Annotated in this window: 48 protein-coding genes and 1 tRNA gene (2 of these 49 running past the window's edge); 22 read left to right on the top strand and 27 right to left on the bottom strand. The window is 43.2% G+C overall.

The window, feature by feature from the left end; genetic code table 11:
• A protein-coding gene (locus tag AS141_RS20270; protein ID WP_057939524.1) for a 1-acyl-sn-glycerol-3-phosphate acyltransferase crosses the window boundary here: on the top strand, nt 1–934 show its 3' portion. Its footprint begins 764 nt before the window's first position; the window shows 934 of its 1,698 coding nt (coding positions 765–1,698); its start codon lies off the left edge, out of view; its stop codon occupies nt 932–934.
• On the top strand, nt 912–1,970 hold the full coding sequence (locus AS141_RS20265) for an NAD(P)H-dependent glycerol-3-phosphate dehydrogenase (RefSeq protein WP_057939523.1): 1,059 nt from the start codon (nt 912–914) through the stop codon (nt 1,968–1,970). Before AS141_RS20270 ends, AS141_RS20265 begins: the two co-directional genes overlap by 23 nt.
• 79 nt (nt 1,971–2,049) lie before the next feature.
• Here AS141_RS20265 and AS141_RS20260 read toward each other — a convergent pair whose 3' ends face one another.
• Nucleotides 2,050–3,216, bottom strand: coding sequence for a PQQ-dependent sugar dehydrogenase (locus tag AS141_RS20260; RefSeq protein WP_057939522.1), 1,167 nt, complete (start codon nt 3,214–3,216; stop codon nt 2,050–2,052).
• 66 nt (nt 3,217–3,282) lie between these two features.
• The gene (fbp, locus tag AS141_RS20255; protein ID WP_057939521.1) at nt 3,283–4,320 is read right to left on the bottom strand and encodes a class 1 fructose-bisphosphatase; all 1,038 of its coding nucleotides are present in this window, start codon (nt 4,318–4,320) and stop codon (nt 3,283–3,285) included.
• Nucleotides 4,321–4,377: 57 nt separating this feature from the next.
• Here fbp and AS141_RS20250 point away from each other — a divergent pair, with 57 nt between their 5' ends.
• Both AS141_RS20250 and AS141_RS20245 read left to right on the top strand, forming a co-directional pair.
• Nucleotides 4,378–5,646, top strand: coding sequence for an aspartate kinase (locus AS141_RS20250; RefSeq protein ID WP_057939520.1), 1,269 nt, complete (start codon nt 4,378–4,380; stop codon nt 5,644–5,646).
• Nucleotides 5,647–5,732: 86 nt separating this feature from the next.
• A complete protein-coding gene (locus AS141_RS20245) occupies nt 5,733–6,857 on the top strand; it encodes a Gfo/Idh/MocA family protein (RefSeq protein ID WP_057939519.1) in 1,125 nt (374 codons plus the stop codon).
• Between the two features lie 18 nt (nt 6,858–6,875).
• On the opposite strand, the gene AS141_RS20240 is transcribed toward AS141_RS20245, so the two are convergent.
• Nucleotides 6,876–7,751: a fructosamine kinase family protein gene (locus AS141_RS20240; RefSeq protein WP_057939518.1), complete on the bottom strand. Its 876-nt coding sequence runs from the start codon at nt 7,749–7,751 to the stop codon at nt 6,876–6,878.
• Nucleotides 7,744–8,229, bottom strand: a complete 486-nt coding sequence (locus AS141_RS20235) for a low molecular weight protein-tyrosine-phosphatase (protein ID WP_057939517.1) — start codon at nt 8,227–8,229, stop codon at nt 7,744–7,746. Before AS141_RS20235 ends, AS141_RS20240 begins: the two co-directional genes overlap by 8 nt.
• Before the next feature lie 190 nt (nt 8,230–8,419).
• Here AS141_RS20235 and AS141_RS20230 point away from each other — a divergent pair, with 190 nt between their 5' ends.
• The 4 genes from AS141_RS20230 (at nt 8,420) to panB (ending at nt 12,147) form a co-directional block, all read left to right on the top strand.
• Nucleotides 8,420–9,664, top strand: a complete 1,245-nt coding sequence (locus AS141_RS20230; RefSeq protein WP_057939516.1) for a 3-deoxy-D-manno-octulosonic acid transferase — start codon at nt 8,420–8,422, stop codon at nt 9,662–9,664.
• Between the two features lie 180 nt (nt 9,665–9,844).
• Nucleotides 9,845–10,768 (top strand): ribosome small subunit-dependent GTPase A, encoded by a 924-nt coding sequence (gene rsgA, locus AS141_RS20225; RefSeq protein WP_057939515.1) that lies wholly within the window; start codon nt 9,845–9,847, stop codon nt 10,766–10,768.
• Between the two features lie 61 nt (nt 10,769–10,829).
• Nucleotides 10,830–11,321, top strand: coding sequence for a phosphoribosyltransferase family protein (locus AS141_RS20220; protein WP_057939514.1), 492 nt, complete (start codon nt 10,830–10,832; stop codon nt 11,319–11,321).
• A 4-nt stretch (nt 11,322–11,325) separates the two neighbouring features.
• On the top strand, nt 11,326–12,147 hold the full coding sequence (gene panB, locus AS141_RS20215) for a 3-methyl-2-oxobutanoate hydroxymethyltransferase (protein WP_057939513.1): 822 nt from the start codon (nt 11,326–11,328) through the stop codon (nt 12,145–12,147).
• 143 nt (nt 12,148–12,290) lie between these two features.
• Here the strand turns inward: panB and AS141_RS20210 are convergent, their stop codons facing one another.
• From AS141_RS20210 to AS141_RS20190, 5 genes are all read right to left on the bottom strand, one after another.
• Nucleotides 12,291–13,499, bottom strand: coding sequence for a glycoside hydrolase family 57 protein (locus tag AS141_RS20210; protein WP_057939512.1), 1,209 nt, complete (start codon nt 13,497–13,499; stop codon nt 12,291–12,293).
• Entirely contained in the window at nt 13,496–14,782 is a 1,287-nt protein-coding gene (locus AS141_RS20205; RefSeq protein ID WP_057939511.1) for a glycosyltransferase family 4 protein, read from the bottom strand. The genes AS141_RS20210 and AS141_RS20205 overlap by 4 nt, the downstream gene beginning before the upstream one ends.
• Nucleotides 14,783–14,792: 10 nt before the next feature.
• Nucleotides 14,793–16,709: an amylo-alpha-1,6-glucosidase gene (locus AS141_RS20200; protein ID WP_057939510.1), complete on the bottom strand. Its 1,917-nt coding sequence runs from the start codon at nt 16,707–16,709 to the stop codon at nt 14,793–14,795.
• Between the two features lie 340 nt (nt 16,710–17,049).
• Nucleotides 17,050–17,126: transfer RNA gene (locus tag AS141_RS20195), tRNA-His, on the bottom strand.
• A gap of 77 nt (nt 17,127–17,203) precedes the next feature.
• Entirely contained in the window at nt 17,204–18,547 is a 1,344-nt protein-coding gene (locus AS141_RS20190; protein ID WP_057939509.1) for a dihydroorotase, read from the bottom strand.
• 47 nt (nt 18,548–18,594) lie between these two features.
• Between AS141_RS20190 and AS141_RS20185 the strand changes: the two genes are divergently transcribed.
• Together AS141_RS20185 and AS141_RS20180 are read left to right on the top strand one after the other, a co-directional pair.
• Nucleotides 18,595–19,968, top strand: coding sequence for a DEAD/DEAH box helicase (locus AS141_RS20185; protein ID WP_057939508.1), 1,374 nt, complete (start codon nt 18,595–18,597; stop codon nt 19,966–19,968).
• A gap of 83 nt (nt 19,969–20,051) precedes the next feature.
• Nucleotides 20,052–21,209: an alpha/beta fold hydrolase gene (locus tag AS141_RS20180; RefSeq protein WP_057939507.1), complete on the top strand. Its 1,158-nt coding sequence runs from the start codon at nt 20,052–20,054 to the stop codon at nt 21,207–21,209.
• Between the two features lie 33 nt (nt 21,210–21,242).
• Here the strand turns inward: AS141_RS20180 and AS141_RS20175 are convergent, their stop codons facing one another.
• Complete coding sequence (locus AS141_RS20175) at nt 21,243–22,544, bottom strand: amidohydrolase (RefSeq protein ID WP_057939506.1); 1,302 nt, start codon at nt 22,542–22,544, stop codon at nt 21,243–21,245.
• Between the two features lie 437 nt (nt 22,545–22,981).
• Between AS141_RS20175 and gldA the strand changes: the two genes are divergently transcribed.
• The 4 genes from gldA (at nt 22,982) to dnaN (ending at nt 27,542) form a co-directional block, all read left to right on the top strand.
• Nucleotides 22,982–23,890, top strand: coding sequence for a gliding motility-associated ABC transporter ATP-binding subunit GldA (gldA, locus tag AS141_RS20170; RefSeq protein ID WP_057939505.1), 909 nt, complete (start codon nt 22,982–22,984; stop codon nt 23,888–23,890).
• Nucleotides 23,891–23,892: 2 nt separating this feature from the next.
• Nucleotides 23,893–24,612, top strand: coding sequence for a gliding motility-associated ABC transporter permease subunit GldF (gldF, locus tag AS141_RS20165; protein ID WP_057939504.1), 720 nt, complete (start codon nt 23,893–23,895; stop codon nt 24,610–24,612).
• The gene (gldG, locus tag AS141_RS20160; protein ID WP_057939503.1) at nt 24,609–26,297 is read left to right on the top strand and encodes a gliding motility-associated ABC transporter substrate-binding protein GldG; all 1,689 of its coding nucleotides are present in this window, start codon (nt 24,609–24,611) and stop codon (nt 26,295–26,297) included. The genes gldF and gldG overlap by 4 nt, the downstream gene beginning before the upstream one ends.
• A 120-nt stretch (nt 26,298–26,417) precedes the next feature.
• Nucleotides 26,418–27,542, top strand: a complete 1,125-nt coding sequence (dnaN, locus tag AS141_RS20155) for a DNA polymerase III subunit beta (protein ID WP_057939502.1) — start codon at nt 26,418–26,420, stop codon at nt 27,540–27,542.
• Nucleotides 27,543–27,848: 306 nt separating this feature from the next.
• On the opposite strand, the gene AS141_RS20150 is transcribed toward dnaN, so the two are convergent.
• From AS141_RS20150 to AS141_RS20130, 5 genes are all read right to left on the bottom strand, one after another.
• Nucleotides 27,849–28,079, bottom strand: a complete 231-nt coding sequence (locus AS141_RS20150; protein WP_057939501.1) for a VF530 family protein — start codon at nt 28,077–28,079, stop codon at nt 27,849–27,851.
• Between the two features lie 82 nt (nt 28,080–28,161).
• Nucleotides 28,162–28,551, bottom strand: coding sequence for a VOC family protein (locus AS141_RS20145; protein WP_057939500.1), 390 nt, complete (start codon nt 28,549–28,551; stop codon nt 28,162–28,164).
• Between the two features lie 40 nt (nt 28,552–28,591).
• Nucleotides 28,592–28,978 (bottom strand): glyoxalase/bleomycin resistance/extradiol dioxygenase family protein, encoded by a 387-nt coding sequence (locus tag AS141_RS20140; RefSeq protein ID WP_057939499.1) that lies wholly within the window; start codon nt 28,976–28,978, stop codon nt 28,592–28,594.
• A gap of 51 nt (nt 28,979–29,029) precedes the next feature.
• Nucleotides 29,030–29,977, bottom strand: coding sequence for a sugar phosphate isomerase/epimerase family protein (locus AS141_RS20135; RefSeq protein ID WP_057939498.1), 948 nt, complete (start codon nt 29,975–29,977; stop codon nt 29,030–29,032).
• A 79-nt stretch (nt 29,978–30,056) separates the two neighbouring features.
• Entirely contained in the window at nt 30,057–31,571 is a 1,515-nt protein-coding gene (locus AS141_RS20130; RefSeq protein ID WP_057939497.1) for a Gfo/Idh/MocA family protein, read from the bottom strand.
• Nucleotides 31,572–31,748: 177 nt separating this feature from the next.
• Here AS141_RS20130 and AS141_RS20125 point away from each other — a divergent pair, with 177 nt between their 5' ends.
• Nucleotides 31,749–33,380 carry a sulfatase family protein gene (locus AS141_RS20125; protein WP_057939496.1) on the top strand — a complete coding sequence of 544 codons (1,632 nt, stop codon included), beginning with the start codon at nt 31,749–31,751 and terminating at the stop codon, nt 33,378–33,380.
• 127 nt (nt 33,381–33,507) lie between these two features.
• Here the strand turns inward: AS141_RS20125 and AS141_RS20120 are convergent, their stop codons facing one another.
• The 9 genes from AS141_RS20120 to AS141_RS20080 all read right to left on the bottom strand — a co-directional run bounded on the left by AS141_RS20120 (nt 33,508) and on the right by AS141_RS20080 (nt 45,032).
• Nucleotides 33,508–35,019: a sulfatase family protein gene (locus AS141_RS20120; protein WP_057939495.1), complete on the bottom strand. Its 1,512-nt coding sequence runs from the start codon at nt 35,017–35,019 to the stop codon at nt 33,508–33,510.
• 204 nt (nt 35,020–35,223) lie between these two features.
• Nucleotides 35,224–36,105: a Nif3-like dinuclear metal center hexameric protein gene (locus AS141_RS20115; protein WP_057939494.1), complete on the bottom strand. Its 882-nt coding sequence runs from the start codon at nt 36,103–36,105 to the stop codon at nt 35,224–35,226.
• Nucleotides 36,106–36,210: 105 nt separating this feature from the next.
• The gene (locus tag AS141_RS20110; protein WP_057939493.1) at nt 36,211–36,858 is read right to left on the bottom strand and encodes a hypothetical protein; all 648 of its coding nucleotides are present in this window, start codon (nt 36,856–36,858) and stop codon (nt 36,211–36,213) included.
• 94 nt (nt 36,859–36,952) lie between these two features.
• Nucleotides 36,953–37,714: an SDR family NAD(P)-dependent oxidoreductase gene (locus AS141_RS20105; RefSeq protein ID WP_057939492.1), complete on the bottom strand. Its 762-nt coding sequence runs from the start codon at nt 37,712–37,714 to the stop codon at nt 36,953–36,955.
• Between the two features lie 83 nt (nt 37,715–37,797).
• Nucleotides 37,798–39,516 carry an IlvD/Edd family dehydratase gene (locus tag AS141_RS20100; RefSeq protein ID WP_057939491.1) on the bottom strand — a complete coding sequence of 573 codons (1,719 nt, stop codon included), beginning with the start codon at nt 39,514–39,516 and terminating at the stop codon, nt 37,798–37,800.
• Nucleotides 39,517–39,805: 289 nt separating this feature from the next.
• Complete coding sequence (gene murA / locus AS141_RS20095; protein WP_057939490.1) at nt 39,806–41,113, bottom strand: UDP-N-acetylglucosamine 1-carboxyvinyltransferase; 1,308 nt, start codon at nt 41,111–41,113, stop codon at nt 39,806–39,808.
• The gene (locus tag AS141_RS20090) at nt 41,113–41,781 is read right to left on the bottom strand and encodes a DUF4290 domain-containing protein (protein ID WP_057939489.1); all 669 of its coding nucleotides are present in this window, start codon (nt 41,779–41,781) and stop codon (nt 41,113–41,115) included. Before AS141_RS20090 ends, murA begins: the two co-directional genes overlap by 1 nt.
• Nucleotides 41,782–41,848: 67 nt before the next feature.
• Nucleotides 41,849–44,116, bottom strand: coding sequence for an ATP-dependent helicase (locus AS141_RS20085; RefSeq protein ID WP_057939488.1), 2,268 nt, complete (start codon nt 44,114–44,116; stop codon nt 41,849–41,851).
• Between the two features lie 76 nt (nt 44,117–44,192).
• Nucleotides 44,193–45,032, bottom strand: coding sequence for a lysophospholipid acyltransferase family protein (locus AS141_RS20080; RefSeq protein WP_057939487.1), 840 nt, complete (start codon nt 45,030–45,032; stop codon nt 44,193–44,195).
• Between the two features lie 124 nt (nt 45,033–45,156).
• Between AS141_RS20080 and AS141_RS20075 the strand changes: the two genes are divergently transcribed.
• From AS141_RS20075 to AS141_RS20045, 7 genes are all read left to right on the top strand, one after another.
• A complete protein-coding gene (locus AS141_RS20075; RefSeq protein WP_057939486.1) occupies nt 45,157–45,753 on the top strand; it encodes a sigma-70 family RNA polymerase sigma factor in 597 nt (198 codons plus the stop codon).
• Between the two features lie 15 nt (nt 45,754–45,768).
• The gene (locus AS141_RS20070) at nt 45,769–46,041 is read left to right on the top strand and encodes a hypothetical protein (RefSeq protein ID WP_057939485.1); all 273 of its coding nucleotides are present in this window, start codon (nt 45,769–45,771) and stop codon (nt 46,039–46,041) included.
• Nucleotides 46,042–46,043: 2 nt separating this feature from the next.
• Complete coding sequence (gene gmk / locus AS141_RS20065) at nt 46,044–46,616, top strand: guanylate kinase (RefSeq protein WP_057939484.1); 573 nt, start codon at nt 46,044–46,046, stop codon at nt 46,614–46,616.
• A 4-nt stretch (nt 46,617–46,620) separates the two neighbouring features.
• A complete protein-coding gene (gene nadD, locus AS141_RS20060) occupies nt 46,621–47,187 on the top strand; it encodes a nicotinate (nicotinamide) nucleotide adenylyltransferase (RefSeq protein WP_057939483.1) in 567 nt (188 codons plus the stop codon).
• Between the two features lie 140 nt (nt 47,188–47,327).
• Nucleotides 47,328–48,410, top strand: coding sequence for a BF3164 family lipoprotein (locus AS141_RS20055; RefSeq protein ID WP_057939482.1), 1,083 nt, complete (start codon nt 47,328–47,330; stop codon nt 48,408–48,410).
• 201 nt (nt 48,411–48,611) lie between these two features.
• On the top strand, nt 48,612–50,393 hold the full coding sequence (locus AS141_RS20050; protein ID WP_057939481.1) for a glycoside hydrolase family 15 protein: 1,782 nt from the start codon (nt 48,612–48,614) through the stop codon (nt 50,391–50,393).
• A 242-nt stretch (nt 50,394–50,635) separates the two neighbouring features.
• Complete coding sequence (locus AS141_RS20045) at nt 50,636–51,526, top strand: N-acetylmuramoyl-L-alanine amidase (protein ID WP_057939480.1); 891 nt, start codon at nt 50,636–50,638, stop codon at nt 51,524–51,526.
• 72 nt (nt 51,527–51,598) lie between these two features.
• Here AS141_RS20045 and AS141_RS20040 read toward each other — a convergent pair whose 3' ends face one another.
• The 3 genes from AS141_RS20040 to AS141_RS20030 all read right to left on the bottom strand — a co-directional run.
• Nucleotides 51,599–53,776, bottom strand: a complete 2,178-nt coding sequence (locus AS141_RS20040; protein WP_057939563.1) for a bifunctional alpha,alpha-trehalose-phosphate synthase (UDP-forming)/trehalose-phosphatase — start codon at nt 53,774–53,776, stop codon at nt 51,599–51,601.
• A 171-nt stretch (nt 53,777–53,947) separates the two neighbouring features.
• Nucleotides 53,948–55,288: a vanadium-dependent haloperoxidase gene (locus tag AS141_RS20035; RefSeq protein WP_057939562.1), complete on the bottom strand. Its 1,341-nt coding sequence runs from the start codon at nt 55,286–55,288 to the stop codon at nt 53,948–53,950.
• Between the two features lie 123 nt (nt 55,289–55,411).
• On the bottom strand, nt 55,412–57,671 hold the 3' portion of the coding sequence (locus tag AS141_RS20030) for a VCBS repeat-containing protein (RefSeq protein WP_057939561.1). 1,001 nt of this gene lie beyond the right edge of the window; 2,260 of the gene's 3,261 nt are visible here — the last part of the coding sequence; its start codon lies beyond the right edge, outside the window — the gene reads right to left on this strand; its stop codon occupies nt 55,412–55,414.

Here is a 57,671-nt window from a genome sequence, read left to right as displayed (position 1 = left end):
GCTGAAGACTTACTCTAAGGAAGCCATTCAGTTTGGGTGTCACAGTTTGTTCTTTCCCGGAGGCACCAGATCCCGTAGTGGGATGATCGAATCGAAACTTAAACTTGGACTTTTGAGTACGGCTATTGAAGCACAGCGGGCAAATTTTCAAAACGGAATAAATGATATTTCAGGTAAGGTTTTCATCGTGCCTGTGACAATCAATTATCACTTTGTGCTGGAAGCACCAAGTTTGATACGGGACCATTTGAGTATTACCGGACAAGAGAGATATTATAGGGAGAATGATGAATTTTCGAATTCATATAAAATCTCTAAGTTTCTCATCAAGTTTTTCACCAAAGGTTCTGATATCTCTGTGTCAGTAGGCAGAGCTATGGACGTACTTGGGAACTACGTGGATGTGGACGGAAGAAGTTTGGATAAGAACGGAAGGGTAATCAATACACGGGATTATTTTATTTCCGGTGGCGAGGTTTCAGTGGATAACCAACGGGAGGAAGAGTACACGAATATGCTGGGTAAGCGAATCGTGGAGGAATTTCACAAGATCAACCGTGTGTTCAATTCACATTTGGTTGCTTTTGTAGCGTTTGAACTTATCAAAAGACAAAATAGAAAACTGGATTTATTTGACTTGCTTAGACTTCCTGAGGAAGAAATTTCTATTTCATATGAGGAATTCAAAGGGAATTGTCAAATTGTTTTAGATAAAATCAACCAACTGAAAACTCAAGGGCTAATCAATACGGCACCGCATCTTTCCCTTGATATGGAAGAAGTCATCAACAGGGGAATAGAAAACGTGGGGATGTATCATGCCAAGAGGCCAATTATTCAAGATAAAAATGGCGATATAGGTACTGAAGATATGAGCCTGCTTTATTTTTATCATAACAGATTAACAGGATATGAACTCGAAAAACTCTTCTAAACCAAAGTACATCGGTGTGATCGGTGTGGGAAGCTTTGGCGCAGCAATAGCGAATATTCTGGCGGCCAAAAACCCAGTGATGGTCTATGCGCGAAAGCAGGAAGTGGTAGAGGAAATCAATACAAACCATACTGCACAGGGAAAAGTGCTGAGCGAAAATGTAATTGCTTCAAATGATCCGGAGCAACTTGCAAAAAGTTGTGATGTATTGTTTTTTATGGTTTCCTCATCCGGATTTCAGGATGTGGTGAGAACTTTTTCCCCTTTTCTTTTTCCTTATCATTTGATTATTCATGGCACTAAAGGGCTTTGTTTGAATCTCAAAACAGGAGAAACATTAGATACTGTCAAGAGGATCAAACGAAGTCAAATCCTGACTATGAGCGAAGTGATTCTTCAAGAGACAGTTGCCGTGCGGGTAGGATGCTTGGCAGGGCCTAATCTCTCCAAAGAGCTAGCTCAAGGGCAACCTGCTGCTACTGTGATAGCAAGCAAGTACAATGAGGTGATTTTGGAAGGGCAGAGTCTGTTGAGGTCTGAGAAATTCCAGGTCTACGGAAATTCGGATATTATTGGAGTAGAGATCAGTGGTGTATTGAAAAACATTATTGCCATAGCCTCTGGAGCTTTGGCAGGTTTAGGATTGGGTGAAAATGCAAAAGGCCTACTGATCAGTCGGGGAATGGTGGAGATGATTCACTTAGGCAATGCACTTGGCGGGAGTATTAAATCTGTCATGGGCTTGGCTGGAATAGGGGATTTGGTTGCCACATGCAATTCATCTCATTCCAGGAATTTTTCGGTAGGCTATAGACTTGCCAAAGGTGAAAGGCTTGAGACCATCGTCAGTGACATGGATGAGGTGGCCGAGGGAATCAATACCGTAAGAATTGTAAAGGCGTTTTTGGAAACAGCGGATCTGCGGGCTCCGATCACCGAAAACCTTTATCGGGTGCTTTTTGAAGATCTGGAGATCGAGGAGGCATTACAATTTCTTATGAAATACCCCTTTAATGTGGATGTGGATTTTGTGTAGCCTTTTAATCAGGATCAGCATAAAAAAAATCCTCTTTTGAATCGGTCAAAAGAGGATTTTCTATGAGTTGATTACTTGCTTATTTAATAATAGGAACCAGTTTTACCATCAGCCCGCTGCCTTGGGTAATTGCATAGATATAGCCGTCAGGGCTTTGGGAAACTTGGCGTACCCGTCCGATATCCTGAAACATCACTTCTTGTGATAACGCATTTGATCCATCCATATCCACACGATTGATGTGCATTTTGGCCAGTGCCCCAATAAGTATATCGCCTTTCCAAGCAGGATATTTGTCTGAAGTTACCAAGGTTATGCCGGAGGTGGCGATCGAGGGAACATAGTAGGTTAAAGGCTGCTCCATTCCTTCTTTTTCTTGAATATCAGCTATTGGAGTTCCATCATAGTCTATTCCCCAGGTAATCACTGGCCAACCATAATTTTTGCCTTTTTCGATCAGGTTCAACTCATCGCCCCCTTGTGGACCATGTTCGGCAGCATACAGTTTGTTGTTCTCCTTATCGAAATACATTCCTTGGGGGTTTCTGTTTCCATAAGTCCATATTGAGGGCATAGCCCCTTCAGTTTCCACAAATGGATTATCTGTAGGAATTCTTCCGTCGTCATGAATACGATGGATTTTCCCATGGGAATTGGTCAAATCCTGTGCATTGGTAGGCGTATCCCCACGTTCTCCACTGGAATAATAGAGGTGTCCATCATTGTCAAATACAATCCGGCTTCCCAGGTGTCTTCCGCCTTTCCAGGCAGGCAGGGACTGGATAAGTTCTTCTTGGTTGACAGCATTGTTGCCTTCCAGCTTAAATCTCATGATAGTAGTAGAAGAAGTGCTGTCAGGCATAGGTTTGCCGTAAGAAATATAGATCCAGCCATTTTTGTCAAAATCAGGATGAGCTGCTATATCCAAAAGTCCAGATTGGTTTACGGTCCAGACCTCAGGAAGTCCCTGGATTTTCTCTCCGGTGAACTTGTCGTCTTTAAAAATCAACACTTCCCCTTTTTTCTCAGTGACCAGCATTCTGCCGTCAGTAAGCCAGGTCATTCCCCAGGGGTTATCGAATTCTGTGTAAAGCGTGTCTATATTGACAAGCATTTTTTCAGTTTGAATGGCATAAGTCTCGTCAATAGGCTCGACTTTAACTTCTTCTTTTGAGGAACAGGAGGTCCAAATAGATATCCCGGCAGCCATTAGGGCGATAGGTAAATAGCGATTGATAGTTTTCATAGCGTATAAATGAGAGCGCAAGATAAAAGACATCTTTCGATTCCTGTACTTTTTTACACGGGCAGTTTAATGAAGAGATTTTTCTATCACAGAACCAATAAAGGATTCTGCCTCTTTGACCATTTCAGATGAGCCAATCAAAAGCGGAGTCCTTTGGTGAAGTGAGGTCGGGACGATCTCCAGAATTCTCTGATTTCCGTTTGTGGCCATCGCACCGGCTTGCTCTGCGATCAATGCCAAAGCATTGGCTTCGTAAAGCAGACGAAGCTTTCCGGAAGGGTTCTTTTTGGTGGCTGGGTATAGGTAGATGCCGCCTTTTAGCAGGTTTCTATGAAAATCAGCAACAAGGGAGCCGATGTATCTTGCTGAATATTTTCTTTCCTTGCATTGGTCGATATATTTCTTAATACCTGATTCCCATTCTTTCTGGGTCCCTTCATTTACGGAGTAGATTCCCCCATTTTTCGGAGCCCGGATATCCGGATGGGAAAGGAAAAACTCACCTAGTGATTGCTCATAGGTGAAGCCATTCACCCCGCAGCATGTAGTGTAGACCAGCATAGTGGAAGAACCGTAGAGCACATAGCCTGCTGCGACCTGTTCTGTACCTGCTTGCATGATATCTTCTGTTTGAACAGGACTGCCGACAGGGGTTTTTCTTCGGTAAATAGAGAAAATCGTCCCTATGCTGATATTCACATCGATATTTGAGCTTCCGTCCAGCGGGTCTATGGCTACTACGTATTTGCCTGAGCTATTCTGCAAATCAATCACAGAATCCTCTTCTTCTGAAACTATGGCACAGACTTCGCCACCCTTACTCAGGGCACGCATAAATCGGATGTTTGCTATTACATCCAGTTTTTGTTGCTCTTCACCCTGTATGTTCACTTGACCAAAAGCTCCTCCGATATTGGATAGTCCTGCACGTGTAGTTTCACGATTTACTATCTTCGCGGCAAGTGCTATATCACGTAGCAGTTGTGAAAGCTCTCCTGAGGCAAACGGGAAATCGCTTTGTTTGAGTTTGATGAACCTGTCTAGCGTGGTACCGACGGAGTAGGCCAAGCCACTTTGATCTGGTTGATAAGGTAGCGTTTTCATGTATTGGAATAGTTCAATTGGTGGTTTAATTATTTTGAAAAATAAGCAAATATTTTAATGACAAAAACTCAAATCCACAAATTTGGAGGAGCATCAGTGAAAGATGCGCCTGCAATCCAAAACTTGGCTGTTATTCTCCGTAATCGATTGCGAAATAATTTTGTGATTGTGGTTTCAGCCATGGGGAAAACTACCAATCATCTGGAAAGCATTCTTTCACTCAGATTAGAGAAGAAGGATTATTCTCAAAATAGTACAATTTTAAAAAGCTTTCACTTAGATATTTGCCGTGCGTTGTTCTCGGAAGGCCATATTATTTTTCCAAAAATCGAGAATTATTTTATCCAACTCCACCATGAGCTTGACAAGCCGGTTTCCAAGGATAATTACGATGAATACTATGATCGGATAATTGGTTTTGGTGAACTTCTTTCCTCAAGAATTGTGATGGAGTATTTGTGCTCCCAAAACGCCCTTGTTCTTTGGCAGGATGCCCGGGAGCTGATTATCACCGACAGCGATTTCCGCTTTGCAAAAGTAAATTGGGGAAAGACCCGTAAGAATTGTCAGTCCCAACTGAAGCCAAAGCTGGATCAATTTCCTGTTTTGACGCAAGGTTTTATTGGGGCTGACAGTGTAGGTAGGCCTACTACCTTGGGAAGGGAAGGGTCAGATTTTACTGCTGCGATATTGGCAGCAAGCCTTGATGCAGGATCTGTGACTATCTGGAAAGATGTGCCTGGGGTCTTGAATGCAGATCCAAAGATTTTCGGCAATACCAGGCTTTTTTCCGAACTTGATTATCAGCAAGCTGCGGAAATGACTTTCTACGGTGCGTCCGTTATTCATCCCAAGACAATCAAACCTTTGGCCAATTCAGGCATCCCACTTTTTGTCAGGTCTTTTCTCAATCCGGACGAACCTGGAACCAAGATCTACTCCCGGGCCAAGGCGGAACAGGTACCCACTATAGTACTGAAGAAAGACCAGATCTTGGTTAGCTTCAAGGTAATAGATTTTGCCTTTATTGAAGAGAAGCACATTCATCAGGTATATGAGCAATTACAGGGGCTTAAACTCCGCGTGAATATGCTCCAGACTTCAGCGATTACCATTTCTATAGTGATCGATTCCCAGCTTTTTAAACTGGAACAATTGCTGGGCCAGCTTAATTCGCATTTTGAAATTAGGTACAATGAGGGGCTGGAGTTGCTTACTGTACTTCATCCCGATGATGATTCAATACCAAAGCTACTCGAGGGCTATGAGGTGCTGCTGGAGCAAAGCACTAGAAATACAGTTCAGATTGTCCGAAGGATTAAATAAGTTTTGGGGAAGTCATTTGTAAGTAGACGAGGGTATTTGGACAAAAATCAATATTTTCAGGATATCCTAACTCAATAACCTAAACCATGAAAACCAGAAGATTATTTTTGCAAAAGGCCAGCCTGTCTGCTATGGCATTTGCTGTCCCTGCTTTAAACCCTCTTTCAGCTATGACAAATACTATAAACACCTCTGCGAAAAATCCCCAAACTCTTCGAGTTGCCATTATGGGCTTGGGAAGCTATGGAACAAGGGTCGCAGAAGCAATTCAGGATTGTGAGCGCGTTAAACTTGTGGGAGTGATCAGCGGCACTCCTTCCAAAGTGGTGGCTTGGCGGGAAAAATATGGAATCCCGGAGAAGAACTGTTATAACTATGAAAATTTCGATGCCGTAAAGGATAATCCGGACATTGATGCAGTATATGTGATTACGCCTAACGGTCTGCACAAAGATCAGGTAATCCGAGTGGCAAAAGCCGGGAAGCATGCGATCTGTGAAAAGCCAATGGCAGTCAACGCTGAAGATGGACAAGCTATGGTAGACGCTTGTAAGGCGGCTGGAGTTCAGTTGCTGATCGGCTACCGTATGCACTTTGAGCCAAATACATTGGAGGTGATTCGCATGCGTAAAGCAGGTGAATTGGGAGAAATCCATTTTTTTCAGGGGTTAAGTGGCTTTGTTATAGGTGATCCTACCCAGTGGAGGCTAAAGCCTGAGCTTTCTGGCGGGGGTGCTATGATGGATATTGGTATTTACTCAATTAACGGTGCCAGGTATATGATCGGAGAAGAACCGATCTGGGTTACAGCCCAAGAGGTCAAAACCAACCATGAGAAGTTTAAAGAAGGGATAGATGAGACAATTACCTTCCAGATGGGGTTTCCCAGCGGAGCGATAGCTTCATGTCTTTCTACGTACAATATGAATAACCTGGATCGGTTTTATCTCAATGGTAGCAAAGGCTGGGTAGAAATGCAGCCTTCTACGGGCTATGGCCCTATCAAGGGAGAGACACATAAAGGACCGCTATCAGAGCCGATTGTTACTCATCAGACTGTCCAGATGGATGAAATGGCTGCGATTATTTTTGATGGAAAAGAGCCTGAAGTGTCTGTAAATGGAGAAGAGGGAGTAAGAGATATGAAAATTATCGATGCAATTTTCAAAGCTGTAGAGACAGGAGGGAAAGTCCCGTTGAATCTTGGCTAGGCTGTCTTTGGAATCTGCCTATCTTACAAATCGATTTATGATTCTCTCAATTCCTGGAAGGTAGGCCGTACCAAAAAGATTCAGGTGAACAAGTAATGGGTATAGATTGTAAATACCCATTCTAGTTTCAAAGCCGGGTTCCAACGGAAGAACTGATTCATAGGAAATATAAAATTCCGCATCAAAGCCTCCGAAAAGACGGCTGAAGGCTAAGTCCATTTCCCTATGACCAAAGTAAACAGCAGGGTCGATTAAGCCAGGTTGGCCATCTGCTGTGCTGATTACATTGCCAGACCATAAATCCCCATGGACTAAAGAAGGTTTTTCTTCTGGGAAAATATCTTCCAGTTTAGGGTAGATTTCCTGGAATTTCTTCAGGAATTCCAGTGAGATTAGCTTTTCAAAATACGCTTTTCCAATAAGCGGTTCCAGCCGATGTTCAACGTAGAAATCAAACCAATTAACCATTTGAAGGTTGTTTTGAGGAATAGAAGCGATGTAGTTGTTGTGTTCGAGTCCGAATTTGGAATTACTTGTAAGATGAAGATGGGCAAGCCCCAACCCAAGGTTCTCCCAATAATCAGGTTGATTTTTTCCGGAGGTGATGAATTCTGTCAGAAGGTAATTGTAATCGCCGATTCTTCCGCATCCGTATAGCTGGGGGACTTTCAGAAATGTCGCTTTACGAAGCAATTCCAGTCCTTCAGATTCTTTGTGAAGAATGTCTCTCTCGTGATCGAAATTCAACTTTAGGAAGAAAAAACCATATGCGCTTTCAAGTCTTAGGCCTTTATTATGATTTCCGGAGGCTACCAGAGAGACTGATTTTAATTGAGCTTTAGAGCCTAAGCTTTCAAAAAGTATCTGTTCATAAATTCCATGCTGGTCAAGCATAGAGCTGATGAGCTGTTTTTACCTGTACGAGGAAATTATCAAGTGCTTCATCTAAAATTTGATATATTTCCTCAAATCCTTCTTCTCCGCCATAATAGGGATCAGGGACGGACATCCCCTGTGACTCAGCTACAAAATTCCGCATCAGGTGGATTTCTTTGTCCGCAAAACCGTATCGTACTTTTAGGTTGTTTAGATTCCGTAGGTTATTATCATCCATTGCCAGGATATACTCGAAATCCCTAAAATCTGTGCGGTTTACCTGCCTGCTTCGATGATTTAATGGAAGGTTGTATTTGGAAGCACATTTAATTGTCCGTTCATCAGGCAGTTCGCCAATGTGAAAATCAGAAGTCCCTGCACTGTCACATTTGAATTGTGACTCCATGCCGGCTAGCTTCACCTTGCTATTGAAGATAGCTTCGGCCAAGGGAGACCTGCAAATATTGCCAAGACAAACAAATAAAACTCTAATCATATTACGTTAACTCTGAACTGACCAAGCTCCTTAAAAAAACGAGGGTTTTGAATTTAGCAAATTTTAGTTGGAAATGCACAGCTCAGTTTGTGTTTTTTCTGACAATGCGCAAAGCCGACTAGTAATAATCCTCCTAAGTGGAATTAGGTGAGAACAAAACTATTTCCAGTCAAATGGCTACTTTTGATGAATGAAATGGATTTATAGAATTGGGATATTTTTTGCCAAGATACTTTTGCGCCTAAGTGGACTGACTAACCGCAAAATTAGACATTTCTTCGCTGGCAGAAAAAATCTATTTCAAAGACTTGTGGATTTCAGATACAAAAATCCTGGAAGTCTGGCATGGTTCCACGCAGCTTCCCTAGGCGAATATGAGCAGGCAAGGCCTGTGATTGCTGAGTTGAAGCGGACCAATCCTGCTCAATTAGTGGTGGTTAGCTTTTTTAGCCCCTCGGGATATGATAACGTAATTGAAAAGGCACAACCCCATGTTGATTTTATTACTTATATGCCACTGGATGGTAAAGGGCCAGCGAACAAATTCGTGGATATGCTGAGTCCCGACATTGTTTTTTTCGTAAAGTATGATCTTTGGTACCACCACATCATGGCTGTCAAAGCTAGACAGATACCACTTTTTCTTTTCTCCGCAGCTTTTCGGTCAGATCAGATTTACTTCCGAAGAGATGGATTTTTTAGAAATATCCTATTTCAGTTTGATTATATTTTTACCCAAAATCAGAATGCACAGGAATTGTTAAGGTCAATTGAATATCAGAACGTGAGTGTTGCAGGAGACACCCGCTTTGACCGCGTGGTGCAGACGGCAAAGAATCATAAGAAGTTTCCTGAATTGGCCAATTGGCTAGGTAAAAAGCAGACTATCGTCGCTGGCTCAGTTTGGCAAGAGGACATGGATTTGCTGATTCCTTTGATGAATGCACATCCTGAATACCGATGGATAATCGCACCTCATGATTTAAATCCAGAACCGATGAACCGATGGGCAGATCAGTTATCTTTATCAGCGCTCAGGTATTCTCAATGGGATTCGAAACTCGCTCCAGACGTGCTTTTTATTGATAATATTGGAATGCTTAGCTCCTTGTATCAATTCGCCAGAGTCGCATATGTAGGCGGAGCTTTCGGGAAAGGACTTCACAATATTTTGGAGCCATTAGGGTTTGGGATTCCTGTGATTTTCGGCAAATTAAAAAAATCTTTGAAATTTCCGGAATCAGCAGAAAGTCAGGAGAAAGGATGTGGATTTGAGGTGAGTGATACAGAAAGTTTAAAGGAGGTTTTCGAGAGACTTGAAGAGCCGGGTTTTTATCAAAAAAGTGCTGATTCGGCACAAAATTGGGTGAAAATGAATGTTGGGGCAGCAGCAAGAATTATAGATAAGGTAGAAAAACTGGTCTTAAAAGTATGAAATCGAGCATGACTCAAGAGTCACACACTGGGATGATTATAATGCATGCGAGATTCCATATGGCCCTTAAAAGACAAATTATAATCAGATGAAATCGAGCATGACGAAAACGTCACACACCGGGATGATTATAATGCATGCGAGATTCCATATGACCTTAGAAAGACAAATTATAATCATATGAAAGGAAGAGTGATAAAATCCACAGGGAGCTGGTATTTGGTGCTGACTGACGAAGGTGTTGTCTCTTCCAGACTGAAGGGGAAGTTTAAGCAAGATGAACTTAAGCTGACTAATCCGATTGCCGTTGGGGATTGGGTGGAGTTGGAAAAGGAGGAGAATCAGGAGACAGCAGTGATTTCTGATATTTTGCCACGAGAAAATTACGTCATCCGAAAGTCAACCCGAAAGCAGCATTTTTCGCATATCATTGCCAGCAATCTCGACCAGGCGATCCTTGTCATCACCATGAAAAGTCCAAGGACATCTTTGGGTTTTATTGATAGGTTTTTGGTCAGCACAGAGAGTTTTCGTATACCGGCAATTTTGGTGGTGAACAAAATGGATCAAATGTCTGGCGAGAAATCGCAAGACTGGCTTTTGGATATACATGAGATTTACGAGCCGCTAGGATATCAAGTAATGGAAGTGTCTGCGCTGAAAGAAGAGAAACTGAAAGAAAAATTCAACGCAGTTCTGGCAGGTAAATCAACCTTGATTTCCGGACATTCAGGAGTAGGGAAGTCAACCTTGCTCAACGCGCTGGTCCCTGAAGCTGCACAGCATACCAAGGAGGTTTCGGGATTTACATCTAAAGGTGTGCATACAACTACTTTTGCCGAACTTTTTGCCTTGGACAATGGGGGAGACCTGATTGATACACCTGGAATCAAGGAGTTTGGGATTCTGGATATTGAAGATTATGAGCTTTCTCATTATTTTCCGGAGATGAGAAAGTATCTCGGACAATGCAAATACAATAATTGCCAGCATGTGAACGAACCCGGATGTGTAGTACTAGAGAAAGTAGAAGCTGGATATATCCATCCTTATCGCTACGAAAGCTATTTGAATATTCTCAATGAAGAAGATGACTATAGATAAGCTGTCTTATTGATTTTGAATCTAAGTAGAATTGGCCTAATTTTCATTTTTGAAATATACCATGAGCGAAGTACTCAATCACCAGCAGATAAAGAAGAAAATCACCCGGATGGCCTACGAGATTTATGAGAGAAATCTTAACTCAAAGGCCGTTGTGTTTGCGGGGATTTCTGGAATGGGAGGGACCCTGGCCCATCTTTTAGCGACAGAACTTAAAGCGATCTCTCCACTTATCATCGAGCAAACTGAAATTCTTTTGGACAAAGCACACGTGGCCTCTGAGGAAGTACAGCTTTCGACTGCAATCGATTTACAGGGGAAGACCTTGATTTTGGTGGATGATGTGCTCAACACCGGGAAAACACTGGTGTATGCGATGAAGCCTTTTTTGGACGAAGAACTCTATAAAATGGAAATAGCCGTACTGGTAAATCGAAGTCATGGTCTGTTCCCGATTAGACCCGATTATACAGGATTCGAGCTTTCTACCACACTAAATGAACATATCAAAGTAGACTTCTCAGGAGATAATTACTTCGTTTATCTTCACTAATATTATGTCAGTACATCCTTCTGCAAACGTAAAAAGAATCACTACGCACATCCTTCAGGAAATGAAAGAACGTGGTGAAAAGATCTCAATGCTCACTGCCTATGATTATTCCATGGCCAAAATCGTGGATGCTTCAGGGGTCGATATCATTCTTGTAGGTGATTCGGCGTCCAATGTCATGGCTGGTCATGAAACTACCCTGCCGATTACGTTAGACCAGATGATTTATCATGCATCTTCTGTGGTAAGGGCGGTGAACAGGGCTTTCGTAGTGGTTGACATTCCATTTGGAAGCTATCAGGGCAATAGCTCTGAGGCACTGCGCTCTACGATTCGGATCATGAAAGAATCGGGGGCCCATGCTGTAAAAGTGGAAGGTGGTTCCGAGATCAAAGAATCTGTAGTCAGGATCTTAAGCGCCGGTGTTCCAGTGATGGGACACTTGGGACTGACCCCCCAGTCCATATACAAATTTGGCACTTATACTGTGAGAGCTAAAGAAGGTGCGGAAGCGGCCAAGCTTTTGGAAGATGCTAAGCTTTTGGAAGAGTTGGGGTGCTTCGCTATAGTGGTGGAAAAAATTCCCGCTGATCTAGCCAAGAAAGTAGCAGAATCTGTTTCTATCCCAATTATTGGCATAGGTGCTGGAGGTGGTGTGGACGGTCAAGTATTGGTTGTGCACGATATGCTGGGAATCACCCAGGAGTTTAAACCAAGGTTTTTAAGGCAATACGCTGATTTAGAAGGTATAATGATGGGGGCCTTTGGTCAATATATCAAAGACGTGAAAAGTAAAGATTTTCCTAATGAGAAGGAAAGTTATTAAAGCTTGAATTCAATTAAAAAGTGGGATTTATTTATAAAATAAGCCCACTTTTTTAAAATCCTGAAATCAGTTCCCAAAGAGGAAAACAGCTACTATGTCTGTCAATTTACTCTTGTGATTTTTCCCCTTAGGAAGCCTTCTTTTTAGGCTTCCGTAAGAGTTTTTGTCTTTTCCTTAAGCCTGATCATAAAATCGCTTAGCACATTCATGAAATTAATAAAGGCATCATAAGGAGAATCATAAGGACTAAAATAGGAGTGGATGTCACCGTCAGAGAAGAATTTGGTACACATATAATAGAAATGATCCGAAGTCTGCAAGTACCTCCAGTCACGCTGAATCTCCTCATCGTCAATGGTGTTGACTAATTTCTCCAGATCATATAGCCGATCAAATGCTTCATCTTGCAAGTCATTCCCGAGCCAAGCGGTCAAATCCCTTTCTTCATCAGCCCATGAAATAGGAATAGGCACGTGGATTTTTCCGACAGGAGAAATTTTTGAAGCTACTTCCGATGGCGTAGAAAAACCGAAATTGGTCTTCGTAAATACTGCCTCTGGAAGGTGTCTCATAAAATCAAATATGCCTGTTTCAGCCCATTGATGCTCACCGAATGTCTCGTAATCCATAAACAGATTTAGCGTCTCTTCTTCATTCGGAATAGCGTTGATCCAGTCTATAAACTTATCAGTTGTTAGCGGATAATCATTCCATGCCTTATTCCCAAATCTAAATGCAATGTCATCGCTCAGTTGAAAATTTTTCAAGAGGATTTTTAATTTCGGTTCAATGCTATTTAGATAGACATAGTTTGGGCTTTTCCATCCCAAAATATGCTTAGCTCCTTCTGTCAGCATGGCATCATATCCCATTTCGGCAACTAAAGCTCCTATCTGGTCGGAATAAATTAATTCTGTATTTCTAAAGACTTTTGGAGTATATCCATTGAAAAGCTCTTTGATTTTTGCCTGATGTTTATAAACGAGATCTTTAAACTCATCCTTGCTTTTGAGAGATGCCAAGGAATGGGAAAAGGTTTCATTCAATAATTCCACATGCCCTGTTGCTACTAACTTCTGAAAACTCTCCAAGACATCTGGTGCATAAGCCTGCATTTGATCCATAAAAGTACCCGAGATAGAGAAGCTGACTTTAAATGCTCCATTGTACTTATTGATAAGCTCGAGAAGCAGGGCATTCATGGGTAAATAGCACTTTTGCGCTACTTTCCTCATAATACTGCGATTGGAAAAGTCGTCCCAATAATGGTGATCCTCTCCAATGTCAAAAAAACGATAAGGTTTCAGACGGTAAGGCTGATGAACCTGAAAATAAAAGCATATGGTTCTCATGGTATCTGTTGTAATGTTTTCTGGTACACTGTGACTAGTTTTTCGGCCACATGCTCCCATTTTAATTTTTTCAGTTCTTCTGTTCCCAGCTCTTTAAACATCCTGGAGATGCCATCATAGTGTAGCAGGGCAAAAATCGCATCTGCCATGGAGTCAATATCCCAAAAATCAATTTTAATGGCGTTATTGAGGACTTCTGCAACGCCGGATTGTTTGGAAATTATAACGGGGGTATTATGCCTCACTGCCTCCAAAGGTGAAATCCCAAAAGGTTCGGATACGGACGGCATCACATACACATCCGAAATAGCATACATATGATCTACGTCGTCGCCTTTTAGAAAGCCAGTAAAGTGAAACTTGGTACCCATCCGTAATTCAGCTACACGATTAATCATCCGATTCAATAAATCCCCATTTCCTGCCATCACAAAACGTACGTTGGGATCTCGCTCAATGACTTTTTTGGCTGCTTCTACGAAGTACTCAGGACCTTTTTGAAAAGTGATTCTTCCTAAGAAGGTCACGATTTTTTCAGGGACTTTTTTCTTGTAGCTGGACTTGATTATACTCGCATCCAGCACAGCATTGTGGAGCACAGTAATTTTATTTGCGGATACTCCGTATTTGTTGATGATGATGTTTTTGGTCAATTGGCTTACCGCGACAATATGGTCTGCAGCATGCATTCCGGATCTTTCTATATCGTAGACTACCTGATTGACAGATTCGCCAGAGCGGTCAAACTCTGTGGCATGAACATGTGCTATCAGAGGCTTGCCACTGATTTCCTTTGCAGCGATGCCCGCCGGAAAGGAAAGCCAATCGTGGGCGTGGATGATATCATGCTCCTTTGCCTTGGATATGTGTGCTGCCACCAGGGCATAGCGTGAAACCTCCATCATTAGGTCCTTGCCGTATTTTCCGCTGAATTCAAATTTGTTAGAAAATACACTTTCATCTACGTCAGTCCTGTCGTGGATCGTGTAGTCTGTATACTTTTTGAATTCATCCGGGCCTAGATAAGGAACCAAAAAACTGCTCACTTCTAAATAGGTGAGGTTTTTCCAGAATTTTTTGAACCGTTTTTCGCGGTAATCTATGGTGATATCACTCGCATTGACAAAATCCGCAAGTGGCTCTTCGTCCCCCCAGAGTTTAGGCACTACAAATATGATGTCTTGACTATGATGGGCCATCCCCTTGACCAATCCATAGCACGCTGTTCCAAGACCTCCAGAAATATGTGGTGGGAATTCCCACCCAAACATTAGCACCTTCATAAAAAGTCTTTTATATCTTCTTGACCAAATCCATCATTCTTAGCAATTCTGATACACTCCAAGCCTGCGAAATCGCTCCCTTCGGGCGATGTGGAGGATCTCCATCGTATATTTCTGCTACTGCCCCAACTCCGTATTGTGTCATTACACCGTCAAAACCTTTTACGATTTTTTCGATAAAATTCGCTCCGGATTTTCCATGGAGTTTAATATATCCTTCTACAAAATGTCCTAATGGCCAGACCCACACAGTACCATTATGATAAGCTTCGTCTCTACTGGTTTGGTCTCCAAAGTAATAACCTTTGTAGGCTGGATCATCTGGTGATAGTGATCGCATTCCTCTTGTGGTAAGAAGCTTTGATTTAGCCGTCTCCAACACTTGATCACATTTCTCTTCGCTCAGCATAATATAGGGCAATGAGGTAGCAAAGATCATATTTGGTCTGATTGACCAATCTTTTTCTTCTCCATCGACACAGTCTGCCAGGTGTCCATGTTCATCAGACCAGAATTCTTTTTCGAAATTATCTTTGATTTTTGCGGCATAGTTTGCTGCTTCTTCATCACCCGTCAATTCATGGTAAAAGCATAAGGCATTGTACCAGAGCGCTTGAATTTCCACCGGGCACCCGTTTCGTTGCGTGACTGGTCCGTCAGGTGTGACTGCATCCATCCAGGTGAGGGCTTTTCCTTCTTCCCCTCCGTATACCAGACCATTTTCCTGTACATGGATATTGAACTCAGTCCCCTCCAGATAGCCATCTATAATCCCCTTCATTTTTCCGAGATAACGGTCTTTAATGGTTTTGGTATCTCCAGTGTATATGATGTATTGCTGTAATGTCCAGAAGTACCAAAGCGGGGCATCTATGGAATTCATATTGGTGGTCACTCCGCTTCCAACATTCGGGAAAAGAGGGCCTTTCAGGTCTCTGGACATGGTGTCCATGATGTCGAGAAAAGTCTTGGTGTCTCCTGTGGTGAGTGTAAGTCCGGGAGTGGCTATAAAGGTGTCCCTTCCCCACCAGCCAAACCACGGATACCCTGCAATAACTCTTGTGTCTCCATCGCGCTGCCTTATAAATTGACCTGCTGAGTTTTTGAGACAGTTTATAAAGTTACTTCTCGGAATTCTTCTCGCAATTTCCTTTTCAAAGGCATTTTGGCGGGTTTTTGGATCTGCTTCTGTCAGTCCAGCGGAAAATATGACAGATTCGCCTTTTTCGATGTCAAATTCGAAATACCCCGGAACATACAAGTCCTCTTGGTAATCATATCCTCGCTCTCGCTCAAGGATGTATTCAATATTGTAATACCAATCCGGTGCAGGTACAAAATCTGCTTTTTTGGATACTTGCAGATAAAGCGGGTCGTACGCATCGTAAAGATGAAAGACTGCCCCATTAGGAGCTTTCTTGTATTTCTTGTTTATATAGGTGTTCGCCTTGGAAAGATCATGATATCCTCTAAATGCCAAAAAAGGCTGAACTCTGATTTTAGTTGGAGAGTGTGCGTCCAGTAGCGTATACCGGATCATCAAACGATCTCTGTTTGTATCCAAAATCAATTCTTTTTGCAATAGGACGCCACCCACCCGATAGGTTAATTTCGGGATTGGCTCAGAATCAAAATCTTCAAGATATTTATGTCCTCTTGGCGAATAATTTCCAGGGAATTTGCTGATGCCCAAATTAAAACTTGCTCCACGCTGGATGACCGTTTCATGGACGGTAGATAGCATAACGTGGCTTTGGGAATCGATTTGAGGCTGAGGTACTACGAGCAGTCCGTGATACTTACGGGTATTACAACATATAATGGAAGTACTTGTATAAGCACCTGAACGGTTAGATCTGATGATCTCTCTTTCGAGGGAATAATTCAGATTTATCAGTTGTGTTTTATCGAAATGGATATAACTCATGCGGGAAAAATTCTATGTTGTTAAAAATAGAGTTTTGCACCGATAAGAAAAATATAAAGGGAAAAAATAAAGGTTATGTTTCCATAACCTTTGGTTTTTGAAGAGATAATCAAGAACGAATCGCTTCTTTTTGGATTTCCTCGAAATTTCTAAGCGATTCTTCAAATTTCATCAAGTAGCTTTTTGCCATTCTTATGTTGATAGGTTTTACTTGGGGAAATTTCGGCGAAGTTTTGAACAAAGTAAACATCTGAAGTTGGTTTAGTTCTGGCAGGTTTTATCAAATGCTATGCCAATAGAGGCTCTGTTAATAACAAAGCCCCTCATATTGAGGGGCTTTTGGGGTGAAAGACCGGGTTCGAACCGGCGACCTCTGGATCCACAAACCAGCGCTCTAACCAGCTGAGCTACAATCACCATTTAATCATCTGGACTGGTTTCTTCCAAACGGTCTGCAAAAGTAATAATTAAGCTGGATCAGCGCAAGATGATTATTAAAATTTTATTGAAAAATTAAGACGCTCACCTTTCTGTTCTTCGTTGAATGTTCCGTTTTCGTACGCTAAATGTCCAGAAACGACTGTATGGGTGACTTTTGACTGAAATGTATGTCCTTCAAATGGAGACCAGCCACATTTGGATAAAATATTTTCCTTGGCAACTTTCCATGGGCTGTTTAAATCTACTAGCACCAAATCAGCATAATATCCTTCTCTGATAAATCCTCTTTCTTTGATATGAAATAAGGTAGCGACGTTATGGCTCATTTTCAGCGCGATTTTCTCCAGACTGATTTTTCCTTGATGATAGAAGTCAAGCATTGCAACTAAGCTGTGCTGATTAAGGGGCCCGCCTGATGGAGCTTTGGTGTAAATCTGCGCTTTCTCCTCCAAGGTATGAGGCGCATGGTCTGTGGCGACTACGTCGATGGTACCGTCTAGCATTGCATTAAAAATCGCTTCCCTGTCTTTCGCTGTTTTTACAGCAGGGTTCCATTTTATCAAGTTGCCTTTTGTGTCATAATCTGCTTCAGAAAACCACATATGGTGGATGCATGCCTCGGCAGTCACTTTTTTCTCTTCCACAGGGATAGCATTGGTAAAAAGCTCCAATTCTTTTGCAGTACTGATATGGAGAATATGAAGGCGGGTGCCGTATTTTTTGGCCATAGCTACAGCCCGGCTTGATGCATCATAGCAAGCCTCCTCGGATCTTATTTTCGGATGGAATCTCACGGGGATATCATCGCCATAAATGGATTTGAATTCATCCAGGTTTGCTTTGATGATGTTGTCATTCTCACTGTGAATGGCGATGATTGCTTTACACTCTTTAAAAATTCCTTCTAATGACTCAATATTATCCACGACCATATTGCCGGTGGAAGAGCCCTGGAAAATCTTTACACCACAAACCTGTTCAAAATCAACTTTCATGATCTCATCCAAGTTGCTATTTGTAGCTCCCATGAAAAAAGAATAATTCGCCAATGAAACTTCAGCAGCTCTGGAATATTTCTGCTCCAGCAATTCTACAGTAGTTGCCTGAGGAATTGTGTTCGGCATTTCCATATAGGAAGTAGTTCCGCCCGCTACACCGGCTTTTGCTTCAGTATAGATCTCCGCTTTATGGGTAAGGCCAGGCTCTCTAAAATGTACTTGATCATCTATTAGTCCAGGAAATAGGTGTTTTCCAGTGGCGTCAATATGAATATCAGCCTTCTCTCCGCTGAGGTCTTCTCCCAGTTTTGAGATTCTTCCGTTCTCTACCAACACGTCACCCGGACTTATCCGGCCTTCATTGACTATATTTGCACCGGTGATCAAAATACTTTTCATCTTAACTCCTTTTTGGATTTTACTAGTTCAACCAAAATTAACGAATCATGAGCAATGAGGCCTCAACTTTTGAAGCATTTAAGCTAAATAGGCAATTATTGAATGCGGTGGCCGATGCCGGCTATGTTCATCCTACGCCTATCCAGGAAAAAGCAATCCCTCTTGCACTTGCAGGTCATGATGTGTTGGGAATAGCCCAGACAGGCACAGGAAAGACTGCAGCTTACGTTTTGCCCCTGCTTATGAAAGTGAAATATGCACAGGGGGATCATGCCAGAGCAGTGATATTGGCGCCTACTCGGGAACTGGTAATGCAGATCGAAGAAGTGGTGCTGCAAATGGCCGTAAATACGGATCTCAGAATGGTTTCCCTTTATGGTGGCTTGGGGCCGAAGACCCAGATAGAAACGCTGGAGAAGGGGGTGGATATTATCGTTTCCACACCGGGAAGATTTCTGGATATCTATAGAAAAGGGAAAATCCTGACCAAGGAAATCAAAACCATGGTTCTGGATGAAGCCGACAAAATGATGGATATGGGATTTATGCCTCAAATCAGGTCAATTTTGGAAATCATCCCGAGAAAGAGGCAGAACCTGCTTTTCTCCGCAACCTTTGGTGAACGCATCGATCGATTTGCTGCTGAGTTTTTAGAATTTCCCGAAAGAGTAGAGGTAACTCCTCAGGCAACCACAGCTGAGACCATAGGTCAGGTGAAATATTTGGTACCTAATATTAAAACAAAGTTAAGTCTTCTCGCGCATTTGTTCAGGAATGAGGAAATCAATCGGGCAATCATTTTTACCCGCTCCAGAAGAAATGCGGAAGAGGTGTTTGCATTCCTAAGTCACCGTAGCTATGGTGAAGTGCGCGTGATTCATGCCAATAAAGGACAAAATACACGGATTAATTCCATTGAGGATTTCAAAGGGGGGGAGGTAAGGATCCTTGTTGCTACAGACGTGGCTTCCAGAGGCCTTGATGTGACAATGGTTTCTCATGTAGTCAACTTTGACGTGCCACTGATCTATGAGGATTATGTGCATAGAATTGGCAGAACAGGGCGGGCAACTAACGAAGGCAAGGCGATCAGTTTTGTGAATCCTGCTGAGGAATATCACTTTGAAAAAATTGAGGAGATCATCCGCATGAAGGTGGAAGAGGCTCCGATTCCCGATGAAGTTGATGTGTCTGCAACACCTTTCGAAGAAAAGCAGGCCTATGCCCGTGAACTGGATCGCCTGTTACAACGGGATAATCCTGATTATAAAGGCGCTTTTCATGAGAAGAAAGAGCAGAAAAAAACAAACCCGCATCTGGAGACACAGGAAAAAGAGAAGAAGCGCGGAAATAAAAACTCCAAGGCCAAAACCAATAGAAATCAGCTGAAGACCAAGCATCAGAAAAATAAGGGGAAATAATTAGTCGAAACAGCTTCAGTTAATTTATATAAAATGAAGCTTGCTCTATAGGATCTGTTGTTTGCAGTGAGCAAATTTAAGTTGTGAGACTAATTTTACTTTTCTTAGTTATCAGTGCTTCACTTCAGGCACAGCCTTTCTTAGTACCCTACGATCATCAACTTCCGAATTCAAGGAAAATCGAAATTCAGGTTGAATTTATAAATGGGTTTGATTCGGGAAAGGAAACGGTGTTCCTCTTAGAGGATTCATTTGATGAGCTGTATTTGCCTTTTATTGGATTGCTGGATTTGACGGAGTCCAGCAATTTTGTTTTGATCAAAGGAAGAAAGGATAACGAACAGTTAAAGAAGGGGGTGATGCTTTCTGGAAGTCCGGATTATCGGTTAGCATACAAACTTTACAACCAAGATCAAGTAGCCCGCGATATTGAAGTAATCAGGAAGGAGTTACTCGGGAATGAGCAGATGATTTTGTTGGGACATTCTTCGGCTGCCATGGTTTTGCAGCATTACCTATCCTTATTTCCTGAGCATGTGAAAAGAATGATCAGCGTCAATCCGTTGGTTTTTGACATTCAAAACAATCTGAATTTTCCTTCCGCAGAATTATCGTTCCCGGATGTGAAACTTAGTGCTGAGCAGAAAGTTGATTTTAGCTACTATGCAAATTTCGATAGTGAGAATCAGAAGTTCTCCTCTAAAGAGAACCTGATGGGATTTTTGACTTTTCAGGACTTATTGTCAGGGATTGCTGCCACTCAACTCATAGCAGGTAACTTGCCTTTAGTGGTAAGATTGTTTGAACATGGGATAGCTCTCTCAGGATTGCAAGATTCCCTGCAAAAGGCCAACCCAAGATTAGAGGTGTTGAAAAAATGGAGTGGTCCACTCTGGGGCGAATATGAAAGCAGCAAATTTGCTTTCTTCGGAACCAACTACGATCGGTTACTGGAATTCGAAGGGAAAATGATCTTGATTGGAGCTGCTTTAGATCGTATGATTTACTCCAAATCATACGATGTGCTGGCAGAATATTATTCTAAATGCACGTTGCTGCTGCTCAACGATGGCCATGGACTGCAGCAAGCGCTAGGATTTCCTGCTTTCAATGAATTAGTAACTGCATTTATTACCAATGACACTGCTGGGAAGGTTGCCGCGTATGAAAAATTGTACGAAGGAAACTTCATTCTCGAAAAATACGATGAGGGGGCGTTTAAAGTTCCCCCTCTTTTCTAATTGAATTTCTTGATACTTAAGGCTAGCTAGCCTCTACTTATTCTGTCCCAAATAATCCACTACAAAGTAGCTCAAGGTTCTTATTCCCAGTACAAACCCTCCCTCGTCTATGGTGAAGCCCGGCGTGTGATGGGATGGTGTGGTAAGCGGATCGCCTCCTTTTTTCATGCCTCCCAGAAATACAAATACTCCCGGCTTTTCTCGCTGAAAAAAGCTGAAATCCTCAGCTCCGGTAACCGGATTCAAATAAATTAAATTTTCTGCACCCGCTGCAGCTTCCAGTGAGGGGAGCATTTCCTTCGTTAGGTCAGGATGATTCACTGTGGAGGGATATAGCTTATTTATCTTCAGATCCACAGTAGCCCCGGCACTTTCGGCAATATTGGTCACAATCTCTGTGATGCGCTTGTGAACCAACTCCTGTTGCTCATCTCCGAAAGTCCTGACTGTCCCGATCAGTTCCACTTCTTCGGGGATGATGTTGTGGCGGATCCCACCATGTATAGCTCCGATGGTGACTACTGCTGGATTTTGGGTGACATTCACATTTCTCGAAAGGATGGTCTGTAACCCCATGATTATCTGAGAACTGGTGACAATTGGGTCCACACTGGACCAAGGGTATGCTCCATGGGCCTGGACACCTTTTACCGTGATCTCCAGATTATCCACTGCTGCCATGATCGGCCCGGATCTGTACCCGATTTTCCCTATTTCAGTCTGGGAATTAATATGTAGCCCAAAAACCGCATCTACATCGTTCATCACGCCTTCTTTCACCATGAGTTCAGCTCCGGCAATCTCTGCATCAAACACTCCTTCCTCAGCTGGCTGGAAAATAAACTTTACCGTGCCTTGCAAATCAGCTTTCATACTAGCGAGTACTTCTGCCACTCCCATTAGAATTGCTACATGCGAATCATGGCCACAAGCATGCATTACACCTGTTTCCTGACCGTTATAGGTCGCGGTATTAACAGATTTGAATGGCAAATCATTTCGTTCCGTCACTGGAAGTGCATCCATATCAGCTCTAAGTGCTACGGTTGGCCCGGGTTTTCCTCCCTTCAACACGCCGACAACACCTGTCACCGCCACATTTTCGGTGACTTCTATTCCAAGTGAGCGCAGATGATCCGCGGCTTTCTTTGCTGTCCGGAATTCCTGGTTTCCCAGCTCAGGATGCATGTGAATATCCCGCCGCCATTCAATCACTTTTGCTTCAATGGAATTTGCTTTGGTATCAATAGCTGGGTGCAGGTCTGATTGGGCAGAAAGATTGCCCGTTCCCATGATCATCGGGACTAGCAGTAGGGGGAGTAGAAGTCTCTTCATCGTCTGTGGTTTATATGATATAATACAAATTTATATTCTGTGTTATAAAACCCCTTCATCGCTTTAGCGTGGAAGGGGTTTAAGGCACAAGGATAACTGACCTTGTGAAAGGATATATTGACCGATAGTCTCCGGTGATGCTTCACCAAGTGGGCAAACAAAGACCCCATGGCCCCAGGGTAGATGGTGACACTGATACTATCGGTGTAATGTACCCGAATGTACTAATCCTAATTGATGAATCCTTGTTTTAACCTACGGACCATTTGTAGTACAGCCAGGCAGGGAATGTACCGGATAATAAAATGGATAGGGTTTATATCTGGTTCCATTACTTTAATTTGAAAACATGCATTACCGACTATGGATTATCCAAATGCGCTTCAGTTCATGAAAACTCTATTTTTTCCTTACTTTTGACTGACTAAAAAAGCCCCATGTCACTCGAAGTATCCCAGCTTACCAAATTATACGGCACACAGAAAGCACTTGATGAGGTGTCTTTTGCCGCCAAGCCAGGAAGGATTCTAGGCTTTTTGGGGCCAAATGGTGCGGGGAAATCCACTACGATGAAAATCATCACCGGCTTTTTGTCGGCTGATGCCGGTCAGGTGAAAGTGTTAGGAAGGGATGCGCTGATCAATCCCCAGGAAGTAAGTAAATTGATAGGCTATTTGCCTGAACACAATCCGCTTTATCTAGACATGTATGTGCGGGAATTTCTTGAATTTTCCGGAGGACTGTATGCCTTATCTGGAAATAAGTTAAGATCCAGGATTAAGGAAATGCTTGTTAGAACTGGTCTTGAGCCAGAGCAACACAAAAAAATTGGTCAGCTCTCAAAAGGCTATCGCCAGCGTGTGGGACTGGCCAGGGCTTTGATCCATGATCCGCAAATAGTCATTTTAGATGAGCCGACTACGGGACTTGATCCTAATCAGTTGGTGGAAATAAGAAATCTGATCCAGGAAGTGGCCAAGGACAAAACGCTAATCCTTTCCACGCATATCATGCAGGAAGTGGAGGCTATTTGCCAGGATGTAGTCATTATTAACAAGGGTAAAATTCTTGTTGCGGACTCGCTTACTAATTTGAAATCCAATTCTAACGAAACGATTTTAATTCTGGAAACGGAGGAAGACTTGGAGCTTCAATGGTTCGAAAATGTGGGCAAAGTTGATTTCGGATCAAAGGGAAGCAATGTGTTGCTCATCTCCACTACAGATCCTACCGTCGCTAGAAAAGCCATTATGACGATTCTCCATGAACGTTCGTTGAATCTTGTCAGCCTTAATCAAAGTAAGAAGAACCTGGAATTAATTTTCCGGGAAATTACCAACGTGTAACTATGAAAAGCCTTTTTCTTAAAGAAATCAACGCCTTTTTCGGAAGCCTTCTCGGTTACCTGGTTCTCGCGTTATTTCTGGTAGCGATGGGTTTGATTGTTTGGGTTTTTCCAGAAAGCAGCGTACTGGAATACGGATTTGCAGACCTGGAAGTATTGTTTACCTATACACCCTATGTATTTACATTTTTGGTTCCCGCTCTTTCTATGCGGGCTATTGCAGATGAGCGGAAAGCAGGTACCTGGGAGCTTTTAAGGACTTCGCCTCTTTCTTTGGTGCAGATAGTTTTGGTAAAATACGTTGCACTACTATGCCTGGTTCTGGTGGCACTTTTGCCAACATTACTTTACTTCTATAGCATTATACAACTTGGCGATCCTCCAGGAAATTTAGATCAAGCGGGCTTTTTCGGTTCTTGGATTGGTTTAATTATGATCGGGGCGGTGTTCGCTGCTGTAGGATTGTTTGCCAGCTCTTTGACATCGCAGCAAGTAGTAGCTTTTGTACTTGGTGTATTTTTATGCTTTGTGCTTTATTTCGGTTTCTCCGCTGTGGCAGATATGCAGCTTGGAAACCTTTCGTATTGGGCAGATGATCTTGGTCTTAGTTTTCATTACATCAATCTGAGCAGGGGAGTGGTTGACTCTTCTGACTTATTCTTTTTATCCGGTATGATTTGGCTGTTTTTGGGTGGGGCAGTTTTGGTTTTGAGAAATAAATGAAAAATACCGCCTTACATATCGCCAAGCCATGGCTATTCTTTTTGGGCGGAATTCTAGTGTTTGTTTTGTTGGCTCAATTCCTGAATTTCCGGATTGACCTAACTGAGGAAAAACGCTATTCTCTTCATCCTGCCACTGAGGAAGTCCTTGCCGATATTACCGAACCTATTCATGTTGAGATTCTATTGGTTGGAGAAAACCTCCCGGGAGAATTCCGTCGCCTACAAATGTCAATAGAGGAAACGGTTCGGACTTTCAATGCTTTTAGCCCCGAAAAGATCACCTATTCTTATTTTGATCCGTTGAGTTTACCTGAAGAAGAGCGAGGGGATTTTATTTTATCCCTGTCGGATCATGGTATCATTCCGACAAATCTTTCCGTGCGGTTAAATTCTGGACAACAGGAGCAACTGATTTGGCCAGGAATTTTGGTTAGCAATGAGGAATATGAAACGGGTGCACTTGTCTTGAAAGGTGAGCGGGGAATGGGACAGGATCAAATCCTCAACCAGTCCATTGAAAATCTGGAATTTGAGCTCAGCAATGCCATCCGCAAACTGATTTCTCCTGAGACAGCTTCTATAGCGATGATCATGGGTCACGCAGAGATGAGTTCTGATCAAGGCTATGGATTGGTGGAGGCATTGGATGGAGAATTCGAGCTCTTCAAGGTCCCGCTTGAGCAAGCAGAGAAATCGGCAGATTTAGCTGGCTTTAAGATAATCTTTATCCAAGGGCCAAAAGAGAGCTATACTGAGCGGGAGATTTATTTATTGGATCAATATGTCATGGGAGGAGGTAATCTAGTGGTATTACTAGATGGAGTAGCGGTTGAGATTGAAAATGCCGGAGGCCAAGGGACTTTGGCTATGCCTGTAGAGCTGGGGCTGGATAAATTGCTTTTCCGGTATGGGATTCGCGTGAATAAAGATTTGATTCAGGACCTGAACTTTGGTTATATCCCCGTGATGGGCGGGAATTTTGGAGATCAACAGCAGATGGTGCCTTTACCCTGGCCTTTTTATATTTTGGCAGCAAGAATGCAGGAGCATGCGATTACCAAAGGTCTTGATGTGGTTCAATACCGCTTTGCCAGCAGCCTTGATACGGTAAAGGCTGACGGGGTCAGGAAAACACCGTTGATGTTTAGCTCTGATTTGACGAAGATTCTTCCGGCACCTGCACGGGTGGCTTTTTCGGATATGGAACGTGAGCCTAAGGTGGAAGAGTTTGGTATGAGAAATTTACCATTAGCCTATTTGTTGGAAGGAGAATTTACTTCCCTGTACAAGAACCGATTTCTTCCGGAAGGTTTTTCGAAGGCAGATTTCAAGGAAAGCGGAATTGGGAAAGTAGTGGTGATTGGAGATGGAGATGTTTTTCAAGCTCAAACCAATCTTGAAGATGGTACTCCATTAGCTCTGGGGGAAGATCCGTTTAGCCAAACCACTTTCGCGAATAAACAGTTTCTGAAAAACCTAGTTCAATATCTTGCCGAGCCTGAAGGTATCATTGCTTCCCGAACCCGTACTTTTCAGATTCGTCCCTTAAATAAGGTGAAGATTGCGCAGGAAAAGGCCTTTTGGCAAGTACTCAATGTGTTGATGCCAGTGATCATTTTGGTGATTCTTGGCGGGTTAATCTGGTGGATTCGGAGAAATAAATACAGCAGGCAACTAAACTAGATGATTAATGCCCTTGTATTCCATTAATTTTCCAGAGAATCGGTTATACCACGGTTCGAATTAGAATTTATTTATAAATTTACCCCCATTCAAAAGTAAAAATAAATTAAGCCCTACGATATGAAATTTATTGTTTCCTCTTCTGCCCTTTTAAAGCAGCTTTCGGCAATCAACGGTGTGGTGACCACCAATCCTGTAGTGCCAATTTTGGAGAATTTTCTTTTTGAGATCAAAGAGAGTGAATTGACTATTACTGCATCTGATTTGCAGACTTCGATGATCACCGAAATCAGCGTGGAGGCCAAAGAGGATGGAAATATCGCAGTGCCTGCCAAGATTTTGATTGAAACTTTGAAGAACCTGCCCGAACAGCCAGTGACTTTCAGCATTGATCATGATACGTATGCAGTAGAGATCAGCTCTGATAACGGGCGATACAGATTGGCTGGTGAGAACGCTACCGATTTCCCGAAAATCCCAACAGTAAGCAATGCTACTTCTGTAGACATGTCCACTGATGTTCTTTCCTCTGCAGTTTCCAATACGATCTTCGCTACCAGTTCTGATGAACTTCGGCCTGCTATGACAGGTGTTTATATCAACCTAAGTCCAACCAATACTACTTTTGTGGCTACTGACGGGCATAGATTGGTCAGATATAGAAGAGTAGATATCGCTTCCCAAGAGGCAGCTACGTTGATTATCCCGCGTAAAGCCCTGAACTTATTGAAGTCAACTTTGCCTTCCGAGAATCTGCCGGTAACCGTGGAGTTCAACCAATCAAATGCTTATTTTAATTTCAATAACATTAAGATGATCTGTCGTCTGATCGACGAACGTTTCCCGGATTACGAAAATGTAATCCCCGCGGAAAATCCTAATGTGATGACCATTGATCGTCAGGAATTATTGAGTTCCCTACGTCGTATTGCGATCTATGCAAATAAAACTACGCATCAGGTGAGATTGAAATTGACAGGCAGTGAATTGTTGATCTCTGCAGAAGACCTTGATTTTTCTAATGAAGCGAACGAGAGACTTTCTTGTGACCACGATGGAGAGGATATTGAAATCGGATTCAATGCAAAATTCCTGGTGGAGATGCTGAACAATCTTTCTTGCAAGGAAGTCAGCCTAAAGTTCTCTGCTCCCAATCGTGCAGGCTTGATCCTTCCTGCTGAGCAAGACGAAAACGAAGACATCCTGATGCTGGTAATGCCGGTGATGTTAAATAACTATGTATAATAACCACAATTCATAAAACGAAAAGCCCGGAGATTTCTTCGGGCTTTTTTTGTCAGGTTTTTTAACCACTAAGTCCACAAAGATTTAGGCTGAGCGAGATGTCTATCTAGTTCTTCAGAACAGCCTGGGACGGCAGGCTTGGACTCAAAGTATTGTAGCTTCAGGCTGCAAGTTTGTGCTTAAGAAGAATAGAAGTCTAAAGAGTTCACTATCCTAGATCCAAGTCATGGGGCTCATATAATTGAACCTGAAAAGTTGTAAAGATTGGATAAACCTTCTTGTCTTCTTTGTGGCCAGGTAATCAATTCATTTTTTTTTAGCATCGCGCAAAGATTTTAAATACAGTCCTTCTACCCGCTCTCTGGCCCAAGGAGTTTTTCGAAGAAATTTCAAGCTGGAATTGACCGAGGGATCGTGGGTGAAGCAGCGTATGGTGATGCGCTGCCCTAGTTCCTCCCAGCCATAGAATTCGACTAGATGCTCGACTATATCTGCAAGCTTGACTCCGTGAAGGGGATTGTTGGGCTGTGTATCCAATTGAAAATCTAAAATGAGTGAATTTAAAATTACAAATTACTAGTGAAAGGGAAGTTCCTGCAAACCGATGGAGGAATACTGATCATTGTTTTGGTTCTATCAAATCCCAGAGATTTCCATACAAATCCTTGAAGACTGAGACTGTTCCAAAGGCCTCTTCCGATGGTTCCCGGATAAATTCCACTCCCTGTGCAGTATAATTATGATAGTCTCTATAGAAATTGTCGGTGTAGAGAAATAAGAAAACCCTTCCGCCAGCCTGAAAACCAATTTGATTTCGTTGTAATTCGTCGGCAGCTTTGGCAAGAAGCAATTGACAGTCCGAGCCAGGAGGGCAAACCCGGACCCAGCGCTTTACATCACTGAGATGCGTGTCCTCGATCAGCTCAAATCCCAGAATTTGGGTGTAATAGTCAATAGCCTCATCGTAATCCCTTACTAAAATTGCAATTTGTCCGAGTTGTTGTTTCATAAACGAAAATAGAACTTCCTGTTCTTATCGACCCGATAAGTCAGGAAGTTTTTTCGGAAGAGGAATTAATATCTTCTACAATAAAAATCGCATTGTTGTTCAGGTCATAAAGGCCAAATTCATGCGTTCCCCAATCTGTATTTCTGAGAAGTTTATCACATTTCACAATTCCTTTTATCACCAGCGATTCAAAATATGGCTCAATATTTCTAACAAAGATCCTTACAACAGATCCTCCCAAAAGCGGGTCTTCGGGAGTATCTGCGTGCCATTGTAAATGCAATACAATTTCTTCCAAGCGCATGCCTGCGTACAGGTTATCACCAAAGGTCTTGACAAATCCAAAGTTTCGGGAATACCAATCCAAATCCCGGGCAATATTTTGAGATGGCAGTACGGGGACCGTGCCTAGAAAATCAGTTTTCATAAAAGTAAATAGATGTGCTCCTGAATACTTCGATTAAGTCTAAGTGGTGGATTATCCCTCTTTTTGGAGCTGGTCTCTCACCTTCTCCAGCTCTATTCGTATCTCTTCTATGCTTTCCCACTCCCGGCCTTCTTCCCCATGTTCTATGCCTACGTATTTATGAAAATCATGTGTCAGCACAAGTTTCATCATTTTGGAATAGTCTAGTGGTGATTCATTGCCCATATCATCCCAAACCTTTGGCTTTAAGCTTACTCCTTTCGCCCTTGGCATCAATTCATCTACACCACGATAAGAGTCGTAAGAAATGGCTTTTCCATCTAGGTTTGCGATTCTGAAATTTCCGAAATCAGGAAGTGTTCCCGCACGGAAATGATCAGCTTTATTGATCATTTCAGCAAGCCATTTTCCGTTACTTGAAAAGCCACCATGGTTTTCTATTAACACATTGATGTCAAAGTCGTCGGCAAATTCACACAGCTCATGCAATCCTGCACTGGCGAGATCACTTGACTTTTTGTAGTCTTCTTCTGAGGTGCTCCAGGGTATTGCAGAGTAGGCGTTCACACGAATGGAATGGCAACCTAGAAATTTAGCCGCCTCTACCCATTTTTTGTGATTTTCCACTGTTTGACTTCTTTCTTGCCCAGTTTCTGCCCCGAGCATTCCTTCACCGTCGCACATGATCAATACTGAGCGAACTCCTTCTCCCTCAGCTCTGGTTTTCATTTCTCTGAGATAAGCCGTATCCCTGGCCTTGTCCATAAAAAACTGATTGACATATTCTACTGCTTCTATCCCAGCTTTTCGAGTGAGAATGGGGAAGTCTAAGTGATCCATTTTCCCGGAGAAAAGTTGTTTGTTCAAGGACCATTCTGCGAGTGATATCTTAAAAAGCGGTGCGGCTTTAGCTGATGAAAAAGCTAGTTTAGGCAAACCTAGGCTAAGCGCTATAGTAGCAGTTCCGGCTGATTTGAGGAAATTTCTTCTAGTGTTCATGTTGATTTGTGTGAATGGTTAGCTTGGGTATAATTAGGTCACGGATACTTACTCTTATTGCTAAAAACTGAATAGTTCTTTATATCTCCCAGTCTTTTCTGTATTCTCGTGAAAGCAATTTATTTGCTTGCTCATCATTGGTGATTTTCAGGGTTTCAGCATCAAAATCAACTTTTTTCCCTGCCCGCAAAGCGACAGCTCCGAGATTGATGGTGTCGGTGATAGTCTTGGCCCTTATAAAGCTACCCGGGGTTTGCTCTCCTGTTTGGATGGCCTCCACCCACGCCGAGGTGTTTCTCTCCACATTTGCAGAGTCGATACGCTCAGATTCCGGGCGGGCTGTCATTTTGCTTTCCGGAAGTAATACTGGATTTTCTCCCCTGAATCCTCCTACTATTTTTCCTTTGGTCCCTACAATCATCAATCCTTCCTCAGGTGTGTCTTTGTCGTCTATTTCCAGTTCCTGCGGGGCAAAAGGTTTCATGCCTCCATCATACCATATTAGATCAAAAGAAGGCAAGGAAGCCTGCTCTGGGAATTTCCATTTGATCATACAGCTGGCCGGAAAAGCCACATCATTTTTTACCCATTGGTAGACACCGTTTATTTCTTCTCGGGTGGTAGTCCCATAGGCTTTGGCACTTACTGGAGAATTGGTTATTCCAAGTGTCTCAAAAAGGGGGAATAGGCTATAATGCCCCATATCAGCAACCGATCCTCCGCCGAAGTCATACCAGCCCCGGAAGACATTGTGCGTATAGTTTTTATGATAATCCATTTCGGGTACTGGACCTAGCCAAAGATCCCAGTTGAAGCCTTTAGGGATTGCTTCATTTCCAGTAGGGCGCTTTGTCCATTGCTGCCAGACAGGTCGATAGGACCAATTATGGATTTCCTTTAACTCTCCGATCAGACCTTCGTTCATCCAGGATTTGATCTGTCGGTATTCCGGGCGGTCAGACCAGGCGAGCAGATGCGTGATCACTCCGCTGGATTTTGCTTTTTCTATCACTTTTCTTCCTTCCAGAAGTCTGTTGGAGATTGGTTTGTGGGTGACTACATGGATTCCTTGATTCATTGCTGCTAGCGCAATGGATGCATGAGTGTGATCCGGAGTCATCACTTTGACTGCGTCAATTCCTTTTTCCTTGGCAAAAAGCTCCCGAAAATCCTCGTAAGATGCACAGCCTTTGTAGGTTCCTGAGGGACTGTTTTTCGCATAGTACTTTTCAATGTATGTCTGAGCTACATCTCTTCCACCGGCAATTCCTTTTACGTTGCTCCACCAAGAATCATCCCCAAGCGTCTTGCGGATATCATCACGGATCCCATAAGGAGACCAGTCAATGTAGTTTTCCGAATATTTATTCACATCGCAAACTGCAACTATCCGAACTTTTGGATTCTGTAAAAGTTCTCCCATTTCCCTCAAACCCTGCGTGCCACAACCAATATTCGCAACGGTGATTTGATCGGAAGGAGGGATCTTGCCAAGCCCGGCAATAACATTGGATGGGACAATAGAAATAGATGCAGCTACAGTGGCTGCAGAACCAAGAAATTCTCTCCGGTTCAACGTCTTAATTGGAGCCATAAGTTGGATTCATGCGGATGGACTTTTAAGTTACCAAAGCTGTACTTTATTCCAAAGAATTTTACCATCCAAAGGGAAAATGTAAAATGTTATATGGCTATTAGTTGAGATGATACATAGATGGTTTTAATTTCTTGGGTAAATAGAATATCTTGAAATGTTCAAAATCATATTCATATGAAGTATTTATTTCCTTTTTTTCTTCTTTCGTTTTTATTTTTTTCCTGCCGGCAAGAGCCAGCCTCTGATGCAAAAATAGCTTATCCTGAGCGGCCTAATATACTTTGGATTGTGAATGAGGATATGTCGCCTGAGCATTTGGGAGCGTATGGCGGGACCGGTGGACAAACGCCTGTTTTAGACTCGCTGGCTAAGGCAGGTGTTGTTTTTACAAACGCCTTTTCTACTGCAGGAGTCTGTGCGCCAAGTCGTGCAGCGCTTATTACAGGAGCGTATCAGACCTCTATCGGAGCGATGCATATGCGTACACTTTCTTTCTCAGCTGCAGGCGGGGATAATTACCCTGCCGGGCATAGGTCCTATTCGGCCGTGATTCCCGAAGGAATGCGTGGATTTCCGGAGTACCTGCGCATGGCAGGTTATTATACCACCAACAATGTGAAGGAAGATTACCAGTTTATCGCCCCAGAGACGATGTGGGATGAGAGTAGTAATCAAGCACATTGGAGAAACCGTAAAGATCCTGAGCAGCCCTTTTTCTCCATTTTCAATTTCACTACCACCCATGAATCTCAGGTGTGGGTAAGGGAAAATGAGGATTTGCTAATAGATCCTTTGGATGTGACGGTACCACCAGTATATCCTGACGACTCCATTACGCGTAGGACTTTGGCTAGATTTATTACGAATGTGATTCGCTTTGATACGCAAGTAGGTGAGCTTTTACAGCAGTTGAAAGATGATGGGCTGTATGAAAACACGATTATTTTTTATTATTCAGATCACGGGGATGGCATGCCTTATTATAAACGGGAATTGTACGATAGGGGATTAAGGGTTCCGTTTTTTGTAAAAGCTCCTTTTATCAAATCCGGGACTGTAGATGATCGGTTGGTAAGCTTTGTTGATTTTGGGCCGACCGTACTTTCGCTTGCCGGAGTGAAAATTCCTGATAATATGCAGGGGAAAGCCTTTATGGGGAATCAAAAATCAACGCCGAGAAAGTACATCTATGCCGCGCGGGATCGAATGGATTCTGAAGTGGATCGTGTAAGGGCAGTCAGTGATGGACGATATAAATACATTAAAAACTACATGCCTGATAAGCCCAATTACCAGAATATACGCTACCGACTGAGTAATCCGCTGATGGTCCATTTGCTTGAACTGCACGAAGATGGGAAATTGGATGAAAATCAGGAGCGATGGTTTGATGATGCTAAACCTGAGGAAGAACTTTATGATACACAGGCAGACCCTTATGAGTTTAACAATTTGGCAGAAAACCCTGACTATGCGGATATTCTTACAGAGCTACGTGCCGCTCACCTGTCATGGGTGGAGGAATTTGGAGATCTTGGAGCTGTACCGGAAATGGAAATGGTGCGCACCTGGTGGAATGGAGCAGATCAAGCGCCAAGTACCGAGCCGGTAGAAATTCTTTTTGAGGATGGAATTGTTTCACTTTCTTCTTCGACAAAGGGGGCTTCAATTGGCTTTAAAAAAACTGCTGCGGAAGCTTGGTCTGTATACCGGTTTCCATTTGAAATAAATGAAGGGGATTCATTATATATTTTGGCACATCGAATTGGTTACGAACCTTCCACTGAAAAGATAGTGGTGAAGTAAAAAGTCCATTCCCCTGCGAGGCTCCCAGATTTTTTCGCTTTAAGATGTGGGATGGATGACTAACGCTGTTCTTCCGAGATGACAAATCCCAAAGAACCAAAAAACACCATTTACTAGCGCGTTTTAATTACCGCAAACAAGGGATACCTTCTTTTGCATAGTTTCCAAATGGCGGTTTAATTCGATATTTTTCAATTTCCTGCCCGAAGTCAAAATTCTTCATTTGATAATCGGGGGTATAACGGACCTGATCCCAATATAAAGAACGGGGATCGCTAGCTCTTAGATCTCCGGTTTCGACCATCCAGGTTTGTAGCTTTTTTCTCATTTGCTCTTTGACGGTTTCATAGGTCTTGTTTTCAGCCAAATTAGTCAGCTGGTACGGATCAGCAATCACATCATAGAGTTCCTCTTCGGGCCTTTTGTCAAATGCTAATTTGAAATAATCGGGTGTTCCTGCACTGGATTTTCCTTCCATTGCCATAATTAGATACTTGGTGATGGAGTTGTCCACATCACCATACTGGCCCACGGATTGATGCACAGCGGGATCACCAGCGGGATTACGCTCGGGCATCATATTCCTGATGTACAGATATTGATGATCTCTGACTGCACGCATAGGGTAGGAGAGATTGCCTTTCCTCACATTTGCGTGTCGTTCTCTTTCTAAATAGACTTGGCCACGATCTTGTTTTTCCCCTGCCAGAAGTGGCCAAAGCGATTGCCCGCTCATTGTTTCAGCACTTAAGCCCGCTGCTTCAATGAAGCTCGGAGCAAAGTCTACAAAATTCACAAAATCATCGATGATGGTTCCGGCCTTTACTTTCTCCGGCCATCGAATCACAAGCGGCATCCGCGTACCGTAATCGTAGAGATTTGCCTTTGCCCGGGGAAAAGGCATGCCATTGTCACTGGTCATCACAATAATGGTATTATCCAATTCGCCCGTTTCTTCCAGCATCCTGATCAATCGCCCGCACTCCCGATCAAATCGCTCCACTTCGAAATAGTAATCAAGCATATCATTCTTTACGCAGTCCATATCCGGGAAAAATCCAGGAACTTGAACATCTTCCAAAGCCATCCCGGTCTGGATTCCAGTGTTTGTTACATATTCCCTGTGGGGATCAGTACTGCCAAACCAAAATGTAAAGGGATAGTCTTTTGGTTTTTGATCTAAAAATGATTTGAAGTCTTCATAAGATTTTCCGGCAGGATTATTCTCCATGCCACTTGCTTTGAAATCTCCCGGACCCCAGCCTTTTCTGTTCGAGCCTGTGAAATATCCACTTTCCTCCAACAGACTAACATAAGTGGGGTATTGTGCAGGAAACTCAGACCATAAGTTCCCACCCGCTTCATTTTGGTGAGGGTATCTTCCCAGAAGAATGGCGGCTCTTGAGGGAGAACAGGAAGGTGAGGCTGTATAGGCATTGGTGAACAGTGCTCCTTCGGAAGCCAAGCGGTCAAAGGTGGGGGTACGAACTACCCGATCTCCATATACCCCTGCATGTGGGAAAGACCAGTCATCTGCTATCAGGAACAGGATATTAGGTTGATTGGCATTAGACGTCTCTAGTTTCTGATGGCTAGAAAAAAGGGATAGCAATAAAATCAGGATAGAAAAAACAGGCATAGCTTAGGGTTTGGCTAGATAAGTTAAGCCACTTCACGAAATGATGCAAACTGATATGGTCTCTAAACACTTAGTATTACGCAGGATTTCGGGGCAAGCTTCTTCTCCTTTCATGCCTAGCTATAAATAAAGGATGTGACTTTGTCTAGTAAAACTTAGTTATTTAATAGGAGGCAGTTTGTTTTTAGTACATGGTAGTGTTGCTTACTCTACAGCAAGTGAATTGCCGGAAGGCACATGGAAAACAGGGACATCCGATAGATTTTCTCTAATCCATTCTGCCATAAACGCTGATCCACCTTCTTCGCTGGCAGCATGGCCAATGACAATCAAGCCAAGCTTTTCCCCCATTTCATTTGCATTTCGGACGTATTCAGGTGTTTCCCATTCCGGACTTTCTCCGCAGATCAATACGTCGGGCTTCTCCTGCATCAGTAGGTCAATTTGCCTTCTTCCGCCAATTGCTCCTGGTAGAAGGAGTATCTTGCTTACTTTTTGGGACAGCTCACCGACGTAGCGAAGAGCAGGGACATTCATTTTAGTTTTGATATGGGAAATCAAATCGCCGAGGGTAGTGTCGGGGAGGGTTAAAACGGAACTTTGTTTATAGTATTTTTCCCAATCCAATTCTTTGACCACGCCAGCCTGGACCCCATCAATAGCAAGGCTGTGTATGTAATCATGATTTCTCCAAACAGCTATTTCGTGCTCATCTAGCAACTTTCTTTTGAATTGGTAAACTGGATCCTTTTCTAGCCATTCCGTTTCATCTGCATGATTGTAAAAAGTGGGTTCGTGGACGATGATGAAATTTGCCTTTAACTCAATGGCCTTTCGGATTACTGTAATCGTGGCAAACATGGTAGTGACAATGCCTGTGACGACTTGGTTCTTGCTTCCCGATTTTAAGGTGTCTACTGTCCCTGGGAATGGGGCGTCAGGAATATGTGTGATAAATAAATCCATAATTTCGCCCACCGTAGGATTTTTCATGGATGTAGAAAAAGACGAAAATGGATAGGCTATCAATCCTGCACTGGCAAGTAAGCTGGATTGCCTGATGAAAGTTCTTCTATTTTGTTTCATTCGAAAAGATAAGTTTGGGTTAGGTGTTGCCTATAGAATCGGGTAAAACGATAAAAAAAAGCCGTTTGTATGAATCAAACGGCTAATTAGTAGATGGTGGATTGGTTAATTCACGGAAATATTCGAGAACCAAATGATTTTTTGCCCATCCTGATTTGAATGGGTAGTTGCAAGTTTTATAGGGCCAAACTGTTCAACATTTTCCCAGGTGATGGGCCTGCCTTCAGTACCATTTCCCCTACGGAAAACCCATTCTAAAATCATGTTGTTTTCATCCAAATATAAGTCATATGCATCACCTGGTGTATATCCATCAGCTCCGGAATAAACAATCGTGAGCTTGGTCGAGTTAGTTCCTGCAATTGGAGTAGGTACATTTTCCTCTGTTTCATAGTCATAACCTGAATCCCAGGCCAACTGAAACGGATACATCATCCAATATTTGTCATTGATAAATCCCTTATCTGCCTCAGGCATAGAATCAGCTGGCATGTCCAAGCTGTATGTGAAGCTGGTGTCTGCAGTAGCATAATGAACAGTTCGATCTTTTACATTCCACTTCCAATCCCTACTCATTACATTTACTGAGTCACGCTGCACATTCCAGGTGTATGCAATGGAATTAACCTGGTCAAATTTATCAAAACCATAGGCCATCGCTACTTTCATAGGTAAAGTGTCTGGCATTGTTTCTTTGGGCTGGCATGCCTGCAAAATACAGACAACCATCAGAATGCATGTGAGGTGTTTCATGGCGATGTTTTTTTATAAAGTTAGCAGACTTTGGATTCAGATTGCTTTTTCAATAGCTTTTTATATGTCTGACATTCAATTCTTTTGATAGAATCTAGGCATAAGGGGAAGGGCTGACACTGGTCCAGCCCCCATCGATTATCAGCGTTTGTCCGGTAATGTGACCAGCCTCTTCAGAGACCAAAAAAGCAGCAGCGTTGGCGATGTCCTGCACAGTGGCCGGGCGGCCCAGTGGGGTGATTCTCGACCAGGTGCTTTCATAGTCGGGATCCAGCTGGGTCCGGTTTGTTACTGTGGCACCAGGTGCAATGGTATTTACTCTGATGGAATAGGGGGCGAGTTCCAATACCAGATTTTTCGCGAGCATTTCCAGGGCCGCTTTGCTCATGGCATAGGCAGCGAGATTTTCATGACTTTGATGCGCCGTGACCGAGGAGGTGAAAAGCAATGCTCCTCCATTGGCCTGATCCTTCATCACTTTGGCGGCAGCCTGAGCCAAAAAGAAAGTCCCTGCCTGGTTTACCCTAGTTACTTCCATGAAGTCTTTTCTGGAATAATCTAAAAAGGCTCCGAAGAGTGTAATGCCAGAATTGGCTACGACAATATCAACAGTCCCAAAGCGTGATACAGCGGTTTGAATCATCGCTTCAATCACTTCTTCAGAACTAGAATCACCGGCTATAGGAATTGCAGGCACGCCATGAACATGGCTTATCCTCTCACAGGCCTCATTGATCAAGCCTTCTTCCACGTCATTTAGAATTAAATTCACGCTTTGGGCAGCGAGTTTTTCGCAGATTGCCAGTCCGATTCCCTGCCCTGCCCCGGTGATAATAGCGACTTTTTGAGGTTTCATGTGTTTATAATTGATTTTTATTGCTCACATAGTAGCTAATCATCCCAGTGTGTGTCGCCTGCATCATGCTCGATTTCATTTTGTTAATGTGAATCCCGTTTTACTTCTGAGCCTGAACCTCCCTGAAGGAAATCAAAATCCACTCCTTCATGGGCCTGATTTACTTTGTCCAAGAAAAGATTGACATATCCCCGTTCGTAGGGAAGATTCAGCGGCTTAAATACCGCTCTTCGTTTCTCGAATTCTTCATCAGAGATCATCAGATTCAATGTTCTGGCCGGTACATTGAGTTCGATCACATCGCCATTTTGCACGAATGCCAATGGCCCACCAATGGCCGATTCAGGTGATACGTGTAGAATTACAGTACCGTATCCTGTTCCACTCATTCTTCCATCTGATATACGTACCATGTCTTTTATGCCTTTTTGGAGTAGCTTCTGAGGTAAACCCATATTGCCTACTTCGGGCATTCCCGGGTAGCCTTTTGGCCCCACGTTCTTCATCACCATCACACAGGTTTCATCTATGTCCAGATCCGGGGAATCAATTCTGGCTTTGTAGTCATCAATATTTTCGAAGACAACCGCACGTCCCGTATGGGTCAAGAGGCCAGGCGATGCTGCCGATGGCTTGATCACCGCTCCATTTGGACAGAGATTACCTTTTAGGACTGCGATCCCTGAATCCGGCTTGATAGGCTTTTCAAAAGTGCCAATTAAATTTCTGTCGTAGCATTCAGCTCTTTCTATGTTTTCGCCGATTGTCTTACCATTTGCCGTGATAGAGTCACGGTGAAGATGTTGTTCTATTTCTTTCATGACGGCCGGAAGACCACCTGCATAGAATAAATCTTCTACCCAATGCTCTCCCGAAGGTTGTACATTTGCAATCAGCGGGATAAGGGAAGAGAATTTATCGAAATCTGTTAGGTCAATAGCAACTCCGATTCGTTTGGCAATGGCCGTAAGATGGAGGATGAAGTTTGTAGATCCGCCTAAGGCTGCATTCACCATGATTGAGTTCTCGAATGCCTTGCGAGTCAGGATTTTGCTCATTTTAAGGTCTTCATTAACCATTTCTACAATTCGCATTCCTGTCATATGGGCGAGAACTTTTCTTCTGGAATCTGCCGCCGGGATCGTGGCATTATCAGGAAGGGAAAGGCCAAGAGACTCGACCATACCCGCCATAGTGGATGCTGTGCCCATAGGCGCACAGTGCCCCACAGAACGTGACATTGCCGCTTCTGCTTCGATCATTTCCTCCTGCGAAATTTTGCCTAGTTTGAAGTCTTCAGCAAATCGCCAGATGTCTGATGTCCCGATTTTTTTTCCTTTATATCTTCCTACCAACATTGGTCCACCCGAAAGAACGATAGCAGGTAAATCTACCGAAGCTGCTCCCATGACAAGTGATGGAGTGGTTTTGTCACACCCACACATTAGGACTACACCGTCCATTGGGTTGGCCCGAATACTTTCTTCCACGTCCATACTGGCCAGGTTTCGGAAAAGCATTGCAGTGGGTTTTATAGAGCATTCCCCCAAAGACATCACCGGGAATTCCAACGGAAAGCCGCCGGCCTCCCAAATCCCACGTTTTAGCGCTTCTGCGAGATCCCTGAAATGGGCGTTACAGGGGGTGAGCTCTGACCAGGTATTACAGATTCCGATTACAGGCTTGTCCCCTTCAAATAAGTGATGGGGGAAACCCTGGTTTTTCATCCAGGAGCGATATATAAATCCGTCTTTTCCAGTTCGTCCGTACCAGTCTTGGCTTCGGAGTTTTTTCTTTGACATATAAGTTCTTTTGGTTTATCGAGCCAGAATTTACCAAAAATTATGGGAAGGAATGAAAGGAAAGAATATTGATGAAGTAAATATTTACTTTATTCGCAAAGCTAGCATAAAAAAAAAGTCGCTATCTGTTTGATTATGTGTGGGCTAGGTGTTTATGCTGTCCGGCTTAGGTATTGCTGGCTTGTAGCTAGGCTTTTTTGATCAGCGGAAAGTAAAGTTTTTAGCTACTATGTTAAAAAAAGAGGGTTTTGCCATCAAAACCCTCTGTACGTCCGTTGTTGATTTAGTTCTATGAAACTCGCTCAATGTCCGCACCCAAAGCTCTCAGGCGATCATCAATATTTTGATAGCCACGATCAATCTGCTCTATGTTATCGATGATAGATGTGCCATTGGCTGAAAGTGCCGCGATAAGCAAAGCCACCCCGGCCCGAATATCAGGGGATGTCATCCGGATCCCACGGAGTTCAGTTTTTCTGTCCAAACCGATTACCGTAGCTCTATGGGGGTCACAAAGAATAATTTGGGCGCCCATGTCAATCAATTTATCCACGAAGAACAAGCGGGATTCGAACATCTTCTGGTGAACCAGCACAGTTCCTTTTGCCTGTGTGGCGGTGACCAAAACTATACTGAGCAGATCAGGGGTGAAACCTGGCCAGATTGCATCAGCTACAGTCAGGATAGATCCGTCTATGAACGTTTCAATTTCGTAATGCTTCTGGGCAGGCACGAAGATGTCATCACCTCTGAATTCCAATTTGATTCCCATTCTCCGGAAAGTATCCGGGATGATCCCCAACCGGGAGATTTGACAATCTTTTATGGTGATTTCAGATTGGGTCATTGCTGCCAGGCCTATGAATGACCCGATTTCGATCATGTCCGGAAGCATTTTGTGGGTAGTACCCCCCAATTTATCCACTCCTTCAATAGTGAGTAGGTTCGAGCCGACCCCGGAGATTTTTGCACCCATGCGATTAAGCATGTCGCAAAGCTGCTGAAGGTATGGCTCACATGCAGCGTTGTAGATCGTAGTGGTGCCTTCTGCCATACTAGCGGCCATCACAATATTCGCAGTGCCGGTGACCGAGGCTTCATCGAGTAGCATATAGTTTCCTTTCAGATTTTTCCCATCGATATGGAAAATCTCATTTTTGGAGTCGTAGTTGAATTTGGCACCAAGTTTCTGAAAACCTGTAAAGTGGGTGTCCATCCTTCTTCTCCCTATTTTATCTCCTCCAGGTTTGGATAGTTTGCCTGTACCGAACCTTGCCAGTAATGGGCCCAATAGCATCACTGAACCTCTTAGTGCTGACGCTTTTTTCAGAAAATCCTGAGTTTCCATAAAATCAAGATTGACTTCATCAGCTTGAAATGTATAGGTTTCTGAACCTTCTTTGGTGACTTTCACCCCCATGTCTCCCAATAGCTCGATGAGCTTGTTGACATCTACGATATTGGGGATTTTGGAAATGGTAACTTTCTCCGAAGTAAGGAGAACTGCGCAAAGAATCTGAAGTGCTTCGTTTTTTGCTCCCTGGGGAATTATTTCGCCTTTCAGCTTAATTCCTCCATTGACCCGAAATGAACCCATTAATTTCTTCGTTTTTTATTGTGACCGTTATTTGGGCGACGCTTAGCGCTGTGATTTGATCGCTTATTTTTGGTGTTGGTGCGCTCTTCTTGGCGAGGTGGTTTGAAGTCACGGTGTGTATTGGATTCAAATAGGCCATTTTCTTTCACCTTTTCTAAGTCGATATGCAATTTGCCTTTGGATAACGTTTTAATATCGTCTAAGATTATGGCATCATCAAAATTTTCTCTATTCCATGTAGAATGGAAGCTTCGCATCAACTGGCCGATGAAAATAATTGCCGCTTCCTGCTCTTCGTCATCTTCAAGTTTTATGGCTACTTCGATCAATTTCTCGATGTTTCTGCCGTAGTGTTTGAATTTGATCTCGCTGGTCGGGTAGCCAATTGGAAGTGGCTTTTTGCCAAGCAATTCCTTTTCGGGCATAGGAAATGGGGCATCCACTTCCAGTTTGAAATCCGACATGATATACAAGTCGTCCCAAAGCTTTTGGTCGTTCTCCTGCTTCATGGTCGGATTCAGCTGCTTGATGATTTCAATTACTGTATATGCGCTTTGGGTGCGCCTATCACGATCTTCAATCGCCGTGATATGATCAACGAGGCGTTGAATGTTTTTGCCGTATTCTTTCAAAATGAGTTTTTGTTTGTCTGGTTCAAAGTGCTCCATTATGCTCCCCTATTTTGCGCTAATTAAGGTAATGAAAAAAATTACCAAAAGGCAGGGGTGCAGGTGATTAGTCTATAATTCTGAGCTTTGCAAAGCTAAGTAATAATGTTTTCTCGCCAAAATGCTCGAATTGAATCGTTGCTTTCCGGTTAATTCCTTCTGTTTCAATCTTTTGTACCTTTCCGAAGCCGAATTTAGGATGCTCTACCAGTTGCTCCGCCTGCAGATTGTTTGTATTTGAAGGTTTAAAATCAGGACTCGGGGTGTGCAGTTTCATCGCTGTGGGCATCCGCGTTTCCGGTTTTTTCTTAATGCCGATATAGCCGGAAGATCCGGTTGTACCTGGAAGCCCTTCGCTTCTGAAAGCCCCTGACATTTCTTTCGAGGCTACTCGTTTATTCACCTTGATGCAGTCAGCAGATACTTCTTCCAAGAATCTGCTTGGCTCACAATTCAGCAATCGCCCAAACCGGTACCTAGTCAGGGCATAAGTAAAATAAAGCTTTTCCATCGCCCTGGTAGTGGCCACGTAGAACAACCGTCTTTCTTCTTCCAGATCTTCACGGCTCTGGATCATCATCTGGGATGGAAATAAATCCTCTTCCATACCCACGACAAAAACCTGCTTGAATTCCAGGCCTTTCGAAGAGTGAATTGTCATCAACGTGATGGCATCTGTGGTGTCCTTGTCCCGGTCATTGTCAGTGAGCAAAGCAATTTCCTGAAGGAAGGAGCCTAGGCTTTTGTCTTCGTTCTCTTCGTTGTCTACATATTCTTTGATTGCATTGAGCAATTCCTGGACGTTTTCATAACGGTTTAGCCCCTCGATTGTTTTGTCTTCATAAAGCTCCCGGAGTAGCCCGCTTTGCTTTGCGATGCTGCTTGCTGCTTCGAAAGCATCCTTTCGCTCAACTTCAATCTTAAAAGCTTTGATCATCGTAGCAAAGTCATCCAATTGGCTTGCTGCCCTGCCTGCGATAAAGCTGTGCGCATTTTGCACGACTTCCCATAGCTGCATATCATGATCAAATGCTGCGACAAGAATCTTGTCCACAGAAGTGTCGCCAATCCCACGTTTCGGATAGTTGACAATTCGTTTGAAGGCCTCTTCATCCACGGGGTTTACCGTGAATCGCATATAGGCCATCAGATCCTTGATTTCCTTTCTTTGGTAAAATGAAAGTCCTCCGACAATTTTATAAGTCAGGTTTAATTTACGCAGTGCTTCTTCTATCGCTCTGGATTGGGAGTTAGTTCTATAGAGGATGGCAAAATCGCTGTTACTAAGTTTTTTGGTATTTCTCTCTTCAAAAATAGTGGAGGCTACGATTCTGCCTTCCTCGCTATCGGTGCTGGCTTTGATCAATTCGATAAGGTCACCATCGCAATTGGAAGTCCATACATTTTTCTTAAGCTGTGCTTTGTTCTTATCTATGATGGAGTTGGCAGCATCTACTATAGTCTTTGTGGAGCGGTAGTTTTGTTCCAGTTTCACCACAAACAAATCCGGATAATCCTTCTCGAAATTCAGGATGTTCTGGATGTCTGCTCCGCGAAAAGCATAGATACTTTGGGCGTCATCGCCCACGACGCAAATATTCTGGTGAACTGCTGCCAGCTTTTTGGTAATCAGATACTGCGAAAGGTTTGTATCCTGAAACTCATCCACCATCACATAGCGGAAGCGTTGCTGGTATTTATTAAGCACATCGAGGTGATCGCGGAATAGGACATTTGTATTGAATAGTAAATCATCAAAGTCCATTGCCCCGGCTTTGAATAGCCTGTCTTGATAGCGTTGGTAGATTTCTCCCATTTTAGGTTTCATGGCGGCTTCATCATCGGCTTTCACAAAAGGATCATCTTGATACACTTTCCATGAAATCAGACGGTTTTTTGCTCCGGAGATTCGAGAAAGAACCGCATTGGGCTTATATACTTTGTCATCCAGGCGCATCTCTTTCACTATTGTACGGATAAGTGATTTGGAATCGTCCGAATCATAAATGGTAAAATTGGAAGGATATCCGATTTTTGGCGCTTCTACCCGAAGGATTTTTGCGAAAACTGAGTGAAATGTCCCCATCCAGGTATTTCTGGCTTCCAGTCCTGCCAACGATTCAATTCGGTGCCGCATTTCTGCTGCTGCTTTGTTGGTAAAGGTCAGCGACAAAATATTAAAGGCATCCACACCTTTGCCATAAATCAGATGGGCGATACGGTAGGTCAATACACGTGTTTTGCCTGATCCGGCCCCTGCAATAATCATCACCGGTCCATCCGTATGCTCTACAGCCAGTCGTTGCGCTGGGTTTAAACTATCTAGGTAATCCATTCTATTTTCCACTTCTTCAATTCAACTTTCATTTACAAACCCGGATTTTCGCCTGGGGATTCCCTACAAACCCGGATTATATTTTCCACCTTTTATGGCTCCAAAGGTAAAGGTCTGGCTGCCTGCGGATATTTTCCTCCAGCCTTCGGCAAAATTCATCGGTAATACTATGGGGAGCATGATCAACATAAGGGGGGGAAGCCAAAGGTGAGAATTCAAACCTATAATGCCCTCGCTTTAGTTTTGTAATTGTCCCAAAGAAAACAGGAAGCTCCATTTTTTTTGCCAACACTTCTCCGCCTTCAAAAAAAAGCGCGGGCCTATTCATGAATTCCCGGGAATAGCGACTGTCAGATACACGCGGTCGTTGATCGGCTGCCAGATGTACGATTCTAGGAGTGCCTCTCATCGTGATCATGCTTCGTCTAAATGCGCTTTTCTCGGTCATTATTCCCCCGAAATGAGTCCTGATCTGAAGCATAAGCTTGTTGAAGAAAACATTGTTCAGTTTGAGATAAACGGTTTCTGCGGATACTTCAGTATTCAATGCGACACCAAGAATTGCCATTTCCCAGTTGAAGATATGACCTGCCATCATCAACGAACTTTTTCCGTTTTTGACCGGGTCATCCACTACATATTGATTAACCACGTGAAACCTTTGCCTAAGTTCCTTCTCAGAAATTGTCAGCATCTTGATAGTCTCTGCGAAGAATGCATCAGTGAAGTTCCTGTAGAACTTGTTTCTTATTGTCTTTCTTTCTTCCGGAGTCTTTTCAGGGAAGGCGTACTTAAGATTCTCATCTATTACTTTTTTGCGATAGCTGATCACATATCTGGCTATAAGATAAAGAGCATCTGAGAATAGGTATAGTACAGACAATGGAAGTCTGGAAAGCAATCTAAAGAAAAACATAACGCTGTATCGCTGGGAAATCTATGGCTGAAGAGAGCCAAACCTTGGAACAAAATAAACGAAATCACCTGAATTCTTCCCAATTCCTAGTTATAATTTCGCCCAATCATTACTTTTGGGACTTATGTCGGAAGTTCAGCGCAGAAAATATTCTCAGGAAGAGAAAAATGCCATCTTCGATGGGGAGTTTATGCCACACATAGACTCAATGTACAATTTTGGCTACAGGCTCACCTTCGATGAAGATGATGCCAAAGATCTTGTGCAGGATACTTACCTGAAAGCCTATCGTTTTATCAATTCATTTGAGCAGGGTACGAATGCTAAAGCTTGGCTTTTCAGAATTCTGAAAAACAGCTTTATCAATGAGTATAGAAAGAAATCAAAGCAACCTACGAAGGTAGATTATCAGGAAGTTGAAACTTATTACAACTCGGATGACGTTCACTACCAAAGCACTAGTGATCTCAGAGCAGAATCTGTCAAGGATATGCTCGGTGATGAGATCTCAAATGCGCTAAATAGTTTGGCAGTGGATTTCCGCACAGTGATCATCTTATGCGATTTGGAAGGGTTTACTTACGAAGAAATGGCCAAGATTCTGGATATCCCTATCGGAACGGTGAGATCCAGATTGCACCGCGCAAGGAATCTTTTGAAAGAGAAACTTCAAGGATATGCCCATAATATGGGATATAATACGGACGAAGAGGAGGAATAATTAAAGAAATTACCCATGGAAATGAATGACTACCCATCTGGAGAGCGGAAGAAGCAGTGCAGCGATGAGAGCAAATGCTTCGAGCTGCTAGAAAGTATTTTGGACGGAGACTTGAAAGATTCAGGTAAGGAAATCTTAAAGGAAAAGCTCGCTAAATGCCAACCGTGCTTTGAGCATTACCACCTGGAGCAGGCTATCCGTGATGTGTTGAAAACAAAATGCACCAAACACGCTGTGCCTACTGAATTGGCAGACTGTATCCGTCAGAAGATTCAGGATATTAAATAGTCATGACACAAGGCAAGGCCATTATTTTTTCCGCTCCCTCTGGATCAGGAAAGACTTCCCTGGTGAAGCACCTGATCCAAACCATCCCAAATCTGGGATTTTCTATTTCTGCCTGTACACGAGATAAGCGTGGGAGACATGAGGTTCATGGAAAGGATTACTACTTTCTCTCTCAGGAAGAATTTATAAAAAAAATAGACGAGGGCGCATTTATCGAATGGGAAGAAGTCTATGCCGGCAACTTTTATGGTACACTCAAAGAGGAAATTCAGCGGATATGGGATTCTGGCAAAGCTGTTATTTTCGATGTAGATGTGAAAGGAGGCCTGGCTCTAAAAAAATATTTTGGAGAGCAGGCATTGGCGATTTTTGTGAAAGTCCCTAGTCTGGATGTATTGGCTGAGCGGCTAAATGACCGTGGTACTGAAACAGAAGAATCTCTGTCCCGTCGTTTGTTCAAAGCCGAATTCGAGTCGAAGTTCGAGCCACAATTCGACGTGACCGTAATCAATGATGAGTTTGCAAAGTCCAGTGCAGAAGCCGAATATTTGGTAAATGAGTTTCTAGCCAGATAGTATTTTGAAAATCGGTCTCTATTTCGGTTCCTTCAATCCCATCCATATTGGTCATCTGATTATTGCTGATACGCTTCATGACCGCACTGACCTGGATCAGGTTTGGTTTGTGGTGAGTCCCCAGAATCCGCTTAAAAAACGCCAATCACTTATCCATGAATTTGATCGGTTGCGTATGGTGGAGCTTGCAATTGAAGACAATTACCAGTTTCGTGCATCCGATGTGGAGTTTTCCATGCCCAAGCCAAGCTATACGATAGATACCCTGGCTTACCTAACTGACCAATATCCTCAGCATCAGTTTTGCTTATTTTTAGGATCAGATAACCTTTCCCAGCTGAAGCGCTGGAAGAATTACCAGACTATTTTGGACCACTATGAGATCTTCGTCTATCCACGTCCGGGCGAGGCAAAGACCTTTGAGCATCCGAATATCAAGCTGATCGATGCGCCGCTATTGGATATCTCCGCTACGTTTATCCGAAAATCAATTATCGAGGGGAAATCCGTCAGGTATCTACTTCCTGAAGGAGTGGCGGATTATATCCGGGATAAGAAGTTGTATTTGTAGAATTACAAGCGTTTGACTAAAAGCAAACTTCATTTCAGCCCTGGATTTTACTAACTAAGATTTGCGATTATAAAACAATTGTCCTATTATTATAAGGAAGCAATTTGTTTTTCCTTTTTTGAGGTGTTACCAAATCAGCCATGCTAATTAGAACACTATATGTCTTTGGTGCTAGTTTACTTTTTTGCGCCTGTCAGCCAAAAATTTCAGATGGAAGTGTCTACTTCACTGAAGAGGACTTGCCTTCTCCTGTTGAATTAATAGGAGCGAAATATAACATCCCTGAAATTCTCAATCCTAGAGGATTAATGATAAAGGATGGGCTTGCAGTGATCCTTGAGCGTAAAAATAAATATGACGACAAGTTTCATGTGATTGATTTGGAGTCAGGTAATTACCTTAGATCTAAAGGGGTGCATGGCTTGGGGCCAGGAGAAATTACTGTCATCAGCCAAATAGAGGATACGGGGGAAAAGAATAAAGTCTGGGCTTATGATCCAGAAGTCCGGAAATTCTCAAAGTATAGTTTGTCCGACACTAGCAAGCTTGCTGAAGAGGAGTTTAGGTCTCCTGCGACAGAATTCTTTATTACCCGGGCAACTTGGTCAAAAAACCAAACCTTGCTAACTACCTTAGTCGATGGCTGGACTAAATATCTTCATTTGACGACTTCGGGGGATACACTGGCCACTTTTGGGAATTGGCGGGATATGATCAAGGGTAGGGAATTGCCTAATAACTATAAGGAGGAAGACCTGGATGCCAATCTGGTGAGCACTGTTTTTCAGGGAACCATCAAAGGTGACCCGAGCAAAAAGTACTTTGTCAATGCTGGCAGAATAGCCGATTATATAGAAATTATTGATTTGGAGAATAGGTCGAGTAAATTGATCTATGGGCCAACACACGAATTACCTGAGTTCAAGATCAGTTATAGCATAGGGTATCAGATGGCGGATTTTGGAAGGAATCATACTACAAGGTATATGGATGTTTATCCCGGTAATAAGTCGTTTTTTGTTCTTTTCAATGGTAAATCTTATCTGGAACTTAGTGATCCGGATAAGTTGAACAGAATATTTGAGTTTGATTACAAAGGGAATATTCTGAATCACTACCAGCTAGACTTTCCATTAGGGGGCTTTGCAGTGGATGAAAAAAACAGAGCTATTTATGGAGTCACGGTAGATCGTGAGCCGAATCTGGTGCGGTTTGATTATTAACTTCTTTTCAAAATTTCATTAGGGGACAGGATTTTTGCATTCTGCTCCCTTTTTTGCTTTCTTGCTTTAGACCCACTAGCCTGACTTTTCAATTTCAAACCTGACTTTAATGAAAGCAAGTATGACCCAAGCGTCACACACGGGGATGATTATCTCTCATGGGTGATTCCATATGGCCTTTAAAAGACAAATTATAAATACATGAAAAAACATACCTACGGAAGTGGGGTGATCGGTAATTGTGCCTATATCGCCCATGTGGAACTCGATACCAATATCAGCTGGATGTGTCTGCCTAGATTTGATTCTGATTTTATTTTTGGGGGAATGCTGGACCGGGAAAAAGGCGGAGAGTTTACCGTATATCCTGAATCTGGGGATTTTAAGTCATCCCAAGTCTATCTCGAAAACACCAATATTTTAAAGACTACTGTCAAATCCGGCGGAGACTGTTATTCGGTCACTGACTTTGCCCCACGATTTAAAAACTTTGACCGCTACTACAAACCACTGATGTTGATCCGTAAGATCGAAGCAGTATCCGGGTCTCCTACAATTAAAATCACCTGTAAACCCCGGGCGGATCGAGGGTCGAGGGCGTTGAGGGCTAGTATGGGATCCAATCATATTAGTTTTGCAGGAATAGATCAGGAACTACGACTCTCAACCAATGCCCCCCTGAGCTATGTGATTGATGAAAAAGCATTTCTATTGACCAAGCCTGTGTACTTGGTGTTGACCTTTGGAAGGCCTCTGGAAGCTCCTATTGAAACTACTTCTGAGCGTTTTCTTCATGCGACCACCGCTTACTGGCACGAATGGATAAAGTCCACAAGTATTTATAATTTTCACCAAAAACTGGTGCTCCGCTCGGCATTGATCCTTAAGATACACCAGTACGAAGACACCGGAGCAATCATTGCCGCATCAACCACGAGTCTTCCCGAATCCCCTGGGTCCACAAGAAATTGGGATTATCGCTACTGCTGGATACGGGATACTTATTATACCCTCACGTGTTTCAACAGTTTGGGACACTTTGAAGAGCTGGAAAAGTATTTTGAGTTTATACATAATCTGAAAACCGGCTCAGATGGACGCTACCAGCCACTTTACTCCATCACAGGTAATTCACTTTTGACAGAAGAAATCTCTGACCTTGCCGGGTATTTGGATAATAAACCAGTCCGCTTTGGGAATCAGGCTTACACGCACATTCAGAACGACCTATACGGTCAGGTGCTGGTGTCTTTATTGCCCCTTTATTCGGATCAGCGTTTTACCGAAGAGGAGAGAAGCAGTTCCAAGCCGATGATCATAAATCTGTTGAATAAGATTGAAGCTACTATGAATGAGAAAGATGCAGGGCTTTGGGAGTTTAGAAACCTAGCTCAGGAGCATTGCTATACGTTCTTGTTTCATTGGGCCGGAGCATGTGCTGCCGCAAAAATCGGTGTCCGGTTAAAGGATGATAGCTTATATCAAAAGGCAGTGGTGCTGAGGGATATGGCAGCGGCAAAGATTGAGGAGTGTTTTCTCCCGGACCGAAAGGCTTACGCACAGGCAATAGGATCCAGCTACATGGATGCTTCCACGCTCCAACTGATCACAATGGGGTATTTTGGAGATAATCTGGAGCGGGCAAATGATCATCTCAAAGCTTTGGAGGAAGAGCTGTTGGCCAAAGACTTCCTGTTCTACAGGTACAAGCACATGGATGATTTCGGGGTGCCTGAGACGACTTTCTTGATCTGTGCATTCTGGTATATAGAGGCTTTGGCCTGTGTCGGGAGATTGAATGAGGCGATAGACGGTTTTGAAACTTTGGTGAAATATTGTAATCACCTTCAGCTTTTCTCAGAAGATGTAGATCAGAAAACCGGTAGCCAGTGGGGGAATTTTCCGCAGGCATACTCCCATGTCGGCCTAATGAATGCAGCTTTCCGTATCGGGAAGAAGCTTGATAGGCCTAATTTCTTGTAAGTCAATCCCGCAGATGAAGTTTAAATTTCCCACAGAATAACGCGGATGAAAAGCGCTGATTGCCGCAAATGATTTACTGAGAATAGCAAACTAAAGTATTGTCCTGCTTTTGGGTTGTCCTGCTTCTGCTGAAGCAGGACTTGTTTTTTTGGGATCTTGTTCAATTACCTGATTTTCTACAGCTGGTTTTCAGGTTTAGTACAATACTTGTAGCTTCAGCTTCTGATTAACTATTTCTTCCCATGAGTTCCAATAGAATCTCTGTTGCTATTTTATTGATTTTTACTTTGTTAGCTTTTGCTTGCTCGCAGAATATTTACAGAGAAAATAATAAAGCACATAAAAAAACAGTAAAAGAAGCCGCCGCAATTATTCAGGAAATCCCTAAAACCAAAGCTGAACTTGACTATGACACACTGAGCATTACCGATGAGTGGGTGGGCACCACTAATTTTAGCATCAGGAAGCCAAACTATGTCATCATCCATCATACTGCCCAGGATTCGCTTGCGCAGACAATTAGCACCTTTACCTTGCCCAGGACCCAGGTGAGCTCGCATTATGTAGTAGGTAGAGATGGCGAAATCGTGCAGATGCTCAATGATTACCTGCGTTCATGGCATGCAGGAAAAGGTAGGTGGGGAAATGACACGGATTTGAATTCTGCTTCCATTGGTGTTGAATTGGATAATAACGGCAGTGAGCCATTTACAACAGCTCAAATAGAAAGTCTTTTGGTGTTGCTGAAGCGGTTGAAATGGAAATACGGAATTCCTACCGCAAATTTCATTGGTCATTCTGATATTGCTCCCTCCCGGAAAGTCGACCCTAGTATTTATTTCCCCTGGAAAAAACTGGCGGAAGAAGGCTATGGATTGTGGTATGAGGAAGAGGTGGTTTTTCCAGTGCTTACATTTCAGGATAGTTCGTCGATAGCTATTGAAAATACTGATACAATACCCGAAGAAAGGATAGATCCAATGCTTGCGTTGAGGATTATTGGATATGATGTTAGTGATCCTAAAGCAGCGATGCGCTCGTTTAAACTTCATTTTGTGCAGCGTGATATAGAATCGGGCTGGACGGAAACTGATCAACGAATTCTGGAAAATCTGTATAAGAAGTATTTGTAGGTGATAACTGCAGTGGGTACAATGATGTAAGGGCGAAAAATCTTTCGCCCTTACATTAAATTTTTAACCCAATTAAGAAGTCAATTTCTGAAGCAGTTGCCTTACCTGCCTGAATGATTTGATGTTGTAATTTGCTTGTGTGTACGCGTAACCAACGCGGATGGAATAAGCATTTTTCGGCATTGCCTTGAAGGTGTCTTCATCTGTCCAGTCGTCACCGATGGCAAGTACAAAATCATATTCTATTCCCTTCATCATCGCTGTGGCCGCACGGCCCTTGTTGATATCCGGACGTTTGATTTCCAATACCATATTTCCTTCCAATACCTGTAGGTTATAACCTCTTGCCATGTATTTCAAATGACTGAAAAGCTCGCGCATTCTAAGATCTCCCAGCCCGCTTTCCACTTTTCTGTAATGCCAAACCAGGGAATGATGCTTCTCTTCGATAAATGCCCCGGGAGTTCGCAGGACGTAATATTCCATCACTTTTCGGATGTCATCCTTCCATGAGTCTTCTACTTCTGCATAGAGTTCCCAATCAGTCTTCTTGTCCTCTTTCCTTTTCACCCACACCCCATGCTCGGCGATCATGTCTATATCCTGTCCTTCAAACCATTTGCCCAGGGTATCCTTGTCTCTTCCTGAGATGATCACAACCTGAGCTTTGGGGCTTAGATCTGAGATGATCTCCTTCAATTCCGTATCAGGCAATGCTTTTTGCGGGTCTGAATGAAAACCAGTCAATGTTCCGTCATAGTCTAGGAACAAAATAGCATTCTTGGCTTTTTTAAAACTGGTCTGAATCTCATTCATCACCTTGGCATCCACGTCTTTGGATGTAAGTTCTTCTTGCTTTTGCTTTACATGATCCAGGCGATCCATGAACACTTTAACCCACTGGAAAACATCGTACTTTTTAAGACTCTCCTGCATGCTACTCATCCTGGCAATTTGCTCTGTCTGGGGCATTGAGAGCGCATTGTAGATCGCATCGACCACGCCCTGTCTATCATTTGGATTGACAAGGATGGCATCCTGGAGCTCTTTGGAAGCCCCCGCCATTTCCGAAAGGATCAATACGCCGGTCTGGTCGGTTTTGCTTGCCACAAATTCCTTGCAGACCAGGTTCATCCCGTCGCGCAGTGGAGTCACCAGTGCGATATCTGACATGTTATAGAATGCGCTGAGTTCCTCGAAAGGGAAGCTGCGATAGAAATAATGTACGGGTACCCAGTTCAGGGTGGAATATTCACTGTTGATCCGTCCCACCAAGAGGTCGATTTCTTCTTTGAGTTCCTTGTAAGATTGTACTTTGTCGCGACTCGGGACCACGATCATGATCATGGACACTTTGCCGTGAAGCTCTGGATGCTGCTCCAGCAATTGGTTGAAGGCCTGGATGCGCTGGGGGATTCCTTTCGAATAATCCAGCCTATCGATGGTAAGCAGTAGTTTTTGATCTTCCACCTGCTTGCCGAATTCTTCTACAAAGCGGAGCGTTCTTTTACTTTTGGCCTGTTTGGCAAACTTGTGGTAATCAATTCCCATAGGGAAAGAATCGACATTGATGATTCTATTTTCAGCTTGGATGTACCCACTTTCGTTAGATAGTCCAGTGATTCTCCCCACAGCACTTAGAAAGTGACGCATGTCGTCATAGGTGTGAAAACCGATTAAATCTGCCCCGCATACACCTGAAAGGAGTTCTTTTCTCCAAGGGATCATCCGCAGGATCTCGTAGGAAGGAAATGGGATATGTTGAAAAAATGCGATGGTGGCATTGGGAAGTACTTCCCGTAGCATTTGGGGAAGCAGCAACAACTGATAATCGTGAATCCAGATCGTGTCCTCAGGTCCAGCTTTTTTTAATATAGCATCGCAAAACTTTTGATTTACCCGCACATACGCTTCCCAGTGTTCAGGGTTGTAAACCATGTACTGGGTAAAATAATGGAATGCTGGCCAGAGTGTCTCGTTACTGAATCCTTCGTAGAACTGTTCTACGTCCTCTTTGGAAAGGAAGACCGGAGCCATTTTAAGTTCATGAAGTTCGAGAATGATTTCTGCCCGCTGTTCCGGATCATCCACGGTATTTCCCGGCCAGCCTATCCAGATGTTTTCTCCTTCTTTGTAGATAGATCCTAGGCCTGTGGCCAATCCTCCGGCACTTGGTTTGAATTCAAATCGGCCATTTCTGTGTCTTAGACTGATAGGAAGACGATTGGAAACGATAATGGTTTTTGACATAAAGGAATAGTTTAAAAACAAGAAAAGGAAAAATCCCATTCAAAAAGGTGATAAGAGAAGGTACAGAATATCTCTTGGAATAAAAACAACAGAAGGGGTGATGAGTTCAATCTTGATCAGGATTTCATAAGTTGGAACCAAAAAGCACCCGCGATGGCGGATCCTTTTTGGTTAGTTGCTTGCTACACTTTTTGACTTGGTATCCACTTTTGTCCAGATGAACTTTGCCAGATCCCGCCCTTCGGTTATGCCGTATTCTATAGCTGGGCGATAGTGAATCCCTCCATAAAATCTGCTTAATGCAGCCTCTTCAGCAGCTTGGGAGAAAGACTCGTATTCCCGTACAGGAAGACCATAAGCCACTTCAGAACTATCAACGATATGGAATTCATCGCCGAAAAGTTGGGCCAATGTATAAGCCGAAGCAGCCGAGGCCACGCTATGTCCGCTGGTATGCTCAGGAAATGGAGGGGTTTGCAACAGTGGAACCCACTGCTCGTCGATATGTTGATTGATGTAGGTTTCCGGTCTGATTAGGTTGCTGCGGTATTTTTCATCCCAACAGGAAATAAAGGCCTCATTAAGGGAAATTCCGGTCATAGCAAACACTTCTGCTGTGCCTTTCCAATCCCTTCCGGCTGCTTTGGAAGCTATTGCAGCGATACTCATCCAATGACCGCCAGGGGTGATTTTCTTCTCAGCAAACATCACATGGCCTTTTACATTCATTTTGTATGGATTACAATCCCAAAATAGCGCAATGTCTTTCTGGGCCTGTGTGGCATTGATATCGGCATTATAGACCTCCAGGGCAACATTGTAAAACTCACTTCCTTTTTCTGTAGAGAACGGCGGAGGGGGTAAAGGTTTGAACTGGGAGGCTGAGTCCAACACAAAGGTTCTGATTTTACTCCAATGGGGCTCTATGGCTTCCATGTAGGCGGGTGGGGTAGGCTGCCAGGTTCCCTCTTCGCCAGTTACGGTGAATTTAGGGAAAGAGCGGCTCTGGTGATAATTGTCCTTTGAGGAATAGGCTTTGATCACATCACCTACTTCTTTGCCGAAAGCGATGGAGGCTTCGAAGACTTCCTCGGGAATTCCTTTTTCCCTCAAAGCTGCAAACGTAGCGTCTCTATGCTCATTCATCATGTCCTCTGAGAATATCAATCCTGTTCCCACGTAATAATAGGCTGCCAGTGAAGCTAAAGGAGGATAAACCTTTTCCGAAGGAGTAAAAATCACCTTTTCTGATCCGTTTAATTGTCCCAAAAGTGAGGCGTATTCAGGGTCGACAGAGGCAGCAACTTCATAGGCAGCAAGAGAGGCGTAAGTGTAGATTCTCGTCGCCACAGGCGGAGAGAAAATATCGTGGATAATCACTTCTGTGATTCTATCTTGAGCTTCGCTAATGTAGTGGCCATCCGTGATGGCCTGGGAATAATCGACTTGTTTTGTGCAAGAGACAGCAATCAGGAGAATTCCTGAAAAGAGCATGAATTTTACGGTACGCATATTTTGGGATTTGTTTTTTGTGATTTTAGAAGCCAAAATCACGTTGAAGCTTGATAAATCGGAACTCAATTCATTCTGTTTGGATTCCAAAGCTATTGGAAATTAGGGAAGTAACAAAGGGGTTTAATCAAGTTTGATCCAATATAAAGGTCCTGAATTGCTTCCTGCTACCCCGAAAGCCCTGTGGTTAACCGTGATTTTTTTGATGTTTCTAATTTCTGATTTTGGTGAAATCGTACTTTGTAATTCCTGGTTTTCCCAACTACCCTCTCTCCACCGTAAAGATGAAAAAGCTGAAGCCAAATTTTTTCCCAGGTCTACCCTAAAATCAGAAAAATTACCCCCAAGTAAAACTGTCCCCGATTCCTCATCCCAGCATACAGAAAGAATAGGGGACAGTTGAGCAGAATCCGGGAATGGTTCAAAGACAAAGCTGCCGTCAGCCTGTTGAAAGTATACGCCAGAACGAAATTCGTAAACAGGGTATTTAGCTACTTGCTCCAGCACTTCATCTCCAAATAAATCTGTAGGTTCAGCAATTGTAGAAAATTCCTGATAGGTGGTATGTTTTCTTTTTATTCCCGGGATTTGCTTGATCAGGTCATCGCGAGTAGCAAATGGAACCAGGCGCTCTTCCATGTAGTGGAATAGGATGGGATCTGCTTGGCCATTTTGATCAAAATCCCCGTGGTAAAGCCAAACAGGTTTATCTTGGCTCGCTTTTAGTTTAGTATTGAGCCCGAGGTTTCCAGTCAAAATATCCAGTCTGCCATCCCCGTTGACATCTGCAATTTCCAAACTTTGAATCCATCCTGAAGAGTGTTCCAGCCCAACTGCTGTTTTTTCAGTATACTCCTTTCCTCTTTTATTTTCAAAAATCCTGATACCCTGCCAATCGCCTGTCAACACCAATTCACTTTTTCCGTCCTTGTCCAAGTCTGACCAAACAGCCGAATTTACCATTCCGAAGTCTGTGTTGGGACCAAACCACTCTTCGGTTTTATCGAGAAATTTACCATCGCCCTCATTGATAAACAACATGCTTTTTGGACTTGCTCCATAATCTCCGCTTACCACCGAACTCCCCACAAAAACATCCACATCGCCATCTGCATCTATATCCACTAATGCCAGTGCAGATGTATTTTCGCCTAGCATAGGAAGGGACATGGGGCTAAATTGAAAATCTCCTTTGCCATTCCCAAAAAACACCCTGTCCGAATTAAATAGTGAACCCGTTGAATGTTCATTTCCTCCGCTCCCAACATACAGATCCAGGTTTCGGTCTCCATTGAAGTCCGCAAACGCAGCTACTACATCTTCAGCTTTGGCTAACCGATCAAAGATTTCATTTTCTTTTTCTTCAAAATTCCCGTCAGGAAGTTGAAGGAATAGTGCGCCTGATTGCTCCTGGGCACCTCCAACAAAAATATCATCGAGCCCGTCGCCATTTACATCTCCCACTGCCAAGGCAGGCCCCATGCTGGCAAAACTTCTGGGAATCAGGTATTCCCGCTTGGTTTCGTCCAGCATGTTTTTTTCCCGATGTTCCCATGGGATTTGAGGAAATGAAGATGGTGTTTCAAGCTTCTCAGATTTTTTTATCGGCTTGCCTTCTCCTTGGGTAAGGTGGATTGTTTGGTTGATTTTGAAGGAAGGAAAAATTTCTTCTAGCCCATCTGGCCACGTTACTGAAACAGAATCTATAGTCTGCGCTTTTCCCAATCCAAAGACCAAGGTAGATGAGGTAGCTGACATAAAACCCTTACTTCCCGAATAGTGCTGAAACAAACTCTTTTCACTACTATGAATCCCAACTTTGGTGCCCAACGCACCTGGGTTGTATCCGTTAGCTGAAAGGTTGACGCGAAGAAAAGAATTACCGGATTTCTCAGAATGATTTTGGTAGATAAATGCGGGCTGGTTAAGGTTGTTGATAATCAGATCCAGATCTCCGTCGTTGTCCAAATCCGCGTAAGTAGAGCCATTGGAATAGCTAGGTTGATCCAGCCCCCAGGAAGCTGCCTGATTTTCAAATTTTAAGTTTCCCATATTTTGAAAACTAAGATTTGGCAATTTTACAGTTGGCAGCATTTCGATCTGCGTTTGAAGATACTGTTCTGGGTTTAGGTTGGGATCCGCTTGTTGGCTATACTGGATAAAATCAAGATCATTCGGTCTCTTTTCAATCCCGTTGGTTATGTGAATGTCCGTTAATCCATCATTGTCCATGTCAAAAATCAGTGGCGACCAACTCCAGTCTGAAGCATGCACACCGGCAAATAAAGCGATGTCGCTGAACCCTTTCTTTCCCTGGTTTAACTGGAGATGGTTCCTAACATATTGGTCGGCATAGCCAAACTGTTTTTTGATCTGGTAGACT

The organism is Algoriphagus resistens, assembly GCF_001442615.1.
In the GTDB taxonomy this organism is placed as follows: domain Bacteria; phylum Bacteroidota; class Bacteroidia; order Cytophagales; family Cyclobacteriaceae; genus Algoriphagus; species Algoriphagus resistens.
Note: the sequence above shows the minus strand (reverse complement) of the source record. Positions and strands in the feature narration are given on the sequence as shown.

Excerpts from the sequence above, each read along its gene's own strand:
- AS141_RS20035 (WP_057939562.1), bottom strand. The coding sequence starts at position 55,288 with ATGCGTACCGTAAAATTCATGCTCTTTTCAGGAATTCTCCTGATTGCT.
- AS141_RS20085 (WP_057939488.1), bottom strand. The coding sequence starts at position 44,116 with ATGGATTACCTAGATAGTTTAAACCCAGCGCAACGACTGGCTGTAGAG.
- AS141_RS20115 (WP_057939494.1), bottom strand. The coding sequence starts at position 36,105 with ATGAAACAAAATAGAAGAACTTTCATCAGGCAATCCAGCTTACTTGCC.
- AS141_RS20235 (WP_057939517.1), bottom strand. The coding sequence starts at position 8,229 with ATGATTAGAGTTTTATTTGTTTGTCTTGGCAATATTTGCAGGTCTCCC.
- AS141_RS20045 (WP_057939480.1), top strand. The coding sequence starts at position 50,636 with ATGAGTTCCAATAGAATCTCTGTTGCTATTTTATTGATTTTTACTTTG.
- AS141_RS20075 (WP_057939486.1), top strand. The coding sequence starts at position 45,157 with ATGTCGGAAGTTCAGCGCAGAAAATATTCTCAGGAAGAGAAAAATGCC.
- AS141_RS20175 (WP_057939506.1), bottom strand. The coding sequence starts at position 22,544 with ATGAAGAGACTTCTACTCCCCCTACTGCTAGTCCCGATGATCATGGGA.
- AS141_RS20105 (WP_057939492.1), bottom strand. The coding sequence starts at position 37,714 with ATGAAACCTCAAAAAGTCGCTATTATCACCGGGGCAGGGCAGGGAATC.
- AS141_RS20055 (WP_057939482.1), top strand. The coding sequence starts at position 47,328 with ATGCTAATTAGAACACTATATGTCTTTGGTGCTAGTTTACTTTTTTGC.
- AS141_RS20100 (WP_057939491.1), bottom strand. The coding sequence starts at position 39,516 with ATGTCAAAGAAAAAACTCCGAAGCCAAGACTGGTACGGACGAACTGGA.
- AS141_RS20240 (WP_057939518.1), bottom strand. The coding sequence starts at position 7,751 with ATGCTTGACCAGCATGGAATTTATGAACAGATACTTTTTGAAAGCTTA.
- AS141_RS20250 (WP_057939520.1), top strand. The coding sequence starts at position 4,378 with ATGACAAAAACTCAAATCCACAAATTTGGAGGAGCATCAGTGAAAGAT.
- AS141_RS20205 (WP_057939511.1), bottom strand. The coding sequence starts at position 14,782 with ATGAAGGTGCTAATGTTTGGGTGGGAATTCCCACCACATATTTCTGGA.
- dnaN (WP_057939502.1), top strand. The coding sequence starts at position 26,418 with ATGAAATTTATTGTTTCCTCTTCTGCCCTTTTAAAGCAGCTTTCGGCA.
- fbp (WP_057939521.1), bottom strand. The coding sequence starts at position 4,320 with ATGAAAACGCTACCTTATCAACCAGATCAAAGTGGCTTGGCCTACTCC.
- AS141_RS20200 (WP_057939510.1), bottom strand. The coding sequence starts at position 16,709 with ATGAGTTATATCCATTTCGATAAAACACAACTGATAAATCTGAATTAT.
- AS141_RS20260 (WP_057939522.1), bottom strand. The coding sequence starts at position 3,216 with ATGAAAACTATCAATCGCTATTTACCTATCGCCCTAATGGCTGCCGGG.
- gmk (WP_057939484.1), top strand. The coding sequence starts at position 46,044 with ATGACACAAGGCAAGGCCATTATTTTTTCCGCTCCCTCTGGATCAGGA.
- murA (WP_057939490.1), bottom strand. The coding sequence starts at position 41,113 with ATGGGTTCATTTCGGGTCAATGGAGGAATTAAGCTGAAAGGCGAAATA.
- AS141_RS20245 (WP_057939519.1), top strand. The coding sequence starts at position 5,733 with ATGAAAACCAGAAGATTATTTTTGCAAAAGGCCAGCCTGTCTGCTATG.
- AS141_RS20230 (WP_057939516.1), top strand. The coding sequence starts at position 8,420 with ATGAAATGGATTTATAGAATTGGGATATTTTTTGCCAAGATACTTTTG.
- AS141_RS20120 (WP_057939495.1), bottom strand. The coding sequence starts at position 35,019 with ATGCCTGTTTTTTCTATCCTGATTTTATTGCTATCCCTTTTTTCTAGC.
- AS141_RS20125 (WP_057939496.1), top strand. The coding sequence starts at position 31,749 with ATGAAGTATTTATTTCCTTTTTTTCTTCTTTCGTTTTTATTTTTTTCC.
- AS141_RS20220 (WP_057939514.1), top strand. The coding sequence starts at position 10,830 with ATGAGCGAAGTACTCAATCACCAGCAGATAAAGAAGAAAATCACCCGG.
- AS141_RS20050 (WP_057939481.1), top strand. The coding sequence starts at position 48,612 with ATGAAAAAACATACCTACGGAAGTGGGGTGATCGGTAATTGTGCCTAT.
- panB (WP_057939513.1), top strand. The coding sequence starts at position 11,326 with ATGTCAGTACATCCTTCTGCAAACGTAAAAAGAATCACTACGCACATC.
- AS141_RS20110 (WP_057939493.1), bottom strand. The coding sequence starts at position 36,858 with ATGAAACACCTCACATGCATTCTGATGGTTGTCTGTATTTTGCAGGCA.
- AS141_RS20210 (WP_057939512.1), bottom strand. The coding sequence starts at position 13,499 with ATGAGAACCATATGCTTTTATTTTCAGGTTCATCAGCCTTACCGTCTG.
- AS141_RS20090 (WP_057939489.1), bottom strand. The coding sequence starts at position 41,781 with ATGGAGCACTTTGAACCAGACAAACAAAAACTCATTTTGAAAGAATAC.
- AS141_RS20185 (WP_057939508.1), top strand. The coding sequence starts at position 18,595 with ATGAGCAATGAGGCCTCAACTTTTGAAGCATTTAAGCTAAATAGGCAA.
- AS141_RS20040 (WP_057939563.1), bottom strand. The coding sequence starts at position 53,776 with ATGTCAAAAACCATTATCGTTTCCAATCGTCTTCCTATCAGTCTAAGA.
- gldA (WP_057939505.1), top strand. The coding sequence starts at position 22,982 with ATGTCACTCGAAGTATCCCAGCTTACCAAATTATACGGCACACAGAAA.
- gldG (WP_057939503.1), top strand. The coding sequence starts at position 24,609 with ATGAAAAATACCGCCTTACATATCGCCAAGCCATGGCTATTCTTTTTG.
- AS141_RS20080 (WP_057939487.1), bottom strand. The coding sequence starts at position 45,032 with ATGTTTTTCTTTAGATTGCTTTCCAGACTTCCATTGTCTGTACTATAC.
- AS141_RS20130 (WP_057939497.1), bottom strand. The coding sequence starts at position 31,571 with ATGGCTCCAATTAAGACGTTGAACCGGAGAGAATTTCTTGGTTCTGCA.
- AS141_RS20265 (WP_057939523.1), top strand. The coding sequence starts at position 912 with ATGAACTCGAAAAACTCTTCTAAACCAAAGTACATCGGTGTGATCGGT.
- AS141_RS20145 (WP_057939500.1), bottom strand. The coding sequence starts at position 28,551 with ATGAAACAACAACTCGGACAAATTGCAATTTTAGTAAGGGATTACGAT.
- AS141_RS20070 (WP_057939485.1), top strand. The coding sequence starts at position 45,769 with ATGGAAATGAATGACTACCCATCTGGAGAGCGGAAGAAGCAGTGCAGC.
- AS141_RS20135 (WP_057939498.1), bottom strand. The coding sequence starts at position 29,977 with ATGAACACTAGAAGAAATTTCCTCAAATCAGCCGGAACTGCTACTATA.
- gldF (WP_057939504.1), top strand. The coding sequence starts at position 23,893 with ATGAAAAGCCTTTTTCTTAAAGAAATCAACGCCTTTTTCGGAAGCCTT.
- AS141_RS20140 (WP_057939499.1), bottom strand. The coding sequence starts at position 28,978 with ATGAAAACTGATTTTCTAGGCACGGTCCCCGTACTGCCATCTCAAAAT.
- AS141_RS20190 (WP_057939509.1), bottom strand. The coding sequence starts at position 18,547 with ATGAAAAGTATTTTGATCACCGGTGCAAATATAGTCAATGAAGGCCGG.
- rsgA (WP_057939515.1), top strand. The coding sequence starts at position 9,845 with ATGAAAGGAAGAGTGATAAAATCCACAGGGAGCTGGTATTTGGTGCTG.